The organism is Anaerococcus sp. Marseille-P3625 (assembly GCF_900232825.1).
Lineage (GTDB): Bacteria > Bacillota > Clostridia > Tissierellales > Peptoniphilaceae > Anaerococcus.
In genome coordinates this window covers 57,672-115,342 of record NZ_OCTP01000009.1, presented here as the reverse complement: position 1 = coordinate 115,342, position 57,671 = coordinate 57,672, and the positions used below count along the sequence as shown (strand labels likewise).

Below are 57,671 nucleotides of genomic sequence, written 5' to 3'. Positions count from 1 at the left end.
ATAAGTTTTGCAAGCTCAAATGAAAAAAATGTCCTAAGAGTAGGAATGGAAGTAAATTATGCTCCATATAACTTCTCAGAGGTGGATGATAGTAAGGGAGGAGTCCCAGTCAAAAATTCCCCGGGCGAATATGCCAACGGCTATGATATTGCAATAGCAAAAAAAGTAGCTGAAAAATTAGGCATGGATTTAGAAATTTATAAGATCGATTGGTATGGTCTAATTCCAGCCCTAACCAGCGGGAAAATCGACATAATTATCGCAGGTATGAGTCCAACAGCAGAAAGAAAAGAACAAATTGATTTTACCGATTCTTATTATGACGCCCAAGTTGGAGTAATTTTAAAAAACAACTCAAAATATAAGGATGCAAAATCCATCAATGATTTTGTTGATGCAAAAATTACCGGCCAATTGGGAACTTATCACTATGATCTACTTGACCAAATGCAAGGAATAAAAAAAGAACAAGCTCTTGATTCTTTCCCAACAATGATCGCCGCAACCAAAGCAGGCACAATCGATGGTTATGTATCAGATAAGCCAGGAGCTGAAAGTGCAATGACTTCAAACCCTGACTTGATATTTGTATCTTTTGAAGAAGGAAAGGGCTTTGAAGTTGACGAATCTTTAACTTCAATTTCAGTTGGAGTTAAGAAAAATTCAGAACTTACTCCAAAAATAAATGAGGCCTTAAAAGATATTTCCCCAGAAGAAAGAGAAGAAACCATGAAAGAAATGGTTTTATTAACCACAGAAGATGGAAATGCTAATGAAAATCCAACTTTCCTAGATGAAATGTCTAGTATTTGGGAAAAATATTCTTCACTTTTCCTAAGTGGTATCGTAAATACGCTATTTATAGCTATACTTTCTACCCTATTGGGATTTTTGATTGGACTACTTGTTGCAATTATTAGAAAAATTGAAGTTAGTAAAGTTAAAAACAAACTTGCCTACACTTTACACAAAATTGTAAATTTCATTTTAGCAGCCTATGTGGAAATTTTCCGTGGAACGCCAATGATGGTTCAATCAGTAATAATATTTTATGGTCTAAAACAATATTTTGATATTGATTTATCCACTATGTTTGCAGCAATTTTGATAGTTTCTATAAACACCGGAGCTTATCTATCAGAAGTTGTTCGTGGTGGTATAAACTCAATTGACAAAGGACAATTTGAAGCTTGCAAGGCCTTAGGAATGACACATTTTCAAACGATGAATAAAGTTGTAATTCCACAAGCTGTAAGAAATATCCTCCCATCTTTGGGCAACGAATTTGTAATAAATATAAAAGATACTTCAGTATTAAACGTAATTTCAGTAACAGAATTATTCTTCATGAGTAAATCTGTTGCAGGATCTACCTACCAATACTTCCCAACTTATTTAATAACTGCAATAATTTACTTTATCTTAACATTTGCAGTAACAAGAATTATTTTATTAGTTGAAAATAGAATGTATGGAAGAGAATTTGTCTATGAATCATCAACAGGAGCAAAAAATGTCAATAATTAAGGTAAATAATTTAGAAAAAAGATTTGGCGACAATTTAGTTTTAAAAGATATAAATTTTGCCATAGAAAAAAACGAAGTAGTTTCAATAATCGGATCATCAGGATCTGGAAAATCAACCCTATTAAGATGTCTAAACTTATTAGAAAATCCAACCAGTGGACAGATTTTGTATGAAGGCAAAGATATCCTTTCCCACAATTTTGACGAAAGATTATATAGGTCACAAGTTGGCATGGTTTTTCAAAACTTTAACCTTTTTGAAAATAAAAACGTCCTAGACAATTGTACTTTGGGTCAAGAAATAGTTTTAAAAAAATCAAAAGAAGAATCCAAAAAAACTGCCATGGAATTATTAACGACAGTAGGCATGGAAAAATTTGTAAACCATAAGCCTTCACAACTTTCCGGTGGCCAAAAGCAAAGAGTTGCCATAGCTCGTGCATTGTGCATGAATCCTAAAGTTTTATTATTCGATGAGCCGACAAGCGCTCTTGACCCAGAAATGGTTGGAGAAGTATTGGAAGTTATGACAAAATTAGCCAAATCTGGAATTACAATGATAGTTGTAACTCACGAAATGGATTTTGCTAGAGATGTTTCAACTAGAGTTTTATTTATGGATAAAGGTATAATCTTAGAAGATGGCAAGCCTGAAGAGATCTTTAACAATCCAAAAAACGAAAGAACTCGTGAATTCTTGTCAAGATTTTTAAACAATTAGGAGATTAAATGCAAGATTTAGTTGAAATATACTCATCAGATGAAGATTCTTTTGCCGTAGGATCAATAATTTATGAAAATTCCAATAGGCTTTTTGCTCATTTGGTAGATGACCAAGGCAAAATCGATGGCTATTTGCTATTTGATAAAAAAGCCATAAGAAAAATCGAAAAAAATACCGAATATCTAAAAAAATTGAGTAAATATATGGATTTTTGGGGAAATATTTCCATAGGTAATTCCGACAATCCAATTTATAAATCAAAGCCTGATTTTATAGATTTGATAAAATATGCCAAAGAAAACCATAAAATTATAACCCTTGCCACAAGTTTTGACTATTATGATAGCATTTGTGGCTATGTAAATTCTTTTACAGAAAATTTAGTAAAAATCGATGCTATAAATCAATCAAACGCCAAAGTTTTTGACCAATTCGAAATTTCAATAGATCAGATAATAACCTTAGAAATAGAATCTATAGATAATTTTCTTTTAGGATATGCTAGCAAAAAATTATGAATGACACTTTACTTTTAATGATATTAAATTTAATTGGAAAAATCTTCTCATTTGTCCGTGAGATGATTTTTTCTTTTACCTATGGAACAGGACCAATTACAGATGCCTTTAACACTTCTACAACAGCAGCAACGCTGATATTTTCTGTAATAACCTACGCCCTAAGTAAAACTTACATTCCCTCATACAACGAAATATACAAAAATAAGGGAGAAAAAGAAGCCGATATTTTTACCAACAAGCTTTTAAATTTCATGCTTTTTCTAACATCAGTAATTATGATTTTGGGCCTAAGCTTTGCACCTTTTGTAGTAAAATTATTTGCAGCAGGTTATAGTGGGGAAAAATTGCAAATTGCATCGACCTTTATGAGAGCTGTAATTTTAAGCATCTATCCTAATGTCTATGCGGCGATTATGTCCGCTTACTTGCAAGTAAAGGGAGATTTTTTAACCCCAGCCTTGCCATTGGTTATTTTAAATATAATTCTTGGCATAACGATCTTAATATCCAAGGGTAATGTCAAAATAATGGCTTTTGGAATATTTTTAGCTTATTTGTTACAATATTTTATGTTTCCGATAGCTTTAAAAAAATCAAATTTCAAGAGAAAAAGAAAATTTTACCAGATGGATGAAAGTATCAAAAAAATCTTAATCCTATCTCTACCAACAACCTTTACCATGGCGGCAGTTTATATTTCAACCATAGTTGACCAATCATTTGCATCGCTTGTCGCTCCTGAAGGTGGGGTTTCTATAATAAATTACGCCCTAAAAATTCTTAGGATTGTAAGTTCTACTTTTATAATCCCCTTTCAAATAACCGCCTATCCGATAATAGGAAAATTAGTTGCAAATGGCAAAATGAACGAAATGAAAGATTTGATAAGCAAAACTTTGGTAAAGATAATGACCTTGTTTATCCCATCAATAATTGGTCTTATGATCTTATCAAAGCCTATAATAACTTTTGTCTATTTTAGAGGAGAATTTACCTACCAAGATATGATAATGACAAGCCAGGTTTTATTTTACTATAGCCTTTATCTAATCGGCCCAGCTTTGGCTGATTTGCTTTATCTATCATTTTTCTCCAATCAAAATACGAGAATACCAACGATTATTTCCTTTATCCAACTAGGAATAAATATAATTTTGGACTTTACTTTATCAAGAATTTACGGACTAGTTGGTCTTGCCCTTGCTACGACAATCAGCCAATTTTCAGCTGTAATAATAGCCTTTATTATGTATAAGAAAACTTATGGCAATCTTGATTTTACCTATATTGGAAAAAATATATGCAAATTATTAATTGGAGGGGCATCTCTTGGAATATTTGCAAAATTTTTCTTTTCTCTAAAACCATCAAACATCTGGCTTTTACTAACAATAGCACTTTCCGCTGTAATTTATCTAAGTCTTATATATCTACTAAAAGTTGATGGAATAGAAGAAATTATTCAAGCATTTAAAAACAAAATAGCAAAGAAAAGGAGCGCAAAATAGCGTTCCTTGTTTTTTAATTATTAAAATTTTATCTGATTTCTACTTTTATAAAGTTCTTAAAATCTACTTTCTCTCCTCTCATCAATTCCAAAGTAACCAAAAATGACTTGTAAAAACTATCCATTGGCAAAAATTCTTTGTTTGAATGGAAGTTGTGGGCTCCTGTAAAATAGTTTGGTGTGAAAATTCCTCTTGTTGATAGGTAGGACCCGTCAGTTCCTCCTCGCATTGGAATAATTATTGGCTCTATCTGTAATTTTTTGTAAATTTCTTTTAGATTTTCTATGGCAACTTTGTTTGTTTCATCAATTGAATCGGCTATATTTGAATAAACATCTGTAATCTCGATTGAAATTTCTGCTTTCTTGTATCTTTCTTTTAATAGGTCTACTGCTTGGATAAGGTATTTTTTGCTGTCTTCGAATTTTTCCTTATCGTGATTCCTAATATTGAAATCTACTCTACAATTTAGGACATCTGAATTAATGTCTGTTATCCACACATAACCTTCTCTATTTTCGGTATTTTCTGGCATCTTATTTCTATCGAGCATATTGATAAAATCATGGGCTATCATTATTGGATTAACAAGCTTTCCCTTAGCAGACATTGGATGAGCAGAAACTCCCTTGATTTTTAAGATACCGCTTGCTGCATTAAATGTTTCATAGATTAATTCTCCAAGCTTGCAGCAATCAATTGTGTAGGCGTAAGAAACTTTAAATTTTTCAAAATCTATCTTTCTTGAGCCTCTTAGGCCAATTTCCTCATCTGGGACAAAGGCTACATAAATTTCTCCATGATTTATTTGCGGATTTTCTTTTAGATACCACAAGGCAGTCATAATATTTGCTATTGCAGCCTTATTGTCTGCTCCCAAAACTGATTTGCCATCTGTAAGTATTATATCATCGCCCATATAAGAAAGAATTTCAGAATTTTCTTTTGTGGAAAAAATTATTTTTTCTTCCTTATTTAAGATAATATCTTTGCCATCGTAGTTTTTTATTATTTGAGGGTTGATTTCATCTGATAAACCGACATCTACAGTATCAAGATGGGCAACCCAGCCTATTGGAGCTTTTTCAGATCCTCTTTTTGGAAGTCTAGCTTGAAGAACTCCGTATTGGTTGATTTCTATTTGGCAAAGTTCTAAGTCTTCCAATTCTTTTTGTAAAAGTTTTGCTAATTCCAATTGTCCCACACTTGATGGAATATTTTCATTTTTTTCGTCAGATTGGCTTGAAATTCTCAAGTATCTTAAAAAATTTTCTTGTAATTTTTCTTTTATTATTTTTTCATTCATTTTAACTTTCCTTATTTTTAGGATTTTATGCGAAAAAATCACAGACTTTGCTGTGATTTTTCTTTCTTATAAGTCAAGATCTAAAGATTTAACTTCTTTGTCTTTATTTAGATAATAAAGTTTGCCATCAAAAAGTTTTAAGCCTCTAATATCTTGATTAAATATTTCTTTTTGGCTATCGATATCGATAATTTTTAGATGACTTAAGAAATGATCAAGTGGGCCATCTCCCTTGGCATCAACACCTGTAAAATAGAAAATATTGTTGCCAATAAATTCTTGAGATCCCATTTCTGCCCACAAAAACGGGAATTTTTTGCCATCTACATAAATATTGTCGTTATCTGCACGTCTAATGTGCCAGCTTGCCTTGCCATTTTCAAAGTTTTTTTGACCAAAAAGATATTGCAAGCCAAAATCTTTTTCTATTAATTCTGCTTTTTGATCATAACCTTTATTTAGATCTAGCTTATACAAATCATAATTGTAAATATCTTCGCTATCTTTGTCAGTATTTGATGTATATTGAATTTCTCCTTGGATTAGAGCAATGGTTCCAGTTGCTATTCCAACAGTCGCTTGGTAATCAAAAACTTTGCCCTTAGCTAAATCAACTACCCCAATAGCAGATTTGTCAGAATCCATCTCATCAATTCCTTGTTCTTCATTGTAACTTGTATAGGTGTGGAAACCGTAAATTTTATCCCCTATCATCCCTAAAGGCCTAAAATCTTCGCCTTTTGGAAATTCAAAAAGAGTAGTTTTTTCTTTGCCAGTAACTTTTATAATCTTAGCTTTAGGAGATGAAATATTTGATTCTACCAAAATATTGTTGGTGTATTTTACATAATCATAGAATTTATTTCTTTCTTCTGGTTTGGTATTACCCTCTACATCAACCATTTCTCCATCTTCATTTAATCTAACTAAAGCTGATGCTGGCAAATAGAAGTAGTCATTTTTGCTAACTTTGCTTGATTCTTTTTCGTTTTTTTCTTCTTTAGATTTTTTGTCTTTATTATCTTCGTCTTTTACTTTCTTATATTTATCTTCTTTGTCGTCATCGTCAGATTTTTTTACATCTATTTCAACTTTTTTATCCTCTGAAGAATCTTCTTTTGTATCTTTATCCTTTTTCTCATTTTCAAAGGATTTTATTTTATTTTCGTCATTTTCCTCATTTTCTTTGATATTTTCAGCATGTTCTTCTTTTTTTGAAAGATCAATTTCGTCATTTGCTGTTTTTGAACTAATTTCATTGTTAGAATAATCTTTCTGATTAGAAGAATTTGTGCATCCTACCATTATTAGACTCAAAATTAAAATAGATATATATTTTTTCATTTTTTCTCCTTACTCTGCGCGCAAAGCATCTATAGCCGATAGCTTCGTTGCTCGTCTTGCTGGCAAATATCCTGCAAGAACTCCTACCAAGGCTGAAAATAAAACTCCGACTAAACCAAGCCAAAATGGGATTATAACAGCTGGCCCGCCTCCTGCAGAAAACATGGATTCACTGCCTGATAGAACTTTATTTAGAAAATAAGCTGCAACTAGAGAAATTATTAGTCCCAAAATTCCACCAAAAAATCCTATAAAGCCAGATTCAATCAAAAACATGGTCTGAACATCAGATACACTTGCACCGATAACTTTCATAACGCCAATTTCTTTTTGACGTTCATAAATACTCATTATCATGGTGTTGATAATTCCTATGGCAGAAACTATAAAAGCAATAGAACCTATGCCTCCTAGAATTAACATAATGGTTCTTGTTTGATTTTCAACTTCTTCACTTGCTTTAGCCATAGAATTTGTTGAATATCCTAGCTTTTTGATCTCCATTTCTGCATCTTTCACATTTTTTGTGCTATCTATAACAACCGAAACACTATCATAAACGATTTTGCCCGAAGTTTCTTTTATAGGATTGCCCTCTTTGTCATAAGATTGGTTCATCGTTGGATAGGCGAGTTTTTCATCTTCTTTTTTTAACTTATTATATGTTGCTTCATTCATATATGAGTTATAACCTGTAAGAATTGAACCTTGGGCAAGTTTACCAGAAATTTTTGCTGGAATTTCCACTACTTGTGGCTTGCCCTTGTTTGGATCATCGGGATTATCCTCATTTCCAAAGTTTACCCCATCATCTTGACTATCATCTTTATAACCCAAAGAAAATATGTATTTATGAGCATTATAGTCAAAATTTTCATCAGGTTCATACCAAGTATCCGCCCCATGTTTTGTTTTTGTCATCGCTGATGCATTAGTCCCTAAAAGTATAGAAGAATCATCGCTTGTCTTTGGAATACTTCCCCATTCCAAATCTTCCTTTTTTAAAAGTTTAAAGACATCATCTGGTATTACTTGAAAGGAACCGTCCAGTTGATATTGATCGCTATCATCAACTTTCATTTCCAAATACACATTTTTTGATGGAATGACAGAGTTTACATGGTCTATTTTTTTTAGGTCATTTATAAGTTTGGCATCAACTTTTAAGCCATCTGGAGAATCGTTATATATTTGTATAGTTGTAAGTCCTTGAAGAGATTCGATCATTTGCTTTTGACTTGCTGTTATGCCTTCTGCAAAGGCTAGCATCAGGATGATAGATGTTGAACCTATGACAACTGATAAAATTGTTAGTATAGTTCTAGATTTACGACGCCATAGGTTTCTTAGGGCCATTATAAATCTATCAGTTATCTTCATCTTCTATAATCAACTCCTCGTTTTTCTTATTTTTTCTTTTCTTATAAATTAAAGCTCCAACAAGGGCGATAATTGCTATTATTCCAACCCAGAAAAATGGAGATGTAAATATAGATCCTCCATTATCAGCTCCTTCTGGTGGATTTGCTTGATCAGCTGGAATCATCTCTCCAGTATTTGGATCTTGGACCATACCTTCTTCGGCTCCTCCCATATTCATATTCATAGCATTAGCTGTGAAATTTTGAGTTTGGGTGTGGACATTTCCTGCTGAATCTTCATAGGTGATTAGAATTTTTCCTTCAACATCTCCTTCTCTTTGTGGGGTAATATTAAAGGTAAATTCTTCCGTAGATCCTGTTTTAAAATTTCCTATAAATCTTCTATCATTATCAATTGTAAAGCCCTTGCCAATTACATCGCACATAAAGGTGTTTAGATTATCTTTTCCAGTGTTGTAAATATTTACAGAAACTGCTGTTTGTTGGCCTACCACAAGCTCGTCGTGCTTTACATTGCCTATGGTAACATTTGCTCTTTGGACAACTGGAATTCCAATTGCTTCTTTGGTTTGATATTGGTTGCCCCAATAATCTTCATATTCTAAGGTAAGTCCAATTACATAATTTCCAGCAGCAGAATTTGGATTAACTCCCATGTTTATGGTTCTTGTGGCAGTATTCCAAGGATACAAAGCTGCTACATAAAATGAATTTGATCTATTCATAGGTGTAAATACAGATCCATCACTTACTAAGGCAGTATTATCTCCACTTGCTTGTGGTTGAGATTGCAATTGTTGATCTATGCTTACTTTTAAGTTGTAGATTGTATTTTTTGCATTTGTGTTATAAAGAGTGAAGGATAAGGTAAAATCATTACCTGCTTCTACAGTTTGTGGTGTAATTGAATAATTTGAAATAATCAATTTAGGTTGATTTTTCATTTGTACTGTTGGAGTTTGATCACTTGTATCTTGAATTTCGTTTGTTTTGTTATTGTTTGTTGACATCTAAAACCTCATCAATTGTTAAATTTTTGTGTATTTTTTCTATCTTTCCATCTCTCATAAAAAGAGTTCTATCGGCAAATTCAGTCATCTCGTCATCATGAGTTACCATGATAAAAGTCTGATTGTTTTTCTTTGTAATATCTTTTATCAGTTTCATAACCTCAAAGCTGGTTTTTGTATCCAAATTTCCCGTTGGCTCATCTGCAAAGACTATCTTTGGCGTGCCTACAAAGGCTCTTGCTATGGAAACTCTTTGCTGCTGACCACCAGATAATTCATTTGGTTTGTTGTTCATCCTGTTGCCAAGACCTACCTGATTTAAAATTTTATAGGCTTCTTTTTTTCTTTCTTCTTTTCCCAAGCCTTTAAAAGTTAGGGGCAACGATACATTTTCCCAAGCTGAAAGATAGGGCAAAAGATTATAGGATTGAAAGACAAAACCAATATTAAGATTTCTAAATTTGGTGATTTCTGTTTCTTTTAGCTCATTTAGGGTGATTTTCCCATACTTTATAGAGCCTTTCGTGGGTCTTTCAAGACCTGCTAACATATTTAAAAGGGTCGATTTGCCAGAACCTGATGTCCCCAAAAGGGCAATAAATTCTCCCTTATCTATATCTAAGTCTATCCCATCTAAGGCCTTGATTATGTTATTTCCTACTTTATAATATTTTTTTAGATTACGCACTTGTATTAGTGACATATTTTTCTCCAAGCCTTATTTCGTTGATTTATTGTAAATTTGATTACAAAATAGTGTTACATAAGATATGGTACACTGTTTTATCAAATTATATCATTAGTAAAAATAAATTTCAATATTTTCCTATTATTTTTTTAATATTATCTTAGAATTGCTACCTTAACTTTAGAAATATTTTATCTTATCATTTATCAAATCCCAGTGAATTTCTTGATATTTGCCCTCATAGATTGCTAAAATTTTATCCATTGATAGGCTCATTCCTTGCATTTTTTTAAAATCCTCGTAGTTAATCCAAGAAAGTTTGCCCTCTCTATTATCTCTTATCAATTCTCCCCTAAAATCAGTAGTTTCGTACAAAAATCCAACATCTATAAAGTCTTGGCTTTCCCAGCTTATTAGTCCACAATATTTCAAATTGTTAATATCAAGTCCTGTTTCTTCTTTGGCCTCTCTTATGGCTGATTCTATTAAACTTTCGTTTTCTTTGCGCTTTCCTCCAGGAAAAGTCAGACCTTCCCAGCCCTCTTTTTTGATTTTGTCTAAAACTACAACTTCATTGGTTTTTTCATTTACAATTTTTACCATATTCATTAGTCGAATTTTCATATTTTCTCCTATAAAAAAAGGATTGTTATAAACAACCCTCTTTTGTTTTTAATTTCTTTTTACTTCAATTTTAATTGATTTATCATTTAGCGCTGTCTCCTCTTTGTCTATTTCTTCTCTTTTTAAGTTATCACAAAGAGTTTCGCTTTTTATCTCATCTTGGAATTTTTCCAAAGATTTACTTAATTCATCATCGCAAGAATAAATTATATCGATCCTATCTGTTACTAAAAATCCTGAATCTTTTCTTAGATTTTGAATTTTTGAAATAAATTCACGAGCATAGCCCTCATCTTTTAGATCTTTTGTTATTTCGGTATCCAAAACTACAAAAACATTGCCATCAATTTCAACATCAAAGCCTTCTTTTGCGGAAATTCTAACGTCTAGATAATCTTTTTTAACTTGATATTTTTCGCCTGACAATTCTATTTCTACATCTTCATTTTCCACTTGATCGATAAATTCCTTGGCATTGATCTTTTGTAAGTATTTGCCAAATTCATTTACCTTTGCTTGGAATATTGGACCTACAACCTTAAAATCAGGTTTTAGTGAAAATTCCATAAATTCTGATAGATCTTCCGCAAATTCAACTTCTTTGACATTTAGCTCTTCTTTGATTAGTGGAACTAAATCTTCGATGTTTTTCTTATATCTGCCATCGACAATGATTTTAGAAAGTGGTTGACGAACCTTGATTGCTTCTTTTTCTCTTGAAGCACGACCTAGATTTACAACTTTTCTAAGTAATTCCATATCATTTTCAAGTTCTTTGTCGATTAATTTTTCGTTAACTTCTTGCAAAAGTTGTGTGTGAACAGTTTTATCTCCAGTTAGGTTTCTATAAACTTCTTCAGCTATAAATGGTGTAATTGGTGCTATTATCTTTGATAAAGTGAGTAAAACATCGTAAGTTGTTTTGTAAACTGCTTTTTTGGAATCGCTGATATCACTTGTCCAAAATCTCTTTCTATTACGTCTTATATACCAATTTGAAAGATCTTCTACTACAAAATCAGATATCAAATGAACGACCTTGTTGTATTCAAAAATCTCCATTTGTTGGTAGTATTCTTTTAATAAAGAATTTAATCTTGAATATAACCATCTGTCGATTTTTTCAAGTTTAACCTCACCTATATTTTTCATCTCTTCCATGCCCAAATTATCTGTATTGGCATAAAGAGTAAAGAAATTGTAGACATTTTCATAAGTTCTAAAGAAATTATTGCGAACTTCTACCAAACCATTTTCGTCAAATTTAGTTTGCATCCAAGCAGGAGATACATAAAGAGAATAAAATCTTACAGCATCTGCCCCGTATTTGTCAAATAGTGCAAAAGGATCTAGGGTGTTGCCACGAGATTTACTCATTTTTTGTCCGTTTTTGTCAACTACCAAATCATTTACAAGAACATTTTTGTATGGTGCATTGCCCATGGTTATGGTTGAAATTGCCATTAGCGAATAAAACCAGCCACGAGTTTGGTCGATTCCTTCACAGATAAAATCTGCTGGATAATAATTTTCAAATAATTCTTTGTTTTCAAAAGGATAGTGAAGTTGTGCAAATGGCATAGCTCCTGAGTCAAACCAGACATCGATTACATCTGGAACTCTTTTCATAATCTTGCCACAATGAGGACATTTCATTGTCACATTATCTACATATGGTCTGTGAAGTTCTATATTTTCATCTATATCTTCTATGGCAAGCTCTGCTAGCTCAGCTCTTGATCCAACAGTTCTTGTATGACCGCACTCTTCACATTTCCAAATATTTAGTGGAGTTCCCCAATAACGGCTTCTGGAAATTGCCCAGTCTTTTACATTTTCTAGCCAATTGCCAAATCTTTTTTCGCCAATAGTTTGAGGGAACCAATTAACTGTTTTGTTATTTTCTACCATTTTTTCAGAAAACTTGCTCATTTCTATATACCAAGATGGTTTAGCATAATAAACAAGCGGTGTATGGCATCTCCAGCAGTGTGGATAATTATGTTCAACAGTTTGTTTTTTAAAGACTTTTCCTTCATTTACTAAATGATGCCAAATATCTTCGTTGGTATCAAAAATAAATCTTCCCTTCCAAGGAGTTTCTGTGAAATTTCCTTCAAGGTCAACCGGTTGAACAAAAGCAAGGTCGTATTTTCTACCAACTTGATAGTCGTCTTCACCAAAAGCAGGAGCTGAGTGAACAATACCAGTACCATCTTCTGCTGAAATATAATCTGCCAAAGTTACTATAAAGGCTTTTTTATCCCCAACATTTACATAAGGAAGTAATTGTTCATATTCCATATATTCCATGTCAGAGCCTTTTAATTTCTCAACAACTTGGTAATCGTGGCCTTCCATCAAAGTTTCTGCCAAAGATTCTGCCATATAATAATAGCAATCATCAGTTTTGTCAAAAACTTTAACATAAGTTAAATCTGGATTTACTGAAAGTGCAACGTTAGATGGCAAAGTCCATGGAGTTGTCGTCCATGCTAAGAAATATTCGTTTTCTGTATCTTTTTTCTTGAATTTTACGGTAAGGGTGATGGTCTTATCCATTTGATAGCCTTGGGCAACTTCGTGGGAAGCAAGTCCTGTACCACATCTTGGACAATATGGCATTACCTTAGCCCCTTCGTAGATTAATCCTTCTTTAAAAGCCTTATCTAATAGATACCATTCGGTTTCGATGTAATCATTATCCAAAGTTACATAAGGATGATCCATATCGTACAAATAGGCCATTCTATCGCTCATGTCACGCCATAAGTCAGAATATTCCCACACGGATTCCTTGCAAAGTTTGTTGAACTTTTCTATACCATAATCTTCTATGTCGTTTTTGTCGTGAAAATTTAATATCTTTTCAACTTCAATTTCTACTGGAAGACCGTGAGTATCCCAACCAGCTTTTTTTAAGACCTTATAGCCTCTCATATTTTTATAACGGCTGGTCATATCCTTTAGGGTTCTTGCTATAACGTGGTGGATACCAGGCTTGCCATTAGCTGTTGGAGGGCCATCGTAAATTACATATTGTTTGGCATCTTCACGAGTTTTGAAAGTTTCTCCCAAAAGATCAATTTCGTTCCAATAATTCTTTAATTCTTCTTCTCTTTTTTTGCTTTCGTTAGTTTTTAAAGATTTGAATTCGCTCATTTATTCTCCTTAATAAAAAAGAACCGTCCATACAGACGGTCCACTTATTTCAATTGTTGCTCTTAACGATTGGCTTTCGTAACAAGCTACTTTTTTCACTCATTATGCTAAAAGATGATCTTCACCAAAATATTTAATAGCAGTTTCCACCAATCCTGCCTCTCTGTGATTTCCTATTAGGGCTACTCTTCTTTTTTCACTCTATTATTATTCTTAATTTAGTGTACTAATTATAGGTCTAATTGTCAAATGCTTATTTTCCCTATATATGCCTAGTTCCCTTAAATTTGTAAAGGCTATAAATATCATCCTCATCAACATTTGCCCTATCTTTTATATCCTCATACATTTGATAGTCTGATTCATAATCATTTCTAAAAGCCAAATAATCAAAATTGTTAAATTTTAAAAGCAAACCATGATATACTCCAAATTCATTCATATCTTTGATCTGCTCTATTTTTGTAGCTTCATAAACGCTAATATATAAATCGCTTATGTCATTATCAGTCATATCTATGGCGTTATTAAAAATCGTTGCATTTACTGATTCGTAAATTATATCAAGGCCAATGTTCGCTCTTGTCGGGTAAATTGAACCACTTATTTCATTTTTGCCATTTTGCCTAATAATAATCAACACTCCATTGTGGTTGTCCTTAAAGCTTTGATCATATTCTTTTAGGTATTTTTTATTTTCTATATAATATTGTATTGAGTCTTTGGCTAGTTTTACAAATTTATCCATCTTAGGCTTCCAATAATTTTTCTATATCTTTGGCGATATTTTTTGGCTTTTTTTGTGAAGCGTATCTATTTACTACATTTCCATCTTTGTCTATCAAAAATTTGGTAAAATTCCACTTGATATCATCTCCAAAAATTCCGCCTTTGGAATTTTTTAGGAAATTATATAGTGGTTCTTCATTTTCACCATTTACATCGATTTTTGCGAAAGTTTCAAAAGTTACACCAAATCTTGCCGTACAGAAGTTTTTTATTTCTTGGTTTGTTTCTGGAGCTTGGTTTGCAAATTGATTACAAGGAAAATCTAAAATTTCAAAGCCTTTATCTTTGTAAGTTTTATAAAGCTCTTCAAGACCCTCATATTGGGGAGTAAAGCCACATTTAGTTGCTGTATTTACTATCAAAAGAACTTTTCCCTTGTATTTTTCTATAGAAACATCTTCTCCATTTATATTTTTAACTTTATAATCATAAATCGTAGTCATAGTCACTCCTTTATAATATTGTACGGTTAGTTTGTGACTTTTAAAGAATTTTACCAAACTGGGATTGATGAACCCTTGGATATTTCTTCTATTATTTTTTTAGTTTCGTCTGTGTGATAGTAATTATCTACCAAATCTTTTAAAATTTTGCTATCTTTGTTTGCTTTTGTAGTTGCTATAATATTTACATAGATTCCCTTATTTGGATCCTTGTGATCTTCTAAGTAAATTGCATCTTGTGTTGGAATAAATCCAGCATCTACAGCCATTCCTGAGTTTACACAAGCTATATCCACATCATCAAGACTTCTTGCTGTTTGAGAAGCAGATAGTTCTATAATTTCAAAATTTCTTGGGTTTTCAGTTATTTCGTTTATGGTTATAGCATCTCCATCTTTACCACTTACTTTTATAAGGCCTGCTGATTGAAGAAGAAATAGAGATCTTGCTCCATTTGTAGCATCATCTGGTATAGCAATTTTTGCTCCGTCTTTTAGATCTTTTAGATCTTTTATTTTTGAAGAATATATACCAAGAGGAGCAATGGAGGTATCTGCTATTGATACTATATCAGAGCCAGCAACTTTGTTGAAATCTTCCAAGAATTTTTTGTGTTGGAAAGCGTTGATATCTATATCTCCAGATAATAAGGCTTCGTTTGGTTCTCTATAGTCGGTAAATTTGACAAGCTCAATCTCTTTGCCTGTTCCTTCTTTAAATCTTTTGGCAACATCGTCCCAGTCTTCGTTATTTTCTCCACACACACCTAGTTTTATAACATCCTTATCTGCTAATGGATCGGTTGAATTATCTGTTTTACTTTCCTCTGTTTGAGCACTTTTTTCTGCATTATCATTTTTTGCACTTTGGTTATTTGATGAACAAGATGTTAGACCTAAAATTATAGCAAGGCCTAGAGCTATTTTTGTAATATTTTTCATTGTTTTTTCTCCTTTAAATTTTATTATTTTACCAAGAGGCAATCCATGCACCATTGGTATATTTTTCATAATCTTTTTTTGTTTCTTCTGATTGATAGTATTTTACAAGTTCCTTGTAAGCTTCATTGTCTTTATCTTCAATTCTAGCAGCTATGCAATTTACATAGATTTTTGCATCAGGACTTTTAGGATCTTCTAGGAAAATTGCATCCTTATTTGGGCTAAGTCCAGCATCTAGGGCGTAATTGTCATTTACCACTGCAGCTTTTACATCATCTAAACTTCTTGGAGTCTGAGAAGCATCCATTTCTATAAATTCCAATTTTTTTGGATTTTCTTTTATATTCTCTAGAGCTACAGATTCACCAGCTTTGCCATCTATTTTGATAAGACCAGCTGCTTGAAGGAGGAATAAGGCTCTTGGTCCATTTGATGGATCGTTAGGAATAGCAATTTTATCTCCTTCTTTTAATTCATTTACATCTTTTATTTGATTGCTATAGATTCCCAAAGGTGCAAGCATGGTATCTCCTATGCCTACAATTTTTTCTTCTCCTTGGGCTTTGTTAAATTCATCTAGGAATTTGTGGTGTTGGTAAGAGTTTAAATCAATATCTCCACTTACTAAGGCTTCATTTGGTTGGTTGTAGTCTGCAAATTTGACTAACTCAGCTTTTTTGCCAGTTGCTTTTTCATATCTTTTGATGACTTCTTCCCAAATTTCATTTTTTTCACCAACTACACCAATCTTTATGGTATCTGTGGCTTCAGTTTTTGGTTTTTCTTCTTGTTTTGTCTTATCTTCTGTCTTGTTTGCTCCGCATGAACTTAATCCTAATACTAGGGCAAGAGCTAAAGTAAATTTTGCTAAATTTTTCATTTTTCCCTCCTTAATGACTTGTTTTTCTTATCAAATGATTAGCAACAGCTTGTATTATAAATACTACTATTAATATCAAAACAACACTTACAATTACTACATCGTCCTTGTAACGTTGGTAACCCATGGAAATGGCCAAATCACCAATTCCACCTGCTCCAACTAGTCCTGCCATTGCAGTAAGTCCTAGTAGGGAAATCAGAGTAATTGATGATGCCCTTATTAGGCTTGGAAGACCTTCTCTTATATATACTCTAGTTATTATTTCAAAAGGAGATGCTCCCATCGCTTGTGCCGCTTCGATTTTACCTGGATCTACATCCGCAAGGGCTTGTTCAACTTGTCTTGCAAAAAATGGTACGCAGGAAAATACTAGAGGCACTATGGCCGCCTTTGGACCTATCCTTGTGTTTACAATAGCCCTTGTAACAGGTGCTATCAAAGCTAGTAAGATTACAAAAGGTATAGACCTAAATAAATTTGTGAATTTATCCAAAAAACTATAGATAAATTTGTTTTCCAAAATTCTATCCTTATCGGTAACTACCATTATTACGCCTAAGCAAAGACCAAGGAGGCCTGAAAATATAGCTGCAAAAAATAGCATATATAAGGTTGTTCCAAAGTCTTCTATTATCCTATCTTTTATAGAAAGTGAATAATCAAAAAATCCCATCTTTTCCTCCTAAAATTTCTGCGTTTACATCTCTTTCTTGTAAATAATCTCCCAACTTGCTTAACGATTGATCATCCCCAGCAAGAGTGACTATCAAATTACCAACTGGAACTCCTGTGATAAATTCGATATTTCCTGCCAAAATATTGGTTTTTATTCCGAATTTTTCATAAATATCATTTATTAGAGGCTCTGTTGTAGACTCGCCCAGATAGTTTAGTTTTACTAGCAACTCATTTTCCTTTAATATGCCAATATTTGACTTAACTTCCTCTATAGTTTCGCTTACGTTGGTAGATGTTTCTACAAATTCTCTAGTTAGCTTATCTTTTGGATTTGAGAAAATTGAAAGAGTTGAGCCAGATTCAACAATTTTTCCTGCTTGCATTACTGCACATTTGTTACATAAATCTTTTACAACTTCCATTTGATGGGTTATTATTACAATAGTTAATCCCAAGGAAGTGTTAAGCTCTTTTAGTAACTTTAATATTTGTTTGGTGGTTTTAGGATCTAGAGCGCTTGTTGCTTCATCACATAGGAGAATTTCAGGATCTGATGCAAGAGCTCTTGCTATGGCGCATCTTTGTTGTTGGCCTCCTGAAAGCTCTCTTGGATAGTTATCTAGCTTATCGCCTATGCCTACAAGTTCCAAAAGCTTCTTTGCTTTATTTATCTTTTCTTCTTTGGAAATTTTTTCCTTTCTTATAGGAAAAATTACATTATCCAAAACCGTTATATTATTTAATAGGTTAAAGTGTTGGAAAATCATTCCTATATTTTTTCTTCTGGCTCTAAGCTCTTTAGCTGATAAATCCAAAAGATTTTCGCCTTCAACTAAAACTTGGCCAGCTGTTGGTTTTTGAAGTAAATTTATGGTTCTAACTAAAGTTGATTTGCCAGCTCCGGAAAATCCTACTATTCCATATATATCACCTTCTGTGACACTTAAATTGACATCATCCACTGCTTTGAAACCATCAAAATCAACTGTTACATTTTTTAACTTAATCATCAAATCTTCCTTTCAAAAAATCACTGGCAAATTTCACTTGCAGACCTATAGCATATTTTATGCCTTCTGGATCTAGATCAAATTCTGGGGTGTGAGCTCCAGCTGTTATTCCCTTATCTTCATTTCTTATTCCAAAACTTGTGAAAACTGATGGGCAAAGTCTAGAGTAGCCAAAAAATGATTCTGATCCAAAAGTTGCTTCTTCTTCTACTAGAGCTTTTGGATAAATATCAGCTAGAGATTTTCTAACATCTTCTGCCAAGCTTACATCATTTATGGTAGGATAGGCAACAATCTTTGTGTAATCAGTAAATTTCACATGGCACTTGTGAGCCTTTGCTGTTAACTTTGTAACTTCCTTTAAAACTTCAAGAGCATCTTCTCCAGCTTTGTCATCAAAAAATCTTAAAGTTCCCTTAACTGTGCAAGTATTTGGAATGACATTTGATGCTGATCCCCCATTTATAGCTCCTAGACCAAAAGTTACTGTTTTACTTATGTCTAATTGGTTGACCCAAGCATTGGTTAAAGCTGTTATTATATTTGCTGTAGCTGTAAGAGGATTTATACATTTATCAGGTCTTGATCCATGACCACCCTTGCCAATTACATCAAATTCTACACCAGCACATCCTGCATAAGATGGACCTTTAACAACAGAAATCTCTCCAATTTCCAAAAATGGACTTTGGTGATTACCATAGCAAGCGTCCAAATTTTTATCTTTCAAATGTCTAACCATAGCATCAATGCCTGCTCCTGTTTCTTCACCTTCCTCAAAGATGAAGTAGATTTTGCCAGCCAGATCTTCCTTAAGCTCTGATAAAATTTTTGCTGAGCTTAAAAGTGTAGCCATATGTGAATCGTGGCCACAAGCATGACTTACGCCAGGATTTTTTGAAACAACTTCTTTTTTGCTTTTGCAATTTTTAGGACTTTCAGCTATCGGCAAGGCATCTATATCAGTTCTTATGCCTAATGTTTTGCCAGGTTTTTTTGTATCAAGTAAGGCAATAAAACCTGTTGTATCGTCAAAGTCTTCAACTATTAGTCCTAGTTTTTCACATTCTTTTTTCAAATATTTTGATGTTTGATATTCCTTATCAGAAACTTCTGGATTTTCGTGGAGGTAATTTCTCCAACTTTTTGTTTGATCAAAATATTTTTCAATTTTTTCTTTGATTATTTCATTATTTGCCATTCTTATTCCTTTCTAATACGCATAAAAAAACGCCCTTACATTCTAACTAAAGAATCTAAGGACGAAAATTCGCGTTACCACCTTATTTTATGCATACTCGCGCATACATACACTCATCAAGTACAAACATACTCTACTTCTATAACGGGAAGACCCGTGTGAATCTAATATCGACTCACCCCATCAAAGGCCATGTTCATCTAAACTTCTACTTACCCATCTCAGCAAACTGGGCTCTCTGTAAAATGTCCATTTAGATTACTCTTCTTTTCTTTTGGTTTATTAATCTGTTTGATAGAAAGAGTTTACCACTATAAAATTTCTTTGTCAAATTTTTATTTGAAAAATATAAATTCTTTTTTATTTCTATGTAATTTCCCAAATAAAAGAGAAGGCTTGATGCCCTCTCGATATGGTAAAATAAATTCACTAATAATATACAGCAAAAACTTATTTTTGCAAATTCTTATGATCATTCCTGTACAAAGAATAAGGAAATTTGTACCATCTCTGCCTTGGCATATAAGCTTTTATTGGCTTTTTTAATTTATTTTGAAAATATTCTTCTAGTTGGTAAATTCTTTCTTTTCTTTGGACAAAATAGGGATTTGATCCATGTTTTTCAAGGACTCCTTCAGCTCTTTTTTCTACTCCCAGATATCCTGTTTTAATAATTCCATCTAAAAGTTGAATCAATAAGTCATAATCGTTGTAAGTGATGTAGGTTAAGAAATTTTCCACAAATTTTTTATCCATTTCAGAAATATTGTATTTGCCAACATAGGAATCGATGTTTTGTATTTGAAAACTATGGCTTAGGGCAATTCTTGCTGGAAAAAAATATGAATCAGCTCTAAGAATCTTATAACCATTTAAAAAATGCTTAGCATCTTTTGCTCCACTCATTTTCCCTATATCGTGTAAGGCTCCGCAAGCAAAGGCAACATCAGGATCTAGATTAATTTCTTTTGCTATATTGTAAGCTGTTTTTCCTATTATCCGTGAATGTAAGACCCATTTGCCAGGATTTTTTTCATAGCCTTCCTCAAGATAGGATATTATTTTGTCTTTATTGGGTATATTTCCAAAATCTTTTTTATACATTTTTTATTATTTTCCCATAGGTGTAGATACGTTTAGAATCCTTAGATTTTAACCTAAAATCAATTTGATTATCATAGAAAACCGACTCTGCCAAGATGGATTTTTTATCTCTAATTTCGTTTTTATAGACCATATTCACATAAGAAATATCTTTGCTATAAATATCCAAATAATCTAGGATGTAGTCAAAATATACGGCATTATTTACATGAAAATTTGTGTCAATATCGCTATTTCTAACAAAAATTCTTTTTTCATTAGTAAAATCATCTCTGTAAGTAATTTTTTCAGGCCTATAAATTCCCTTTTCTTTGCTATAAGCTTTTTTAAATTCATCACTTGCTTTTATTGGTCTAAGCCTATTGATATCAAGAATAAAAAATCTCGCATAGGCTTTTACTAAAATCTTGCCATCTTTTTCCACGCAGAAATTTCTATGGCAATAAAATTTGTCCATTTCTAGTGGCATCGTTGTAATTTTTATCTCTTCTTCTGCTTTTATGGTCTCTTTTATTTTTATATCCCGACAGTAGAGTATCCGTCTAAGATTTTTAGTGTCTATATTCTTTTCGGCTTCTTGTGCTTGAATAATCGATGTTTCAACCATAAGTCCAACAAGATTTCTAAGGCTTAGATTTCCAAATCTATCACACATACTGTGAGGAATTTTAAAATTTACGCTAGTTATCATAAATCTACTTTTGAACTTATATTCCAGGAATTATAGTTTTTGCTATTGTAAAATAAACAATTAATGACAAGGAGTCAAGTATTGTCGAAATTAATGGGCTTGCCATTATAGCTGGGTCAAAGCCTAGTTTTTCTGCTATCATTGGCAAAAGTGAGCCGACGGCTTTTGCCATAATAACTATTCCTATAATCGTAAGAGCAACTATAAGTGAAACACTAAGGTCAACCTTATCAAAGAAATAGCATTTTAAAAACGCCACAAATCCTAAAGCTAGCCCACAAATTAAACCAACGCTTATTTCTTTTAATAAAACTTTTAGCCAGTCTTTGGTGTTAATATCATTGGTCGCCATGGCACGGATTACAAGGGTTGATGCTTGGCTTCCAGCATTTCCGCCAGAGTCTGTTAATATTGGTATAAACATATTTAAAGCTATAACAGCTTGTATTACGGATTGATAAGATTTTAGGATTGTAGATGTAAAGGTTGCTGATATCATCAAAAACATCAACCAAGGAATCCTATTTTTTGCCAAAGAAAAGGGACTTGCTTTAGAATAATCAAGCTCATCTGGAGTTGTAGCTGCTATACGTTGGAAGTCTTCTGTCGCCTCTTGTTCGATTATCCACATAATATCGTCAACTGTAATAACTCCGACTAATCTGTTGGTGTTATCTACAACAGGAAGAGCTGTAAATCCGTATTTCTGGAAAGTATAAGCAACATCTTCTTGATCTTCAGTAGTTGTCACTGAAATTACATCTTCATACATCAAATCGCCAATTAAGGTTTCTTTTGTATTTGTTACAATTGACCTTAGGGAAACATAACCCAAAAGTTTTTTAGTAGGGCTTGTGACATAGCAGGTGTAGATAGTTACTTTGTCATGGCCAACCTTTTTTATATGGTCTAAAGCTTGCCTAACTGTCATATAAGGTTTAACTTCTACAAATTCTGTTGTCATCAAAGTTCCAGCAGAATCTTCTGGAAATTGCAAATACTTATTTACCAAATCACGCCTAGCTTTATCTGCTGTGCGCAAAATTCTTTGAACCATGGCAGCTGGCATTTCTTCTAGGGTATCGATCATATCATCGAAATTAAGCTCTCTTAATAAGCTTCTAAACTCATCTTCTTTTAGACCTTGTTGGAGTCTTTCCTTATCGTCACTATCAAGTGCCGCAAAAACTTCAACTGCATCGTCTTTTTTTAGAAGTCTAAAAACCACAAGAGCTTCTTCAGAAGATAGATCTTCGATAAATTCCACTATATCAACTGGATTTGTTCTTCTTAAAAGCTCGGATAATTCTGCAGTTCTTTTTTTATCAAGAAGATATTTTAATTCTATTAATCTTTCTTCGCTAGATTTATATGCATACATAAAATCGTCTCCTTGTTATTTTAGACCAAAAGGCCTGGAAGTAATGTTTGAGCAATTTTGAAATATATAATTAATCCTAAGCTATCTACAATTGTCGTAATAAGAGGGCTTGCCATTATGGCAGGATCTGCTCCAAGTTTTTTTGCGACAATTGGAAGAATAGAGCCAATAGATTTTGCCATTATTATTATAGACAATATTGCAAATCCAACAACTAGTGCAATGGTTATAGAAACTTTATCAAAGAAATAGCATTTTAAAAAAGCTACAAAGCCTAAGACTAGTCCACAGATTAAACCAACAAGCATTTCCTTTGATAAAACTTTTAACCAATCTTTTGAATTGATATCATTGGTTGCCATAGCACGAATTACAAGAGTTGATGCTTGGCTTCCAGCATTTCCACCTGAACCAGTAAGCATTGGTATAAACATATTTAAGGCTATTACTGTTTGTATAACATCTTCATAGCTTTTTAAAATTGTCGATGTAAAAGCTCCAGATATCATCAAAAACATAAGCCAAGGGATTCTATTTTTTGCCAATTCCCAAGGACTCATTTTTGAATAATCTTCTTCTTCTGGACTTGTAGCTGCTATACGTTGGAAGTCTTCTGTTGCCTCTTGTTCGATTATCCACATAATATCATCTACTGTGATAATTCCTACAAGTTTTCCAGTTTTATCTACAACAGGCAAAGCTGTAAAACCATATTTTTGAAAGACGTGAGCTACATCTTCTTGATCTTCTGTCGTTCTTACTGATATTACATCTTCAAACATAAGATCTTTGATTTTTACATCTTCATCGCTAGTTACCATTGATCTTAAAGAAACATAACCTAAAAGCTCCTTAGCTTTGTTGGTTACATAAGAAGTGTAGACAATAACCTTATCTTTGCCAACTTCCTCAATTAGTTTTAGACTTTCTCCAACTGTCATATCTGGGCTTAATTCCACAAATTCTGTGGTCATCAAGCTTGCAGCAGAATCTTCAGGAAATTGCAAATATTCATTTACCAATTTCCTGGTTTTGCTATCAGTTGATTGTAAGATATCTTTAACAAGAGCCGCTGGCATTTCTTCTAGGGTATCGATCATATCATCGAAGTTAAGGTCATCTAATAAATCCTTAAATTCTTTATCGTTAAGGCCTGCTTGAAGTTTTTCCTTATCATCACTATCAAGTTCGGCAAATACTTCCCTAGCATCATCTTTTCTTAATAACCTAAAGACAAGAAGTGCTTCTTCTGCTGGCAAATCTTCAATAAACTCCACTATATCCATGGAGTTTGTTCTATTTAATAATTCTTTAAGCTCGATTAGGCTTTTCTTATCTAAAAGATACCTAAGCTCTTTTAATTTTTCTTCAATTGTTGAGTAGGTATTCATGGCTAAGATCCTTTACTTCAATTCATCTAATAGTTCTGTCAATGCGTAAATAAATTGTTTGTCGTTTTTCAAATCTTTTTTGCTTATATCAAAATCTTCATCAGCTTCCACTTCAATATCTGGTGTAACTCCTATTTTGTGAATCTTATTACCACTTGGTGTGAAATATTCACTTATGGTGATTTTTGCTCCAGTTCCATTTTCTAGATCAAAGATTTTTTGTACAATGCCCTTACCAAAAGATTGGGTGCCGACAATTTTTGCACGTTTTCTATCTTTTAATGCTCCAGCTAAAATTTCACTTGCTGATGCTGAGTTTTCGTTTTGTATAAGAACCATTGGGATATCATCGTAATCTGCATCGCTTTTTTCTACTATTTCATTGTCGTTTTTATCTTTAGTAGTAACAATAGTTCCTTCATCTAAGAAATTATCAGCAATATCTAATACTACATCTAAGGATCCACCTGGATTATCTCTAACATCTAAAACAAGGCCATCTATATTTTCGCCTTTTAATCTATTATAGGCAAGAGAAAAATCATCCCAAGTTACATCATCAAAGGCTAAAATATGGATGTAGCCAATTTTTTTGCCGTCAACTTCCATAATATCATCTTCTATAGTGTCGACAGTAACATCAGCTCTATCGACATCTATGTCAAATTCTTTGGAATTTGTGCCATCTTCATTTTCTCTAAGAATTGTAAGTTTTACCTTTGTTCCTGGCTCACCTTTTATTTCAGCAACAGCATCGTCCATTTCTTCAGAAGAGAAAATTTTCCCATTTACTTTGGTAATATAATCTCCTGGTAACATTCCTGCTGTTTTTGCTGGTGAATTGTCAAAAACTTGTACAACTTTTATATAGCCTTCCTTGCTTGCTTGAACGGTAACACCAATTCCTTGATAGCGACCATCAAGAGTTTCCATAAGTTTCTTATATTCATCAGCTGTATAATAAGAAGTATAAGGATCTCCTAAATTTGCAAACATTCCTTTCAAAGATCCCTCATATAGTTGATCCTCTGTAAAATCAAACAAGAAATTTTGCTTTAATAAAGCCTCTAGTCCTTTCATATCTTTGATATGTTGGCTATCACGACTGCTTGTACTATTATTTGTATTCATGCTAGAACCTAAAGTATAGCCAGTAAATCCAACACCAGCTACTATAAGTAGGGCAAGAATAATTTTTCCTAATTTTTTCATAATACCTCCGATAAGCTATTATTAATATCATACCATAATTAGCTTAGTAATAATATTATTATACATTTTCCACAAATCTTTTTAAACAAAAAAATCGCAATTGAAAAAAGTTTCATTTAACTTTTCTCAAATGCGATATTAAATTATCTGTGTTTTTTCAAAAATTCGTAAGCCCAAGTTTTATCGACTTTTTCTACTTTGTTTGCATCAAACATTCCCTTGTATTGTTGAAGAATTTTATCATAAACTTCTCTTACAAAAGCTAGGGTATATTCTTCTCCACTTGCCGTTTTTATCAAAAATCTGTCACTATCAACTAGTCTAAAAGAGCTTACATCGTCATGGTTAAATTCCAATTCTTCGCTTTCTAGCAGAATATATTTTAATAATTCAATAGCCTTATCGGACAAATAATTTTCAAAGATAATAATCTTTTCACGAACTTCTTCAATATCCGTACACATACGAGTAAGGAATTTTTCCTGCTCTTCTTTTCTTGATTTATCCAATAATTCTAGGCTTGTTAAAAAAACAAGTCTAAATTTTAAATCCGTAAATTTAGGATCATTTACTAGCATAAACTTGATATCTTCATCAGTGTAGACGAATTTATAATTTAGAATAAATTCATGGCCACACTCAGGACAAATTATTTTTCCAAATTCATTTTTAAGAATCAATTGCCTATCTAAGGTTGATGAAAATATTGCAGTATTTAGACTTTCTTCAAAAGTATTTCCACAAGATGGGCAAGTTATTCCAAAAGTTTTTTCTCTTGTTTGCATATTATCTCCTAAAATTCCATTATATTTATGGAAGCTTCATCATCGTGTTTTTTGATAATCTCACCATCGATGACATCGATAAATATTTCTGCTGTTAGTGAACAAGTGGCTTCGCTTAGATGTCCACCGATAATTTCTAGGTTTTCTCTTGCACAAGTGATATGAGCATGCACGAGAGGCTTATCTTCAAAAATCGTGATATTTCCCATTAGTGAAGTTATCTCAAAATCTTCATTGTAAGTTTTCCAATCATAGTCACTTGCACCTTTGTGAAATAGTCCAATTTTTAATTCGTTACAAGCTCCAATTCCTTGAAAATGACAAGCTCTTATATTTTCCTTTTTTGCTACAGTTTCTAATGATTCAATTATCTTATCGCAAGCTTTAAGTCTTAAAACAATTTTGTTGTCAAATTTTTTGTAATCCATAAACACTCCTTTGTAGATAATCTTACCCATTTTTAGAATTGCTTATTCAAAATCAAATCTTTTTAGCAAAGGAAGAGCCAAAACTGATGAAACTATTATAGAGATAATTGCATTGGTCAAAGAAACTCCACCCTTAATAGCCATCTCGCTTAAAGTTGCCTCCATAGTAAGATTTAATATAAATAAATTTCTAATAAAATTTTTTGAAAGATACAAAATTGTGTAGGTTAATTGCCCACAAATAGCAGCTTTGATAATGTGTTTATTTTCTATTACTTTGTTTTTTTCAAAAACTTTACCAGCTACAAAACCCATCAAAAATTTAAAAATAAAGGTAGTTGGAGCTGACACAAAATATATTGGATCAAAAAGATCGTATAAGGCAGAACCTAAGCCGCCAGCAAGTCCTCCGTAAACTGGTCCTAATAAAATACCTGCCAAAACGCAAAATACATTTCCTAAGTGAAACATGGTATTGCCAAATGGTGTTGGTATTTGAACTTGAAAAAATCTGGTAAATATGTAAACCAAAGCTGTAAATAAAGCTATAAAAGTTAATTTTCTGGTTGTTAAATTTTTCATTTTCCCCTCCTCATGAGTATAAGTATAACACAAATGGCCTTATCTTTTAAATTTTTTTATGCTTTATTTTTAATAACTTAAATTTATATAAAAAAAAGGCTTCTAAAACTAGAAGTCTTGAGTTATTATTTAGTTCTCTGCTAGCAGTTTTTCTGCCATTTTTATAGTTTCTTTAGAATCTTTTATCAAAAATTCTAACTTATCCACTACCTTAGCTATAGTCTTAGGGAAATTTTCCATTAAATATTCTGCAGCATCAATTTGCTTGTTTGCATTTGCTATAGCTTCCATTAGTTGTAGTCTAGTTTCTTTGGAAATTCCTTCGGCAATTTCTAAATTATCGTCAGTTTTTTCACTTATTAAAGGACTAATTGGAACTACTATATTGGTGTTTTCTTCAACTGTGGTTTCTTGAACTATCGTTGTAGGGGAATCTTTGCTTTGAGAGCCATTATTTGGTCCTATATAATTTTCACCAACTTCTCCATTTTTATTCTTATCGAGCATAAAAGGATAAAGCCAATCTACGCCTTCTCTAATAGGAAGTTTATATTTGCCCGTGGCAAGAACTTCTTCAATTGTAAGAGGGACCTTATTATCAGTATTCATCCTATCAAGTTCTTCTCTTTGCTCACTTGTTAATGAGAGATAAGCGTCTCTAGTTTTTTTTGATCTATAAAATGCAGAATTTGAATAATTTGTAGCTGCATAAGAAATTTTTCTAGCAGATTCAATTTGCGTATTAATAAGTGTAAAGCCTAGTGATAGGGCAATTACTAGTAATCCATATTTTAATTTATTTTTCATATTTATCTTCTCTCTTAATTGTTATTTAGTAAAGTTTCTGCACTAGCAATTGTATCATTAGCAATTTTTATCAAATTAACCAACTTATCATATACTTTTGCTATTGTTTTAGGTAAATTTTTCATCAAATAATTTGCAGCATCTATCTGCTTTTTAGAATCCTTGACAGCTTTTTCTAGTTTTTCTCTAGTTTCTTTTGAAAGCTTATTATCTGTCGGCTGTTCTTTTATAGGATTAGTTGCTTTTGCTTGGCCTAATTTCTCTAATAAAATCGTAGAAGAATTTGATCTAGAAAATCCATAATCACCAACCAAGCCTGTGCTTGTTTCGCTCTTATTAGCATTAGTTGCAAACTCTCCAACAGCATAATTAAATCTGCTTCCAGTATTATTTACATCAGCGTACCCTACAAAGAAATATCCTGGATCTAAGATTGCATGAAGATGACCATTCTCAGCTGTGCCAACTCCCTTGGAAGCTAACAAATAATCATATTCTGATTTATTTCCATTAACTGTTCTAAACGACCATTGATCAAAGGCCAAAGAAGGTTGCATGGTTGAAGAATTCATTGCAAGTATTTCTGCATTAGCTTCTACTCCATTAGATCTTGCACTATCCCAATCACTTCCATCTGCTCTAGTGTGACTTAAACCTGTTATAGTTTGTTCAATAGCTCTTTGAATGGCGATTTTTTCCAATTCAATTGACCAATATATGCTATTTACATAATCTTCTTTGCTTCTATTTTTATACATTTTAGCTATATCTCTTATTCTATAGCCTTTGCTATTGTTAGCCTCATAAGTATAATAGATATTTTCATCCCAAGCTCTTGATCTGATTTTTTTGATCTCATTTAATGCAGCTTCTTTGCTTGCTTGACTTTGATTTAATCTTAAAGATCTTTGTGGCAACTTCATATTGCCTATATTAACTCCCAAATCTAGGCCTTCACTCGCAAAGCTTGTAGTCGCTCCTACAAAGACAGATACCATAATCGCAAAAGATATGGCAAGTGACATTATGAACCTTTTCTTATTTTTCATAATTATATCCTCCAATAATTATTATCTAATAATATTATAGCAAATAAGAAGAAAAAGTTCATTACTCATTAAAATTTTATAAATCGTAAAAACCATTTTTATAGGAATTTAAAGCAAGTTTATAAAATAATAAGCAGCTTACTATGAGAAGAGAAATTATTAAAATTGGTCCAAGGATTTCTCCCATTGAAGAAATATTCATAAGCAAGATATAAAGACCAATCAAAAGCCCAACATAAATTAGAGATAGGATGTAATAGATAAAATTTCTAAGTCCTCCCTTGCTCAATTCTTCTGGCTTTGTCCAATTTATAATAATTTTTTTGCTTCCAGTGTAAAGACCTACTATAGCAGCAAGCAAACTTGCAACGGAGAAGCCCAAAAATAGTAAAATTCCATTAGCTATTCCAAGTCCTACAAATACTGTTATTAATATGGACATTACTAAGTTAAATGGCAAGCAAAGGATAAAGCTTGAGCAAAGTCTTGCCAAAAAATGTTTTTTGGGATCTATTGGTAGGCTTTGGAAAAGGTAGAAACTTTTGTGTTCACGTGAAAGTGATGAATTTGCAAAACCGCCATTCATCCACATCAAAATTCCAAAAATTATACCAGCAAAGAAACTCCAAAATCTTCCTGTCAAAGAGTAAAGGTCATTCTTACTTATTTCTGAACCAAGACTTTTTCCAACACTTAATCCCATAACCACAAATATTATAACCATCATTACAGCCTGAGAGAAAAACACTATATTTGATGTAAGATTTTTGATATCTCTTTTTGCTATGGCATAAACTTGAGATTTTGGGACGAAACTTGTACTTTTGTTGGTATTTTCTTTTTTCTTTACTTTAGTTTCCTCGTCTTTTTCACCAAGGCTCTTGTAGTAAAATTTACCAGAAAGTTTGTACATAATAAAAGTTATTGCAATAGTAATTGCCCGCAAAATAAGACTATAAGTAATTTTTTGACCAAGAGTTCCGCTTAGACTTAGGCCGTAGAATTTAGCATTGAAAAATGCATTAGAAAAATTTGCTAGGGCAGATGTAGCTGTAGTAAAAATCTGTGATTCTTTTCCGCTATTTCCCTTAAAATTAAAGGCGAAGTAATAATAAGCTCCAATTATTGCAAAAAGTATTATATAGCCTATATTTTTTAGGGTCTTTCTGTGATTGCCAACTGATGTAAATCTCATAATTATAAGTATAAGTCCAGTAAGCAAACTATATGGTATTAAAATTATGGTAAAAAAGTTTAATATACCAAAAAATAATACACTAATGTCGAATCCTTTTATGGAAAAATAAATATAAATTCCTATTATGAAAAATAGCAAATAGTCCACAAAAGATAGAACGCTTCCCAATAATTTGCCCATAAAAAGTTCGGATTCTTTTATCGGCAAGGTCTTATAAATATTTATTTTTGTATCAGAGAAAAAATCCGATAAGATTCTTGGAATGTAAAAGACTATTATTGAAATAGTAAGCAAAGTTCCAAAGAAGGCAAAATACATGGTTTCGCCATTAGGCAAAGGCAAATATAAAGTCCCAATAGCTCTCATAAATGAATAAACCACATATGACAATAATCCATAAAGTCCTATAAAATACAAAATTCTTAGAACATAACTATTTGGCATATTCATTGCTTTTTTGTTGGGATAATATGGGAAAAATTGCTCCTTAAATGTGTATTTTGTGATAGTTTTTAGATTATTCATCTGTTAGCTCCAAAAATACTGCTTCAAGATTTTCCTTGTGGTTGGTAGAATTTCTAATTTCATCAAAAGTTCCATCTGCTATGATCTTTCCCTTGTTGATAATTGCAATTCTATCGCAAAGTTCTTGGGCAACGCTCATAACGTGGGTTGAGAAAAATACAGATTTTCCACTTTTTGCTCTGGCTCTTAAAATTTCCTTTAGATTATAGGCAGATTTTGCATCAAGACCAACCATAGGCTCATCTAAGATAATTACTTCTGGATCGTTAATCAAAGCTCCAATTAGAGCAAGTCTTTGAGCCATACCATGAGAATAAGTTTCTATTTGCTCATTCATAGCATCTTTTATGTCAAAAAAACCCAAATAATAATCCAGTCTTTCTTTTCTGGTATTTTCATCCAAACCGTAAATATCAGCCAAAAAATTTATATATTCATTGCCTGTATAGCTTTCAAATAATTCTGGATTATCAGGTACAAAAGAAAATTGCTTTTTATATTTTATAGGCTCGTCAGCTAATTTAATATTATTTATCAAAATTTCTCCGCTTGTAGCTTTGTTAATGCCGACAATTGCTTTTATGGTTGTAGATTTACCGGCACCATTTGGTCCTAAAAATCCGAAAATTTCGCCATCTCTAACCTCAAAGCTTATGTCATCTACGGCTTTTTTGCCATTGCCATAAACTTTTGAAAAGTTTTTTACTTCGATCATTTTTCCTCCTATTATTTATTATTAACATATAATTGTTTTTATTATTTTCACCTTAAAAATTATACTTGTTGATTTTTTTAAAATCCAACCTGTTGATAAGTATAGCGCTTAGAACTCCAATCATGGTATCTAACATTCTGCTAAAGGCAAAGATAAAGGGTAAAGTTGTTTCTTTGCCATGATTTATAGTTATGGATAAAAAAACAATAGCCATAATCGTTATTGCTTTTGGCTTATTTAACATAGACATTAACCAAATATTAAAAGCTGCCAAAAAGCTTATAAGTATTAGCTCAAGAGAATATGGTAGGGCATTTTTGGGAATTATAAGTAGGTATATTAAGCCACAAATTCCGCCAAGGATTGTTCCAAAAATCCTATTTATTCCAATCTGCTTAGTTTCCTCTACTCCTTCTTTTAGGCAAATAATTGCAGCTATGGCACTATAAAAAGGCAAACTTTCCCCAGCTCTTAAATACGAAATAAGGCAAGCAAGGCTTACCGCAATAAAAGTTTTTATAATCCTTAAACCAGGTTTCTTAACTTTCAAATTTCTACTCCTTTTAGTAAAATATACATCTAACTTATTATACAAGATAAAATCTCCCATAAAAGTAAAAAGCTATCTGGATAGGAATTCTTATCCAAATAGCCTTGGTTTTTATATTTTATAAATCATCTTCTATTATTGAAGATTTGGAGTAAGCTGAAACTTTTGCTTCAAAAAAGTCGGTCTTTACAGCGTTTGGATCTGAGTATTCATCAACCCATTTCATAGATGATGGAATTTCTTCATATCCTTGGTATAAGGCTTCAAATCCTAGGCCTTTGGCACGAAGATTTCCTAGATATTTAATATAATCTTCAATCATATTGCCATTTAAGCCAACTATATTATCGCCTATGGCGTATTTGCCCCAAGCAATTTCTTGCTCAACTCCTTCTTTTAGCATTTCTCTATAGTATTTGATATGATCTTCTGTAAAAAGATCGGCCCTTTCTTTTCTAAGGTCGTTTATTAGAGATCTAAATAGCCACAAGTGAGTGTTTTCATCACGATTTATATATCTAATTTCTTGAACTGTTCCAGGCATCTTGCTATTTCTTCCCAAATTATAGAAGAAAGAAAATCCTGAATAAAAATAAATTCCTTCAAGTATATAATTTGCAATCAAGGCCTTCATAAAGTTAAATTCATCGTCTTTTTCCAAAAAATCATTGTATTGATTTCCTATATATTCATTTCTATGAAGTAAATGTTCGTCATCTTTCCACATATACAAAATTTTAGTCCTCTCTTCTGGAGAGCAAATTGTATCTAGGATGTATGAATAGGATTGGGAGTGGATTGATTCCTGGTAGGTTTGAATTGATAGGCAAAGATTGATCTCATTTGCTGTTATATAAGTTTGTAGATTTGGCAAATTTGCTGTTTGTATAGAATCTAAGTAGGTTAAAAATGAAATTATTCTATCAAAGGCGAATTTTTCATCTTTGTCTAGATTTCTATAATCTTTGATATCTTGATTTAGGTTGATTTCTTCTGGGATCCAAAAGTTGTTCATGGCTTGTCTGTACCAATCGCTTGTCCAAGTGTATTTTAAATTGTTAAAATCGTTAAGATTTGTGGTATTTCCTTGGATGATTTTTCTTTTTGAAAGATCTATATCTCCATCTTCGTTAAAAATTCCACGTTTGCTGACTTCTTTTTTTTTGCTATCTTCCATAATTTCCCCCTTACAAAATATATTGTATTATAGATGTTAATATTGATAAAATAATTCCTGCGATAACCGTACTTGATAGGTGGCTGTCGATATTTGCCCCCTCTACATATTTGAAGGCAAGATAAAGGACAAAGGCATTTATTACCAAATTAAATAAACCCAAAGTCAAAAATGTTATTGGAAAGGATATAAAAGTTAAAATAGGTTTAACTATTTTTTGTAAAAGCGTTAAAATAGCTGCTGTTAATATAAGCGCACTTGGCTTATCAAAAGAAACATGTGAAATAAATTGACTCATAAGCCAAAGGGCTATGGCATTTGTTATAAATAATATCATAAAAACTCCTAAATTAAATTTCTTATATTCATTATATTGGATTTAAAAATTAGGGCAACGATTTGAGAAAATAAAATTTTATAAAAAAATCCCACAAGTTTTTAGGGCTTGTGAGATATTTGATTTTTAGCTAGCGCAAGAATCGCATTCTTCTACTTCAAGGCTTTTTCCTCTAACATAGTAGATAGATTTTACTCCGGATTCATAGGCTTTGATGTAGATATTTAATATCTGGCGCATGGTGTATTCTGTTGTAATATAAATATTTATCGATTGGGCTTGGTCTATGTGTCTTTGTCTAATTCCTGCCATTTCCATGGATATATTTTGATCTATATCGTGGGCATTTTCGTATAACCAGAAGGTCTTGGTTGTTAGTCCTGGCGCAACTCTTGGAACTATTACTCCCTTTTTTTCTTCTAGGAAATATCTGCTCATTATTGGATCTACTCCAGCTGATGTGCCAGAAATTATTGATGTTGACCCTGTTGGAGCTATGGCCATCAAATATCCATTTCTTAGGCCATGTTTAGCGACTTCTTTTCTTAGTTCTTCCCATCTAGGAGAATTATAATCTCTTAGGTTGAAATATTCTCCGCTTTGCCAATCGCTTCCCTCAAAAACTTTGTAAGCACCTTTTTCTTTAGCAATTTCTAGGGATTCTTTGATGGCATAATAATTTATATCTTCATAAACTTTGTCTACAAATTTTCCATGTTTTTCCCTATCTGAGAATTTGATGTTATTTTTTACTAGCATGTGGTGGTAGCCACTTGTACCAAGACCTATGGCCCTATATTTTTTGTTGGTTACTTCCGCATAAGGGGTTGGATAATAATTTAGGTCAATAACATTATCCAAAGCACGAACTATGGTTCTTACAGTTTCTTCTAGTTCATCTTGGTCATTTACATCAAATCTGCCGAGAGTTAGGCTTGCAAGATTACATTCAACAAAATCTCCTGGTCTGGTTTTATTTACAATTATTGTATCTCCATTTTCGTCTACTATTTCTATAGAAACAGTTTCTGACGGACTCATATTTTGGGCAATTTCTGTACAAAGATTTGATGAATATATCATTCCCTGATGCTTATTTGGATTATATTTATTTACTATATCTCTATTAAAGACAAAAGGCGTTCCAGTTTCGCTCCAAGATTTGATTAAGAGTCTAACCATTTCTTTAACTGAAATAGTTCTTTTGGAAATTTCCTTATCTTCAACTAATTTTTTGTAAAATTCTTCCCATTTTTCTCCATAGGTATCTTCTAAGCAGATGCCGTATTTTTTTGAAACTTCGTGTGGATCAAACATATACCATGTTGCATTTATGTCATCTCTACAAAGTTTCCAAAAATAATCTGGCACGCAAACTCCAGGGAAAATATCGTGGGCTTTCATCCTATCATCGCCATTGTTAGTTCTTAGTGCCAAAAATTCTGGCATATCCTTATGCCAAATATCCAAATAGCAAGCAACTGCTCCTTGGCGAACTCCTAATTGGTCAACAGCAACTGCAGTGTCATTTGCAAGTTTTATCCAGCGAATGACTCCACCTGCAACTCCTTCAAAGCCACGAATATCAGAACCATTGGCACGAACTTTGCCAAAATATAATCCCATTCCGCCACCATGTTTGGAAACTTCTGCAAAATTTGTAATTGACCTATAAATTCCCTTTAAAGTATCCGGAATTGTGTCGATAAAGCATGATGAAAGTTGGTTAAAAGGCTTTCTAGCATTGGTCATTGTTGGTGTTGCCATAGTTGCCTTTAGAGTTGAAAGGATATCGTAAAGTCTTTTGGCAAAAGCTACCCTATTTTTTTCTGGAATTGCCAAGTGCATAGCAATGCCCATAAACATTTCTTGGACAGATTCAATTATATCTCCTTGAAAGGTTTTTATTAGATATCTTTTTTTGACAAGGTCAAGGCCAGAAAAGGTGAAAATCTTATCTCTTTCAATTTTAATATATTTTTCAAGTTCATCTATGTCTTCGCTTGAATAATTTTCTCTAATGTATGGTCCATAAAGTCCATTTTCTGTCAAAAAATGAATTTTGCTTTTAAAATCTACTATGTCGTATCTTTCTTCGTTTTTTTGTATTTCCAAACTTATTTCATACATCAAAAATCTTGCTGCAATTATTTCCCAATCAGGAGCTTCTTTGGAGGTTAATTCGCTTGCTGCACGAGTTAAGGCTTTCAAAAGTCCAGCTTCTGTCATATTTTCCTTTAGGAATGATTCAAATTTGAAATACAAAGATTCTATCGGATATCTTTGAGAGTCAAATTCATCTTGAATGCTTGCAATTATCTCAATTATTTCTTTGTTAGGGATATATTTTTCAAAATCTGTAATTACCTTACGATCCATGTTGTGTTTGGCTCTGTAAAGGATGTAGGATTTTACTTCTCTATAATAATTTTCATCGATTAGAGTTAATTCAACCAAATCTTGCACTTCTTCTACTGTTACGGTGTGGTCTTTGGGATATTTTTCCTTTATGGTTGATACGATTTTATCTGACATTTGCTTTAACTTTTCATCTGTTATGAGACTATCAACAGAGGCGAAAGATTTTTTTATAGCTATCTCAATTTTTTCTTTTTCAAATGGCACAAAAGTCCCATCTCTTTTAATAATTTCCATCATTTCTCCTAAATTTTTCAAAAGAAATAAACACTAGATATAGTGTTTATTTTTCATCTATTGATTAAATTATACCATATATAGTAGGAATATGGAAATTAAATAAATAATATACAAAGGCTATTTTTAGCTGTTTTAAAATTATTATCAAAATTTTTTTCTATTGATTAATAACTATTGCCAATTTTTCTTCTCTTTGATCTATAAAAGTTTTTACGTCGTTTTTTATTACAACCGTATCTGCCAAAATATCCATCAATGACTGGTGCATCGGCGCAAAAGCAACGATTATATATAAAAACATAAACTTATTTTGTACAAATCTACCAAAAACTTCTCTTGTAAGAACTTGAGAAAAAGTTAATTTCTCCCCATATAAATTTATTACTCTTATATTTGTAATCATCTTTCCTAGGGTTTGACCCTTGTTAAAATAAGTCATTAGTGAAAAATAGCAGAGACTTACTAAATAATAAATTAGAATATAAAGACTTATGGAATAGAAAATATCAAAATCATCTCCTATAAAACTTTTTATGATATTTACAAGTCCACTGATTATTATCATGTCAATTCCAAAGGCTAAAAGTCTTAGGAAAAATCCTGCATAGGCAAAATTTGGAAGATTTTTATTTGTAATAATTTTTTCACTCACAATATCCTCCATATAAATACATTGGCTTGATTCCATCTTTTTCCATCATGTCTTTTATGATTTGTAGGTCAGATTTTGCTGGATCTTTCTTTAACATAAATCCTGGAAATAATTTTGAAAAATTATTTAAGTAGTCAACTTCTTGGATAACCATTGGATCGTTTAGTTTATAGGAAGTGTCCATATCTTTTATGGCATCATCTAAATCTCCGATTTTATCAACCAAACCATTTTTTACCGCTTGACTGCCATCATAAACCCTACCATCGGCAAGTTTTCTAACGTCTTTTTCGCTTAGATCTCTTCCTTTTGCAACAACTTTTACAAAACGTCCAAAGGCAGAATCAACTAAGCCTTGGAAATATTCTTTTTCTTCTGTGTCCATATCAGAACCATAAGAACCAGCATCTTTCATCTTGCCAGTTGTTATATTTTGCTCTTTTATTCCGTATTTATTAAATAATCCTTCCAAAGAATAGGATTGGATTATTACTCCAATTGAACCTGTCCACGTTTCATTTGAGGCAAAAATTTTATCGCATGGAGCAGAAATATAATAACCACCACTTGCGGCAAGCTCTCTCATTACTGCATAAACTGGTTTTTTAAGTTTTTGTAATTTTTTAATTTCTTTGTAAATTCTCTCGCTTGCATAGACAGAACCACCTGGTGAGTTGATATTTAAAATAACTCCTGCGACTGTATCATCATCTGCCGCATTTTTTAGTGATTTTACAATTTGATCATTTGAAGGATCGCTCGCTATTACTCCATCAACATTAATAACTTTTATTTTGCTAAACTGATTGCTTCCAGAAATGACTTCTTCTTGGTAGCTATCGGCAAATTTATCGAAAGCTTCTTTGGTAAAATTCAAATTTTCCTTATTGGATCCTCTATTGATATCTGAATAAATTGATAATATGATTACCAATATAAAAATCCCAAAAGCAAGCCATCTTTTCTTATTATTTTCTTTCATACATCCTCCTTTAAAAGATATTTATAGTATAACATAAGTTAAGAAAAACATAAATTGATTGGATAAGACTAGCAAAAAAAGTATAATATAAGTGCATGACAGTTATCGTTAACACTAGAAATAATTGTAATGTATAGGCCTTTGGCCTATTTACATATATATTTTTGCTATTATTTTTAACTTTTATCGCAAATATAAAATAAGACTAAATAAAAAACCACCTAGGATTTTTCCTAAGTGGTTTTACTATTTTAATTTTTGTTTAAATAAACATTTTTTGAATTAGCGTTAACTAAACGGAAATATTTTACAGGCAAGCCTGCAGCATCTCCCATGCAACCTTTTCTAGGTGTTATTGAAACGCCGTTTTTACTATAAGACATATGAATTATTGTATCTTTTGTTGGATTTAGTATAAATCCTGTGTGTCCTCCAGCTCCTAGAGATTCTCCTGGAGTTCCAGCTACAAAGATGTCCCCATATCTAAGTTCAGATTCTTTAACTTCATACATTATCTTACCTTGAGCGCCCATTTTAAATAGACTTTCGGTATTGCCTATCCAAGCTTTTTCTGATAAGAATCCTCCATAGATCAAAGACCTATATACAGCTGATGAACAGTCTGCTTTAGTGTCAGATGTGCGGTCAGGACCCATATCATAAGTCATCTTCTTTAATCTGGCATTAAACATCCATTCCATAACCTTATCTAATGATCTTTCGCCATAGAAATTATTTTCTAAGTTTATTTTTGGTCCTTCTGCCACAGCAACACCATTTGCATCAACTTTGTATGTTTGACCATTTTTTTTGATTGTTTGATTGCTGGTTAGACCATTTGCTGTAAAGTAATAATTTTTGCCATCAATTTTCCAAATACCAACTTTTACAAAGCCAGCGTCGTTTGTATGGTACTTTTTGCCATTATAAGTTACCCAAGAATTCTTAGGAATGCTAACTATACCTTTCTTGTCAACGTTGAAAAATTTGCCAGCAGAAATTACTGATGTATCTTGGTACATTACACCATTATCATCAAATACATATGTATTATTATTTATTGTTTGAACACCCTTAAGGATTGTTCCATCGCTACCTGTTCTGTAGGTTTTGCCATTCATTGCAAACCAAGTATCTTTTTTATTGGTCACAACGCCATGATCATTAACTGTGTAATATCTTTTATCAGTAAGAATTTTTTTATTTGTTACTAGAGCTCCGTCAGAGTTAAAATAATAGTATTTCCCTCTAATTTGTGTAATGCCTTTAGCTAAATTGCCATTATTGTCATTATAATAAACATTGGCACCTATAGCTTCCCATTTATTTTTTGGTGCAGTCATAACACCATTACTTGCTATATCGTAGTGAGCGCTGTTTGTTACTATAATCTTATTTCTTTGAAGAATTCCTTCAGCATCGAAATAATATTTCTTGTTTTTGATTTCCTTTACACCTTTGGCTAAATTGCCAGTTTCATCGGAATAATAAACATTTTTGCCAATACTTGACCAATATGATTTTGGATTAGTGGCATTACCATTTTTATCTATATTGTAAAATTTGTTATTAACTATAACTTGTGCATTTTTAACTAATTTATTGTTTTCGTAATATTTTGTTGTATTGTTTTCTTCTACTATAACGCCTGTGCCTTTTGGGGCATAATAAGTTTTTTCTTCTATTTGGCTTTCTTTTGTTGCTGTAGCTTTTTCGCTATTTGCCAAATTTTCATTTGAAGATTTTAAAATATCATCAAGATTGCTGTCATCATAGTAAATAAGATCAGCATTCTCTTTTTTATTTTCTCTTTTATTTTCTTCTTCGTCGTTTATAGATTTTGATAGCTCTTCAACATTTTCATTAGTTTCTACAGAACTATCTTCTGTATTTTCTTTAGAAAGATTATTTTCTTGTTCTTTATAATATTCTTCAATTATTTTTTTATTAATAGAATCTGAATCAAATTTCTCATAGTCATCAGCTAATGATGAATCATAAGCCTTGTCTGCTTTATTATCATCTAAAGTTGAATTATCAGAATTTAAATTAACTTCACTAGCTTTTAAATCAGATTTTGTCTTTATCTCTAATTCATCTGTATTATTTGAGATACTATTTTCTGTGTTATTCTCTTGGATATTACTTACCGCGTTTGATTCAACATTTAGATCGTATCCTTCATCCGCATATGAATTATCAACTAAGGTTACAGCTTGAGATACAAATAATGTTGAGGCAAGCAATAGGGTTTTATTAATTTTCTTCATTTACTACCTCATTTTTTATTACAATAATATTACAAGATAAAATTATTTATTAGTTCAAGAACTATTATAAACCAATTTAAAAAGAATTGCAACAAAAAGGTTACAATTTTTGTAATTTTTTCGTGTTTTTTGCTGCTATTCTTGCAAAAACATTACAATTTCGCCAAAAACTATTAATTTTACAAAAAAAATGATAAAATAAAATAAATACAAGGAGGAGTTATGAATAAGAAAAAAATTATAACAAGCCTAGCTTTAATATTAATACTAAGCTCTTGTAGCAATAAAGCAAAGACTGCTAAAAATCCTGTTAGCGAAGAAACTATAGCAGCAGCTTTAGACGACGGACAAACAGAAGATAAGTCTTCTGATACAGATATTAAAAAAAATGATGCCCTTAATAAAGAAATGAAGGAAAAAGAAGTTGATTATGATAGATGGAGAAAAATGATAGTTGAAATAGGTGATTTTTCTGAAACCTTAGCTGATAATTTATCTGACGATCAACTAGCTGATCTTATCACAAAAGCCAAAAAAGCTTCCAAAACAACTGGATATTGGGATGTAAAAGACTTTGTATTCCAACAATTATCAAAAATGTACCCTGAATTATCCTACAAATTCCCATTAGACTCCGTAGAAAAAAAATATTACCAAAAAGCAAGCCAAGAAGGGGAGCTAACAAATAAATACGAACATGAAAGAAGACTAATGGCTGATTGGGGCTATGATGCAGGCAAAGTTTGGACTTTCCAAGATAAATTCATAGAAGATGCCCTAAACATAGCCTATTTGGAAGATGACCAATTATTCTACGAAGACTATGTAAAAAGAGCCGCTCAAATCCTCTTCCAGGAAGATAAGGAAGAAGGCAATGAAGAAACGACCGAAGAAAATGAAAATACAACTAAGAAAACAAAAAAACAAGCTATAAGAAGATTTGGCTCAAGTCAAGTAGACTACGACGCCCTAAAATCAGCTTTAGTTTCCTATTATGAATTTGCCCCATCAACAGTAAATCAAATGACCAACGATGATATAGACCTTGCCTACACCAAAGCCATGGACAGACTAGAAGAAACTGGTATCGGTGACATAGGCTTAATATTTGAAGAACTAGGAAAAATGTTCCCAGGCGCATCAACCATGTATCCAGGAGATAAAGAATAAAATTAATATAAATACAAAACAACCCAAGAGTCTATCACTTTTGGGTTGTTGTTTTTTTGATATCATTTACATTTTATAGGATTTTTTCAATCCAAAATTTCTATTTTATTATTTATTTCTCTTTTTAATAGAAAGTAGCATAAAATTGAGTTTAGGGTTTCTGCTATGAAAAATGCCCACCAGGATAGTTCTAGATTGCCTGATAATGTGAAGAAATAAAATATTGGTAGGAGGATAAAAAATTGCCTTAAAAATGATTGGAGTATGGCTATTTGCCAATTGCCCAAAGATTGAAATACTCCTCCTGCTGCTATTACTGATGGAATTGCTGCAAAATATGATAGTGAAACTATGCGCATCATTGGAATTCCTATTTCAACCATTTTATCAGTTGCATTGAAAAATCCCAAAAGTTCTCTTGGGAATATCCACATTATTATTATGGATACTAATACTAGCCCAAAGGAGCTTATCATGGAAAGTTTTATGGCTTCTTTGATTCTTTCTTTTTTCCTTGCTCCATAATTGTAGGAAACAATTGTTGTTAGTGCATTTGTGATTCCTATTACTGGCAAAAAGGCAAAGGATTGGAATTTAAACATTACTCCATAGGCTGCTATGGCTGATTGGCCAAATGTTTTTAGGATTATATTTAGGATAAAGACTATTATTGATCCCATGGTACTCATTACAATTGATGGCAAGCCTATCCAAAAAATTTGTTTCATTATGTCTGAATGGAATTTGAATTTGTCTGAGTTAAAGTTTATTTCCTTATTTTTTGTCTTGTTAAAATAAAGTCCTATCAAAGCTCCACCTACTTGACCAAGTACAGTTGCTATTGCTGCTCCCTTTACTTCAAGTCTTGGAAATCCAAATAATCCAAAGATAAAAATCGGATCTAGGATTAGATTTATGACAGCTCCTGAGATTTGCGTAATCATGGTGAAGTTGGTTAGTGATGTTGCTTGTAAGAGTTTTTCTGCTAAGATTTGGAAAAATAATCCTACACTAAATATGGTTACAATAGATAAATAATCCTTGGTGTAGGCTGTTACAATGGCTTTTTGCCCTTGAGCGTTTGCATAAGTATCGGTAAAAAATATGCCAAAAAGTGCAAAACCTATATATGTTAATAGGCAAAGTAAAATTCCGTGAAGGGCAACCGATCTTACTTTTTCAAAAGATTTTTCTCCCAAAAATCTACTTAAAAGCGCTGATGAACCAACTCCAATTCCTACTCCAAAGGCTATTATGATACTTTGGACTGGAAATGCCAAGGATACGGCTGTCAAGGCTTCTTCTGAGATTCTTGCTACAAATATTGAATCTACGATATTATATATGGATTGGACAAGCATTGATATTACCATTGGTATGGACATTTCAAATAATAGTTTACCAACTGGCATGGTCCCCATTTTATTTTCTTTTATATTAACTTCTGCCATAGATACTCCTTTTGTAGTTAATCTTATTTACAAAGGATAATGATATCCAAATTAGGAGATTTTGTCAAGAAAAAAGACCAGCTATAGAGCTTTTTTCTCGAAAATTTCTTTTTTCTAAAAATTCATATAACTAGTCTTTTATTTTTCCTTAGAATATAGATTTTACTGATTTGCTATCTTTTTCTTCTTTGATTTTTTCTAGGAATTCTTCTAGTGAAACATCTTTTGTTTCTTCTCCATCTCTATTTCTTACTGTAAGTAGTTTTGAGCTTTCTTCTTTTTCTCCAACTACTAGCATATAGTTTGCACGCATTAGTTGTGCTTGACGGATTTTGTAGCCTACTCCCTCGCTTCTCTCATCTACCTTTACTCTAAAGTTATTTTCTTTAATTTTCTTTGCCAAATTTTCTGCAGTTTCTAGGAACTTATCACTTACTGGAATTATTACTACTTGTTCTGGATTTAGCCATAGTGGGAATCTTCCAGCAAAATGTTCTGTCAAAACTCCTATAAATCTTTCGATTGATCCAAGTAAAGCTCTGTGAAGCATTACTGGTCTTTTCTTTTCGCCATCTTCGTCAATGTATGTTAGGTCAAAGTTTTGTGGTAATTGGAAGTCTAATTGGATTGTTCCACATTGCCATTCTCTTTTGGCAGCATCTAGTAGGTGGAAATCTATTTTTGGTCCATAGAAAGCTCCATCACCAGGATTTAGTTCGTAATCAATTCCACGTTCTTCAAGGGCAGCTTTAAGTTGTTCTTCAGCAAAATCCCAATCCTTTAGCTCGCCCATATAATCGTCAGGTCTTGTTGATAATTCCAAAGTATATTTAAAGCCAAATGTAGAATACAAAAGATCAGCAAGGTCGATCATTTTATAAACTTCATCTTTGATTTGGCTTGGCAAGCAATAAACGTGAGCATCATCTTGGGTAAAAGTTCTTACTCTGAAAAGTCCATGTAAGGTTCCAGAAAGTTCGTGTCTGTGAACTTGGCCATATTCTGCAAGTCTTATTGGAAGATCTCTATAAGAATGTTGGTTGTAGGCATAAGTTAAAACTGAACCTGGGCAATTCATTGGTTTTATTGCATAATCTTCGCCATCAATTTTTGTAAAGTACATATTTTCTTTGTAGTGATCCCAGTGACCTGATCTATGCCACAAAGCTTCATTTAATATTAGTGGAGTTTTGATTTCTCCATAGCCATTTGCTTCTAGAACGCTTGTCCACCAACCCAAAAGTTCGTTTCTTAAAATCATTCCATTTGGATGGAAAAATGGGAATCCTGGGCCTTCTTCGTGGAAGGAGAATAAGTCCATCTCACGACCAATTTTTCTATGATCTCTACGTTCAATTTCTTTTTGTAATTCTTTCCATTCTTCTAATTCTTTAGCTTTTTCAAAAGAAATTCCATAAATTCTTTGTAGCATTTGACGGTCAGAATCGCCTCTCCAATAAGCTCCAGCTATTGTTTTAAGTTTTACTGCCTTGATTTTTTTTGTAGATTCAAGATGTGGTCCTCGGCAAAGATCTGTAAATACATCTCCCATTTTGTATAGGGTTATCATTTCATCTTCTGGCAAATCTTCTATAAGCTCAATTTTATAATCTTGTCCATTTTCTTTAAAATATTTTAAAGCCTCAGCTCTTGATATCTCAACTCTTTCAAGCTTTATATCTTTTTTTGCAATCTCAAGCATTTTTGCTTCTATTTTTTCAAAATCTTCTGGAACAAACCTATGTTCAGTTTCCATATCATAGTAGAATCCATCGTCAATTGCTGGTCCTATGGCAAATTTTGTATCATTCCACAATTCTTTGATAGCTGATGCCATTAAATGGCTTGTTGTATGCCAGAAAATTTTCTTTCCTTCAATATCGTCAAATTTTACAACTCTAAAATCGCTATCTTCATTGATAGGCTCTAAATATCCCTTGGTTTCTCCATTGACAACAGCTCCAAGTGCTGATCTATAAAGACCTTCGGAAATATCTTTTGTAACTTCTCCTACACTTATTCCTTCTTCATATTCTCTTATTGATTCGTCAGGTAATTTTATTTTTATCATATGCTCTCCTTTTTTTTACAAATAAAAAACCGCCCTCTATCGTTTCCGATATAAGGACGGGATTATCCGTGGTTCCACCTAATTTTTTACTCATTTACGTCTTAACGCGACAAACTCGTTTTAATTTCTTAAAAAACTCCGGGGTGGTTTTGGGTAAAAGTTTCATCAAGAATTCTCAGCTAACATCTTTTCTCTGTAAATTTTCCTAATACTTACTGCCCCATCACAGTTATAATATATTTTTAATTTACCACATCGAATAATTTTTGCAAATATTATTTGCTTACTATTTATATGAATAAAATTTTACTAGCATTAACAGAATTTATTAATTATTTAGAAAGAACTTCCTCATATTCCTTAATTGCTTCTTGTGCTTGTTTTTGTAAATCACTTGATACTTTTAATAGTTTTTCTAACTTGCCTTTAACATTTTTTACAGTCTTTGGTGTATTTTCTAATAAGAATTTACAAGCTTCAACTTTTATTTGGTTTAATCTTAATGAATTTTTGATAGAATTTAGATTATTGGCAAGACTTTGCCTTTGGTAATTACCTTCTTTGATGAATTTATAGCCTTTTTTTACAAAAATTTTATCTGTAGAATTTTTAGCATTTGACAATTGACTTTCTTTATAATTTAGGTAGTTTTGAGCTTTTTCCACTTCTTTTTTGGCATTATCTAATTCTTTTTGAGCTTCTAATTTTTTATGATTTTCGTCATCTAGCTTTTTCTTTAATTCTTTTTCTCTGTTTTTAGCTTTTTCATAATCTTTATTCAAAATTTCTTTTTCTTTTTGTATCTTCTCTAACTTTTCTTTGGCTGTTTTTATTTTTTGGTCGATATTTTTATCTTCTGATGATTTTTCTAGTTTTTTTATTGTTTCTTCTAAATCTTTAATCTTTTTATCTGTTTCGTTTTTTTTGCTTTCTGCCTTTTTCAAATTCTCTTTAGCTTCTTCTAATTCTTTTTCTGCTTTTTTTGATGTTTCAATTTGTTTTTCTACTTCTTTTTGTTTTTCTAAAAGTTTTGCCTTAGCAACATCAATTTGTTCTTGTACTTTTTTATTTTCTTGGTCAATTTGCTCTAAAATTTTACTTAATTCTTCAATTTTGTTTCTATTTTTTTCAAGAGTTTCTATCATGGACTTTGAGCCTTCTATTGCTTTGGCATAGGCGCCAAGTCTTTCTTCTTCTCCTAAAACTAGTTTTAGTGTTTCTTCTTTATTTACCAAGTCAGTTGATAATTCTTTTAAAGTTTTTATAGCTTCGTTGAATTTTTCTTCATTTTCTTTAATTTCTTTGTTGATTTCTTCTTCTGAGTCAATAAAATTCTTGTCATATAGTTTTGCTTTGCTATTTTTTAGTCCTTGGCTTGCTATTGTCAAATCATCCCAAGCTTTGGCAAATTTTTCCTTAGCTTTCATATAATTATTTTCAGCTGCACTTTTTTGCATTTTTACAGCATCTGCTTTTGCTTTAGCTTCGCTTATTTTCTCATCAATATTTGAAGATTTTATCTCGCCTTTTTTGATATTATCTATTAGATTGTTTTTTGCTTGTTTTTCACTTTGTTCTATTATAGAATTAATTAACTTATCGAATCCATTGCTGTAATCTTTAACTTTCCCAAAATCAGTTTCAGCTTTTTCGTATAGATTTTTATACTTTTCATTTACTTGGTCTTTTATTTCATCTATATTTGCAATTTTTTGTTTTATTTGTTCAATTTGATTTTCTTTTTCTTTGTATTCTTCTGTGTCTTTTTGAAGATTCGCTAATTCCTTTTCTGCTTGTTCTTTTTCTTTATTAAGTTCTCCTAAGTTTTTATTGTTTGCTTCAAACTCTTTTATATTACCATAAAGATCCTTTATTTGATCCTTGCTTTGGTCGAGATTATTTCTTGAATTACTAAGAATTTCTTGAGATTCTTTTATCTTCAGGCGAACGTCTGTTAAATCTTCTTTGCTAGCTTCTAGATAATTTTTATCTAAATCTTTAGCTTTTTCTAAATCTTTGCTAGTTTTGTCTTTTTTATCTTTGTTTTCTTTGATTTTGGGATCATTATTTATTTTTTCTAAAAGATCTTTTTCTTTTTGCTCAATTTCTTTGGCTTCGCTTAGAGCTTTTTTTGCTTTGTTAAATTTTTCTTCTTGAGCATTTTTATCATTTTGTGCATTTTCTAATTCCTTATCCACTTTTTCTTTATCTTTTTTGGCTATTTCTAGGTCTTTAATAGCTTGATCTAGTTTTTTTGAACTTTCTTCTTGATTTTCTTTTTCTTTTATAAATTTATCTAAATTAGCTTTAGCTTCTATTTCATTTTTGCTTAATTCTTCTAGTTTTTTTCTAGCAATTTCGCTTTGGCTTTTTGCTTTTTCATATTCTTCAGCTAACTTTTTGTATTGTTTATCAATGAGATTTTTCTCAGCTTCTTTATTTTTTAAATCATTTTTAGCTTTTATTAGATATATTTTTGCTTTATCTAATTCTTTTTCCAATGTTTCTATGGTTGAATTTTTTACTTTGATGCTTTGTTTTTCTTCTATCGGACTTTCGAGTTTTGTATCAGCTTTTGAGTTTAGGCTTGGCATAATCATATTAAATCCCATTGCCATTAATAGTACGCTTGCTAATTTTTTGTTTTTATTTTTCATATATATTTCTCCTTTATAAGTATATGATTTATATTTTTCTTATTGCCTAAGAAAATTTGTAGAGTAAGCAATATAATAAATCATATTTTTTATATTATAAGAATTTTTCTATTAAATTTGCTTAAAGATGAATTTTTTTATCTAAAATATGGCAGTAAGATAAATATCTGGTAAAGTCATTTCAAAATAACTATATATAAGAAAGGATATATTATGGCAAAGACAGTTTTACTAAGAATTGATGATAGACTAATGCATGGTCAAATAGGAAAAAGTTGGCTTAAAGAAGTTGGAGCTGACATTATCGTTGTAGTTAACGACAGAACTTTTATGGATGAAAATTCCCAAAAGCTTATGGAAATTGTAACACCACTTAATACTAAAATTTATTTTTTAACAGTTGAAAAAGCAATTAAGGAATTAGGTGATTTAGAAGATGATACTGAGGCTTTAGTTCTTGTAGAAAATCCAAAAGATGCCCTTTCCCTAATAGAAAATGGACTTGATATTGATATGGTAAATGTTGGTAATATGAGTAGAAAATACTACAAGAAAAAAGTAAATGAAACAGTATACGTAGACGATGACGATATCGCTTGCTTTAAAGAATTAAAAGATTTAGGGAAAACCCTAGATATTAGAGCTCTTTCTACTGATGATTCCGACAACGACGATAAAATTTTTAATTAATTTTATTAATAGTTTTGTTTTTCGCTCTATTTTCTTGTTAGGATTTGACTTTTAATGTATAATATAGACAATAGAAGACTATAATATTAATTACAAGGAGATATGATGGCATTTGCAGAAAAACTTAGAGATTTAAGAGAAGCTAAAAATATGACCCAAGAAGAGCTTGCAAAATATTGCAATGTTTCTTTAAAGACAATTTCAAGATATGAATCAGGTCAAAGCAAACCTAGGTATAGAAAAACTTACGATGCTTTGGCAGAAGCTTTGGATACAAGTCACGATTATTTGGTAACAGATGAGGATGATTTTATTTTAAGAGCCTATGAACGTTATGGAGCAAAGGGCGCAAGAGATGCCAAAGAGCTTGTAAATGGTGTAATTGGACTAATGGCAGGTGGAGAATTGCCAGAAAAAGATAAAAAAGCAATCCTTGATGCTATAAGCGAGGCTTATTATATAGCCAAAAATGAAAATAAAAAATACGGATCAAAAAAGAGGAAATAGATGTCAGTTTTATACGATCAAATTTTCCTCGATACAAAAAAGATCATAAAAAAATACAAGACCAGAGACCCTAGGGAAATTTTAGAAGCAAAAGGTGTGTTTCTTATCCCCTTTAAAAGTCCAACAAAAGTTTTGGGCATGTATAAAATTATCAAGAAAAACCGTTTTGTATTTTATAACCCTCATTTATCTGATCCACTTCTTAATATGGTTCTAGCCCACGAACTTGGTCATGATATTTACCACAAAGACGAACTTTCTTATCAAATGGCAGAATATGAACTCTTTGACATAAGAACAGATATGGAAATTGAGGCCAATATTTTTGCTGCCCACCTGTTAATAAACGAAGAAACTTTACTAGAAGATTTAAAATTAGGTTATACCTACAATCAATTGGCAAGTTTATACGAGGTAAATGCAAATCTTATGATTTTTAAATTAAACGAAATGCATAGGATGGGTATGCCAATAAGACAAAATGAAGCTGACCCAAAGTTTTTTGCACAAATTGACGGCAACATCGAGGAAGATTATTACAATTACTAATGATAGAAAAAATTACAGAACTTGCCAAAGAAATTTTAAAAAATGAAAAAAAGATAAATGTAGCGGTGGATATGACTGCTGGCAACGGTTATGATAGCAAATTTATCCTTGATGAGCTAAAAGCTACTAAACTTTATGCCTTTGATATCCAAGCTAAAGCTAAGGAAAATACACAAAAACTTATAGGAAATAGAGAAAATTTTACCTTTATTTTAGATAGTCACGAAAATATCGATAAATATGTTAAAGAAAAAATTGATTTAGCTATTTATAATCTAGGTTATTTGCCAAAAGCCGACAAAAATATTACCACCAAGAAAACTTCCACCATAAATAGTCTAAAAAAACTTTTAGACCTATTAAACAAGGACGGGAAAATTTTTATAAGTGTTTATCCAGGCCATAAAGAAGGAAAATTAGAAGCAGATGCCCTTGACGCCTACCTTGGAAATTTGGATCAAAAACTTTTTACAGTCCTAAAACTTTCTTATCCAAATCAAAAAAATACCCCACCATATCTTAATATTATAAGCAAAAAATAGTGGCAATCTTTCGCCACTATTTTTTAATTGTAGAAAATTCTATTTTACAACCATATAAGTATCGCCAATTTTCTTGATCGTTGAATTTTTTAGACCTGTATCTATTGTTGTAAGTCCCAAAGGTCTATTTTTATCTTCATCTATGATTCTACTGTATCTCATTTGTTCATCGCTTTTTAGAAAATAATCATAAATCACAAAATCATCGAGATTCGTCACATAACCATCGTCAAATTTTAAAGTTGGATCATCCCAAGTTGTATCGACATTCATCCAATTTCCGTTAATTTTTACCATGTTCCAAATATGTGACTCTGAATTTTTTTTAGATATTCCAGTTGCATATCTTACTTCAAGACCTGAAAGAGATGCTAATTTGTCAAACAAGGTTGCATAGGCATTGCAAACACCACCATTGCCAAAGATAATGCTTGATGGATTGTAAATAGAATATCCACCACTTCTCTTTTTGCTATCTCCTAGGTTATATTGATTTTGCATTACAATAAAATCGTGGATTTTTAAAGCTTTATCAAAGTCGGAATCAGAGGAACTGATATTATTTTGTACCCAATTATTGGCAAATTCTTCAACTTTTTTCTCAATCTCTTGATTTTCTCTGTAAGTAACTATAAATCTTGCAGAGTCCATATAGATTTTACTTCCATTTGACATTTCTGAATTATATTTGCTAGAAACATTGGCTTTTTCGTAAATGCTATAGAAAAAATACGGATTTTCCTTGCAAGTTTCTAAGAAATATTGGGAAATTTGGTCGTTATCTGCATAGGAATTGATATTTACTGTAAAATCTGTCTTTCTTAATCTTAAATTTTCTCTTATTTGATTTTTTACCCTTATTGCTAGAGTATCTTCGCTGCCGTATTTTCTTTTGAAAGCGTAAACTTCATTTAAGGTTTCTTGAGATTTTTTTAGAAGAACTTTAAGCTTTTCTTTTATGCTTCCCCTGACTGTATTAGGGTAATTTTCAAGCAAATACCTTGCCGCAGCAACTTTTGCTTCAAGTTTGCTCGGATCTAAATTATCTGCTAATTCTTTATTTGAAATGGCATAAGCCATATTTTTTTCGCCTAAATTTGCTGGCATTATTAAAGCCAGAGCAAAAATTATTGCAAGAATTTTTCTTTTCACTTATAACCTCTTTAAATTTGTATTTACTTAAACTATACGATTTTTAAGATTTTTATAAAGATAGGGATAAGAAAAAACACCCCAGGGGTGTTTAATCTTTATAATCTAATTATTTTTTTAGCTCTTTTAATAGTTTTTGAGATTCTTCTATTAGTTGTTGAGAATCTTTTAAGATTTTTTCTAGTTTATCTTTAACCTTGCTTACAGTTTTTGGATAGTTTGTTAGCAAATCCTTGGCTGCTGCAGCTTGTTTTTGATTTACAGCTATAGCATCTTCAAGTCTTATGATATAAGCTTTTCTATTGTTTTCTTTTATGAATGTATCTTTTGCATTTTTAAGATCTTTAGCTTCCTTCAAAAATTCGTAGTTGCTTGTTTTGTCATCGTCTACAAGTTTTTTGGCATAATTATATTCAAGCTTTAGATCATCGTAGTATTTCTTGTTATAGTCATATCTACCAATTGTTTCTAGGGCATTTTTTGCTTCATAAATTTGAATTTCTAGTCCTACCCTATATTTTGCTTTTTCCATAATTGGATTTGTTTTATCAGCAATTTCGCTTTTTGCCTTGCGTATTTGCTCATAAATTTCTTTAAATTGTTCTTCTGTTGAATTTTGATCTTCTACTAAAGTTTTAGCAGTATCCATTGCCAAAACATAAACTAGCTTTAGGGCATCGTTTGAATCTTTGTAATCTTCACTTTCTTTATAATTAGCATCTTCTTTGATATATCCTAACAAAAGATCTTTGTAAGATGTTTTTTCGCCTTGTGCAAAACTTACATTTGAATAAGATTTTCCACCAGCAAGTCCTGTTAGGGAAAAGACTAATGCTAATCCAATAGCTGCTACTTTTTTAGTTTTTATCATTGTTGCTCCTTAAATATTTAATTGCTTTAATAGGCTTTCAGCTTCTTTTACAAGAGCTTCTGAACTTTTTAGTATATTTTGAAGTTTGCCTTTTACTTTTGCAACTGTTTTTGGATAATTTGTTAGTAAATCTCTTGCCATATTAGCCTTTATTTTGTTATCATTCAAAGCTTTTTCCAACTGATTTTTGGTATTTATTTTTTCAGCAATTTTTATCATGGCATCTTTGATATCTTTTTTAGCCTTATTTACCATAGCTGTTGCATCTCTAAGTTCGTCATAACTTGCATCTTTTTTTGCCAAAACAAGTTTTGCATTTGCTATGGCTTTTTCATACTCACTTTTTAGCTCTTGGCTTGTGTAAGTATAATAAACTTCTGAATTTACAACTTTTATTGTATCATCAACTGCTTTTTGCAATTGTTCTTGTTGATTTTCTGGGGTATTTACATTTTCATCGATGCTTGTTGCAAGGGCTTTGTTATTTTCCATGTTAAAGCTCATTGCAAAAAAGCTTATCGCAAAGATTGAAACTAACAACTTATTTTTAATTTTCATTGTTAAAAACTCCCTCTAATAGGAAATAAAAAGTTTTTAGCTACTTCTTATCCTCTAGTTTTGCCATGTTCAGCTAAGTATTGGTCTACTTCTTTGATTATAGCTTTAGAATCTTTGATTAGTTTTTCTAATTTGCCCTTAACTTTTTTAACTGTATCTGGTGTGTTTTCTAATAACCATTGTGCAGCAGAAACTTTTGTTTCGTTAGATTTTTTAGCAGCTTTTAATTCTTCTATTAGTTTTGCTAATTCTTTTTCTTCTTTAGTATCAACTTTTACTAATGATTTTTTAGCTTCTTGTAAAGCTTCAAGGCTTGTTTTGTATTGATCTAGAGTTGAATTTGCAGATTCAGCTGTTGTTTTTGCTGCTATTAAAGCTTTCTTAAATACATTGTAAGATTTTTCTGTGTACAAAGATTTATCTAATTTTTCTGCTTCAGCTATTTCTTTTTTAAGATTTTCAAATACTTTTTCCTTATCGGATGAGTTTATAATGTCATTTCTAGCATCTTTTAAAGCTTTTAGGGCATCATTGTATTCTTTCGCGCTAACATTGTCACCTTTTAATAGGACCTTGTAAGCATCTGTTTTTGCCTTATCATAAGCTTCTTTTTGAGCTTTTGTTGCTTTTTTGTAGTAAGTATCTTTGAATTCTTTATCCTTGTAATATAGGTCAAATAATTCAGAGTTTTCTACTGCTTTACCATCTAAAGCTGCCTTTTTTTCTTCAGCATATTTTAATGCATCAGTTAATTTTTCTATAGCTGTTTCATATTCGCTATCTTTTGTATAATCTTTTACTTTTTCAGGACTATAATCACTTAGTGTTTTAATTAAATTATTAACAAGAACTGAAAAATCATATTTTGCACTTTCTTTTGTAGCATTGATATAAAGTACTGATTCTTTAACTTTTTTTAGCTCTTCATATTTACTTTTTGCAGTGTCATAAGCTTTTTTATATTTTGCTTTGCTAGCTTCTAATGGTGTAACTACTATAGTTGTATCAGTAGTTGTTGAGCTTGCGTAAGATATTTTGTTTGCTGGTAGTAAAAAAGATACTCCAAGTGCCAAAACTAATCCTGCTTTTAAATATTTTTTGTTTTTCATAAATTTCTCCTTTTTTTTTACAATAATTTTAATTTACTTAATTATTTTTTTAATAAATCTTGGTATTTTTCCTGGATATTTACTTTTGAAATTGTAACTTCTTCGCCTGTTAGGATTTTCAAAAATTCAGCTGCATCTTTTCTCAATTTATCAGATTTAACAAGTAATTTTACTAATTTTTCTTCTTTGCCTCTGATAGTTTTTGGGTATTTGTTTAAAATTTCTTCTAAGGCTTTTACTATTACATCATTTTTCCTTAATGATTCTCTTAGATTTTTTACATAATCCTTTTCTTCAGCTTTTTCTTCATTTTTGCCATGAACTACAGATTCTGTAGTTGTGGTGGTTGTTTCTCCACCATTAGGAACTTCTAATCTTTCTCTTGGAGTTGGAGTATTTCCTGTCAATATATCCATCTGATCCATATTATCGTAGATTTTATTGATAAGATTTCTAGCATCAGATTCTGTTGCGTAGGATACACTTGCCCCTAGACTTGCCAAGCAAATTGCCATAGCACAAATTTTTATAAGTTTTTTCTTTCGCATATAAAACTCCTTACAATATTATTACAATCTTGTACTAATTATGTACCCGATTTCATAATCATTAAACGTTTTTTTGAAGTTTTTACAATTAATTTATAAATTAGATCCTAAAAAGGATCTAATTTTATTGTTGGCTATTCAATTCGTCTAAGGCTTTTTGAGCTTCTTCTAGTAGGCTATTTGAATTATCAAGCATTTCTTCAAGTTGTGGTTTGATATTTGCAACTTGTTCTGGAGCCATATCTAACAATAATTCTATTGCGCGAGCTTTTGTTCTGTTGTCAAAAATTGCTTGTTCAAGGCTAGCTTTTGGGTCAGCATCAGAGTTTGCATTTTCTCCTGCTTTTTCATCTGTATTTTCTGTATCTGCAGTTTGGGAATCATTATTTTCTGTTTTTTCTTCAGAATTTTCATCTTTTTGATTTTCGTCTTTATTTTCTGCATTTTTATCATCTGTTGCATTTTCTGTTACAGGTGCTTCTTCTTTTGGCACTTCATTGTCTTTTCCATTGCTCATTAGCTTATCACAACCTGTAAGTGTAAAGCATGCAATAAGAGCTGCAAGTAAAATTTTCTTTGTTTTCATAATTTTCTCCTTTTTATTTTTTATTTTTTCTTATTTTTGTCTTTTTTGCTTAATAAGAAATATCCGCCCAAAGCTACTGCTAGAACTCCTAATATTGGTCCTAATGATTCTATACCCGTTCTTACTATTGATCCTGGATTTATTGTATTAGGTATTTTTCTTGTTGTTGTAATTGGAGTTGTAGTTGTAATTGGTGTAGTTGTTCTTACTGTTGCATTTGCTCCAGCTTTTGGAATTGCATTCGTCAATTCTTTTTCGACTTCAATTAAATCATCCATTGTTTTGTCAGATTTGATTAGGCTTTCGATTTTTTCTTTTATACTAGCTTTAAGTTTTAAATCTGTAATCTTTGATGCATTGTCATTGTAATTTTTAACTAAAGCTTCTAAGCGTTTATCGAACTTGTCGCCATCTAATTTTTCTTTGGCTTCTAGTAATCCATCTTTAGCTTTTTTGAGGTCTTCGTCTTTGCTATCTTTTTGTTCTATAAGTTTTTTTGCATCTGCCAAAGCCTTGTCATAAGCTTCTCTTAGGCTCTTTTGAGCTTTTTGATATTTTTTGCTAGCTTTTAGATCCAAATCTTCAGCTATCAACTTTTCGATTATTTCCTTATCAGAAACAGTTGTGCTTGGCTTTTCTTCTTCTGGATTTTTGTTATTTATGATTTCTTGGAATTCTTTAACATTAAGAGCTGCTTCAAGATCGCTTAAAATTGATTCTAACTCATCTTTTTTAGTTTCAGTGTTTATATTTCTTACACGATCTACAGCTTTTTTAAGTCTATCTCTTGCAATTTGTGGAGTATTTTGGAAAGCTTTGCTTTGATATAATTTTTCCACATTTTCCATTTTCATTGTAATCTTAAATTTAAGTATATTTTCTTCATTAGGATTGTTGATAGTTATTATTGCATTGTCGAGCTTTTGGCTTAGAAGTTTCATAGCAGCATAATCTTTTGATTTGCTTTTTAGCATTTCTTCAGCTTTTGCTAAAAGTTCGTCAAAATATGCTATCAATTCTTTTTTGTCTTTTTCAGTAGAGTTTTTGAAGTTTTCGTATTCTTTTCTTGCTTTTAATGCTTTAAATGATATTACACTTCCTCTAAGGGCAAGTTCTTTATCGTTCATCTCATCATTGATGAATTTTATATATTCGCTTAATTTTTCATAATCTTCTTTATAAGATTCTTCTTTATTTCCTTTTAAATCTTCCTTGGCTTTTTGAATTAACTTTTCGTATTTACCAATAATTTCTTTTGAATTTTGATCTGCACTTTTTGCCTTATATTTTTCAGAATTTCTAAGTTCGCCATCTCTATTGATTAAATCATTTAGCTTATCCTTATAAGATGAACCTTCAACCAAGAAAATTCCACCTTTAGCTTTATTTACATCAGCAATCGCCTTTTCAAGGTCTTCTTTGCTAACTTTGCTCTTATCATTTGCATAAGTTGCTAGGATTTCCTTAGCTTTGGAAATTGCATCGTCATAGGCTTTTTTCTTATCTTCACTTGCGTTTTTGTAAGAAACTTTCTCTGTAAGTTCCTTATTTTCATTTACAAGCTTATTTAAGTCTTCGATTAATTTTTCAACGTCTGTCTTTACTTCAACTGATTGATTATAGCCGATATTTTTTAATGCATCATTTATCAAAGCCTTTGCTTGGTCAATTTCTGATGATGTTACGCCTTCTTTTATAAGTTTATTCTTAGCATCGCTAATGGTCTTATCATAAAGTTCTTGTGCATCTTTTTTAGCGTTCTTGTATGCATCAGATTCTTTTACTTTATTATTTTCGTCTATAAGGGCTTTAAGTTCATCTTTTGCCTTTTTAAGCTTTTGATCTTCACTTGTAGATTTTTCAGATCCTGCAGTTTTTGTCTGTGGTGGTTTAACAGAAAGTCTTGCAACTTTTATAGAATTTATAGCTTTTTGAATTTTTTCTAAATCTTTGTTTGTATTATTTAGAACATTTTTGCCATTAGCAAGAGCGCTCTTGTAAGTATTTTGGGCGATCTTATTAGCATTTGTAAGATCACTTGGATTTTCATTTACTAAATTCTCTAATTCTTTTGTAAGTCTATTAAGCTCGGTGTTTTTGCTATCTAAGCTTTCAAGTGCCTTATTATAAGCAGCCAAAAGTTCATTGTAATTATCTGTCAAATCTTTGCTAGAAACATTTGCAGAGCCTAAAACATTTGCCACTTTATTTATAGCATCTGATAAAGGTTTAACTATATTTATATCTTTGATGCTTGCATTTTCTGGGCTTTGAAGCTTGTTTTCCTTATAGAAATTGTAGGCTTCTTTTTGCAAGTTCAAAAGCTTGTTGTGGACGCTAGCATAAGCTTGAGCGTCAGATTTGCTGATATTTTCTAGCTCATCTTCTTTAAGAGCTAATTTATCAGTATCTAATGCTTTTTCATCGATAATTAAGCTTATTGTTTTGCTAAGATCGCTATTAGCAGTATCAATTTCTTCTGTTGTTTTTTCAACATCTTCCAAAATGCTTTTTGCAGAATTTATCTTTTCTGTCAAAGCGTTTTTGCTGGTTTCATCTAGAGTTTCTTTGGCTAATTTGTCAGCCATAGCAAGGCTTATTGAAAGAGCTTCTCTGGATTCCAAACTTTCATTAAAGCTTTTTCCAAGACCCATCTTAGCTGTTTGGATTTTTTCAAACAAAGCATTTATAGTTTCTTGGTCGGTTTTTGTATTTTCCTTAGCTTCTTTTATAGCTTTTTCATAGGCTTCTTTTTCTGTTGTAGTTGAATTTTTGTAAGCTTGACCATTTTTAATATTTTCAAACTCATCAACTAATTTTTGTAAATCTTCGCTAGTTTTTTCTTCTTTTTGTGTAATTTCGCTAGCATAAGAAATTCCGGTAAAATTCCTACTTGCTGGTGCAATAGTACCAAAAGATAAAGCAATAGCTAAAACACTTGTGTAAACTTTTTTCTTATTCATAAACTCTCTCCC

The 57,671-nt window shown here is 31.6% G+C and carries 52 protein-coding genes and 1 other annotated feature (1 of these 53 only partly in view); of the genes, 9 read left to right on the top strand and 43 right to left on the bottom strand.

What is annotated here, in order from left to right; all coding sequences use genetic code 11:
• The 4 genes in view from CS884_RS01150 to murJ are tightly spaced (at most 8 nt apart) and all read left to right on the top strand, a layout consistent with a single transcriptional unit that may run on beyond the window.
• Positions 1-1,527 carry the 3' portion of an ABC transporter substrate-binding protein/permease gene (locus CS884_RS01150; RefSeq protein WP_099320265.1) on the top strand. 60 nt of this gene lie to the left of the window's left edge, so only the last 1,527 of its 1,587 coding nucleotides appear in the window; its start codon lies off the left edge, out of view; it ends in the stop codon at positions 1,525-1,527.
• A complete protein-coding gene (locus CS884_RS01145) occupies positions 1,514-2,248 on the top strand; it encodes an amino acid ABC transporter ATP-binding protein (RefSeq protein ID WP_099320264.1) in 735 nt (244 codons plus the stop codon). Before CS884_RS01150 ends, CS884_RS01145 begins: the two co-directional genes overlap by 14 nt.
• An 8-nt stretch (positions 2,249-2,256) precedes the next feature.
• Complete coding sequence (locus CS884_RS01140; protein ID WP_099320263.1) at positions 2,257-2,769, top strand: hypothetical protein; 513 nt, start codon at positions 2,257-2,259, stop codon at positions 2,767-2,769.
• Positions 2,766-4,280, top strand: a complete 1,515-nt coding sequence (gene murJ / locus CS884_RS01135) for a murein biosynthesis integral membrane protein MurJ (RefSeq protein WP_099320262.1) — start codon at positions 2,766-2,768, stop codon at positions 4,278-4,280. The genes CS884_RS01140 and murJ overlap by 4 nt, the downstream gene beginning before the upstream one ends.
• Positions 4,281-4,308: 28 nt before the next feature.
• On the opposite strand, the gene pepT is transcribed toward murJ, so the two are convergent.
• The 33 genes from pepT to CS884_RS00970 form a co-directional block, all read right to left on the bottom strand.
• Positions 4,309-5,586: a peptidase T gene (pepT, locus tag CS884_RS01130; RefSeq protein WP_099320261.1), complete on the bottom strand. Its 1,278-nt coding sequence runs from the start codon at positions 5,584-5,586 to the stop codon at positions 4,309-4,311.
• Between the two features lie 66 nt (positions 5,587-5,652).
• Positions 5,653-6,930 (bottom strand): hypothetical protein, encoded by a 1,278-nt coding sequence (locus CS884_RS01125; RefSeq protein WP_099320260.1) that lies wholly within the window; start codon positions 6,928-6,930, stop codon positions 5,653-5,655.
• 9 nt (positions 6,931-6,939) lie between these two features.
• A complete protein-coding gene (locus tag CS884_RS01120) occupies positions 6,940-8,310 on the bottom strand; it encodes an ABC transporter permease (RefSeq protein ID WP_099320259.1) in 1,371 nt (456 codons plus the stop codon).
• Positions 8,297-9,322, bottom strand: a complete 1,026-nt coding sequence (locus tag CS884_RS01115) for a COG1361 S-layer family protein (protein ID WP_099320258.1) — start codon at positions 9,320-9,322, stop codon at positions 8,297-8,299. Before CS884_RS01115 ends, CS884_RS01120 begins: the two co-directional genes overlap by 14 nt.
• Positions 9,306-10,025: an ABC transporter ATP-binding protein gene (locus CS884_RS01110; RefSeq protein WP_099320257.1), complete on the bottom strand. Its 720-nt coding sequence runs from the start codon at positions 10,023-10,025 to the stop codon at positions 9,306-9,308. The genes CS884_RS01115 and CS884_RS01110 overlap by 17 nt, the downstream gene beginning before the upstream one ends.
• 165 nt (positions 10,026-10,190) lie before the next feature.
• Positions 10,191-10,634, bottom strand: coding sequence for an 8-oxo-dGTP diphosphatase (locus CS884_RS01105; RefSeq protein ID WP_099320256.1), 444 nt, complete (start codon positions 10,632-10,634; stop codon positions 10,191-10,193).
• A gap of 48 nt (positions 10,635-10,682) precedes the next feature.
• Positions 10,683-13,796, bottom strand: a complete 3,114-nt coding sequence (gene ileS, locus CS884_RS01100; protein ID WP_099320255.1) for an isoleucine--tRNA ligase — start codon at positions 13,794-13,796, stop codon at positions 10,683-10,685.
• A gap of 262 nt (positions 13,797-14,058) precedes the next feature.
• Positions 14,059-14,544 (bottom strand): hypothetical protein, encoded by a 486-nt coding sequence (locus CS884_RS01095; protein ID WP_099320254.1) that lies wholly within the window; start codon positions 14,542-14,544, stop codon positions 14,059-14,061.
• A gap of 1 nt (position 14,545) precedes the next feature.
• The gene (locus tag CS884_RS01090) at positions 14,546-15,028 is read right to left on the bottom strand and encodes a glutathione peroxidase (RefSeq protein WP_099320253.1); all 483 of its coding nucleotides are present in this window, start codon (positions 15,026-15,028) and stop codon (positions 14,546-14,548) included.
• A gap of 50 nt (positions 15,029-15,078) precedes the next feature.
• Positions 15,079-15,969, bottom strand: a complete 891-nt coding sequence (locus CS884_RS01085) for a MetQ/NlpA family ABC transporter substrate-binding protein (RefSeq protein WP_099320252.1) — start codon at positions 15,967-15,969, stop codon at positions 15,079-15,081.
• Between the two features lie 28 nt (positions 15,970-15,997).
• Positions 15,998-16,849, bottom strand: a complete 852-nt coding sequence (locus tag CS884_RS01080; RefSeq protein ID WP_099320251.1) for a MetQ/NlpA family ABC transporter substrate-binding protein — start codon at positions 16,847-16,849, stop codon at positions 15,998-16,000.
• A gap of 10 nt (positions 16,850-16,859) precedes the next feature.
• Positions 16,860-17,525 (bottom strand): methionine ABC transporter permease, encoded by a 666-nt coding sequence (locus tag CS884_RS01075; protein ID WP_099320250.1) that lies wholly within the window; start codon positions 17,523-17,525, stop codon positions 16,860-16,862.
• On the bottom strand, positions 17,512-18,540 hold the full coding sequence (locus CS884_RS01070) for a methionine ABC transporter ATP-binding protein (RefSeq protein ID WP_099320249.1): 1,029 nt from the start codon (positions 18,538-18,540) through the stop codon (positions 17,512-17,514). The genes CS884_RS01075 and CS884_RS01070 overlap by 14 nt, the downstream gene beginning before the upstream one ends.
• A complete protein-coding gene (locus tag CS884_RS01065; protein ID WP_099320248.1) occupies positions 18,533-19,741 on the bottom strand; it encodes a M20 family metallopeptidase in 1,209 nt (402 codons plus the stop codon). Before CS884_RS01065 ends, CS884_RS01070 begins: the two co-directional genes overlap by 8 nt.
• Positions 19,742-19,795: 54 nt before the next feature.
• Positions 19,796-20,024, bottom strand: a binding site (T-box leader).
• A 167-nt stretch (positions 20,025-20,191) separates the two neighbouring features.
• Positions 20,192-20,845 (bottom strand): HDIG domain-containing metalloprotein, encoded by a 654-nt coding sequence (locus CS884_RS01060; RefSeq protein ID WP_099320247.1) that lies wholly within the window; start codon positions 20,843-20,845, stop codon positions 20,192-20,194.
• Complete coding sequence (locus CS884_RS01055; RefSeq protein ID WP_099320246.1) at positions 20,838-21,536, bottom strand: acyl-[acyl-carrier-protein] thioesterase; 699 nt, start codon at positions 21,534-21,536, stop codon at positions 20,838-20,840. Before CS884_RS01055 ends, CS884_RS01060 begins: the two co-directional genes overlap by 8 nt.
• Before the next feature lie 16 nt (positions 21,537-21,552).
• Entirely contained in the window at positions 21,553-22,917 is a 1,365-nt protein-coding gene (gene mgtE / locus CS884_RS01050; RefSeq protein WP_099320245.1) for a magnesium transporter, read from the bottom strand.
• 20 nt (positions 22,918-22,937) lie between these two features.
• Entirely contained in the window at positions 22,938-24,308 is a 1,371-nt protein-coding gene (mgtE, locus tag CS884_RS01045) for a magnesium transporter (protein WP_099320244.1), read from the bottom strand.
• Between the two features lie 12 nt (positions 24,309-24,320).
• On the bottom strand, positions 24,321-25,520 hold the full coding sequence (locus CS884_RS01040; protein WP_099320243.1) for a S41 family peptidase: 1,200 nt from the start codon (positions 25,518-25,520) through the stop codon (positions 24,321-24,323).
• Between the two features lie 143 nt (positions 25,521-25,663).
• The gene (locus CS884_RS01035; RefSeq protein ID WP_099320242.1) at positions 25,664-26,305 is read right to left on the bottom strand and encodes a CpXC domain-containing protein; all 642 of its coding nucleotides are present in this window, start codon (positions 26,303-26,305) and stop codon (positions 25,664-25,666) included.
• 8 nt (positions 26,306-26,313) lie between these two features.
• A complete protein-coding gene (locus CS884_RS01030) occupies positions 26,314-26,733 on the bottom strand; it encodes a PPC domain-containing DNA-binding protein (protein ID WP_257875721.1) in 420 nt (139 codons plus the stop codon).
• Positions 26,734-26,775: 42 nt separating this feature from the next.
• Positions 26,776-27,315: an ECF transporter S component gene (locus CS884_RS01025; protein ID WP_099320240.1), complete on the bottom strand. Its 540-nt coding sequence runs from the start codon at positions 27,313-27,315 to the stop codon at positions 26,776-26,778.
• A 129-nt stretch (positions 27,316-27,444) separates the two neighbouring features.
• Positions 27,445-28,122, bottom strand: coding sequence for a hypothetical protein (locus CS884_RS01020; RefSeq protein WP_099320239.1), 678 nt, complete (start codon positions 28,120-28,122; stop codon positions 27,445-27,447).
• Between the two features lie 14 nt (positions 28,123-28,136).
• The gene (locus tag CS884_RS01015) at positions 28,137-29,171 is read right to left on the bottom strand and encodes a CAP domain-containing protein (protein ID WP_099320238.1); all 1,035 of its coding nucleotides are present in this window, start codon (positions 29,169-29,171) and stop codon (positions 28,137-28,139) included.
• A 76-nt stretch (positions 29,172-29,247) separates the two neighbouring features.
• Positions 29,248-30,894: a hypothetical protein gene (locus CS884_RS01010; RefSeq protein ID WP_099320237.1), complete on the bottom strand. Its 1,647-nt coding sequence runs from the start codon at positions 30,892-30,894 to the stop codon at positions 29,248-29,250.
• A complete protein-coding gene (locus tag CS884_RS01005; protein WP_099320236.1) occupies positions 30,887-31,609 on the bottom strand; it encodes an ABC transporter ATP-binding protein in 723 nt (240 codons plus the stop codon). Before CS884_RS01005 ends, CS884_RS01010 begins: the two co-directional genes overlap by 8 nt.
• Before the next feature lie 52 nt (positions 31,610-31,661).
• Positions 31,662-32,159, bottom strand: coding sequence for an aromatic acid exporter family protein (locus CS884_RS01000; protein WP_099320235.1), 498 nt, complete (start codon positions 32,157-32,159; stop codon positions 31,662-31,664).
• 118 nt (positions 32,160-32,277) lie between these two features.
• Positions 32,278-33,336 (bottom strand): ribonucleotide-diphosphate reductase subunit beta, encoded by a 1,059-nt coding sequence (locus tag CS884_RS00995; protein WP_099320234.1) that lies wholly within the window; start codon positions 33,334-33,336, stop codon positions 32,278-32,280.
• A 10-nt stretch (positions 33,337-33,346) separates the two neighbouring features.
• Positions 33,347-33,673, bottom strand: a complete 327-nt coding sequence (locus CS884_RS00990) for a phage holin family protein (protein WP_099320233.1) — start codon at positions 33,671-33,673, stop codon at positions 33,347-33,349.
• A gap of 126 nt (positions 33,674-33,799) precedes the next feature.
• Positions 33,800-36,328, bottom strand: a complete 2,529-nt coding sequence (locus tag CS884_RS00985; protein ID WP_099320232.1) for a ribonucleoside-diphosphate reductase subunit alpha — start codon at positions 36,326-36,328, stop codon at positions 33,800-33,802.
• Between the two features lie 160 nt (positions 36,329-36,488).
• Complete coding sequence (locus CS884_RS00980) at positions 36,489-36,983, bottom strand: RDD family protein (RefSeq protein ID WP_257875720.1); 495 nt, start codon at positions 36,981-36,983, stop codon at positions 36,489-36,491.
• Positions 36,976-37,965, bottom strand: coding sequence for a signal peptide peptidase SppA (gene sppA / locus CS884_RS00975; RefSeq protein WP_099320231.1), 990 nt, complete (start codon positions 37,963-37,965; stop codon positions 36,976-36,978). The genes CS884_RS00980 and sppA overlap by 8 nt, the downstream gene beginning before the upstream one ends.
• A gap of 251 nt (positions 37,966-38,216) precedes the next feature.
• On the bottom strand, positions 38,217-40,235 hold the full coding sequence (locus CS884_RS00970) for a peptidoglycan amidohydrolase family protein (RefSeq protein ID WP_099320230.1): 2,019 nt from the start codon (positions 40,233-40,235) through the stop codon (positions 38,217-38,219).
• A 222-nt stretch (positions 40,236-40,457) separates the two neighbouring features.
• Between CS884_RS00970 and CS884_RS00965 the strand changes: the two genes are divergently transcribed.
• Complete coding sequence (locus CS884_RS00965; protein WP_099320229.1) at positions 40,458-41,405, top strand: hypothetical protein; 948 nt, start codon at positions 40,458-40,460, stop codon at positions 41,403-41,405.
• 86 nt (positions 41,406-41,491) lie between these two features.
• Here CS884_RS00965 and CS884_RS00960 read toward each other — a convergent pair whose 3' ends face one another.
• The 3 genes from CS884_RS00960 to CS884_RS00950 all read right to left on the bottom strand — a co-directional run bounded on the left by CS884_RS00960 (position 41,492) and on the right by CS884_RS00950 (position 47,584).
• Positions 41,492-42,856 carry an MATE family efflux transporter gene (locus CS884_RS00960; protein WP_099320228.1) on the bottom strand — a complete coding sequence of 455 codons (1,365 nt, stop codon included), beginning with the start codon at positions 42,854-42,856 and terminating at the stop codon, positions 41,492-41,494.
• A gap of 148 nt (positions 42,857-43,004) precedes the next feature.
• Positions 43,005-44,927: a threonine--tRNA ligase gene (gene thrS, locus CS884_RS00955; protein ID WP_099320227.1), complete on the bottom strand. Its 1,923-nt coding sequence runs from the start codon at positions 44,925-44,927 to the stop codon at positions 43,005-43,007.
• A 332-nt stretch (positions 44,928-45,259) separates the two neighbouring features.
• On the bottom strand, positions 45,260-47,584 hold the full coding sequence (locus CS884_RS00950; RefSeq protein WP_099320226.1) for a hypothetical protein: 2,325 nt from the start codon (positions 47,582-47,584) through the stop codon (positions 45,260-45,262).
• Between the two features lie 213 nt (positions 47,585-47,797).
• On the opposite strand from CS884_RS00950, the gene CS884_RS00945 reads away from it, so the two are divergent.
• The 4 genes from CS884_RS00945 to CS884_RS00930 all read left to right on the top strand — a co-directional run bounded on the left by CS884_RS00945 (position 47,798) and on the right by CS884_RS00930 (position 49,872).
• Positions 47,798-48,274 (top strand): PTS sugar transporter subunit IIB, encoded by a 477-nt coding sequence (locus CS884_RS00945; RefSeq protein ID WP_099320225.1) that lies wholly within the window; start codon positions 47,798-47,800, stop codon positions 48,272-48,274.
• A gap of 105 nt (positions 48,275-48,379) precedes the next feature.
• Complete coding sequence (locus CS884_RS00940) at positions 48,380-48,781, top strand: helix-turn-helix domain-containing protein (RefSeq protein WP_099320224.1); 402 nt, start codon at positions 48,380-48,382, stop codon at positions 48,779-48,781.
• Complete coding sequence (locus CS884_RS00935; RefSeq protein WP_099320223.1) at positions 48,782-49,330, top strand: ImmA/IrrE family metallo-endopeptidase; 549 nt, start codon at positions 48,782-48,784, stop codon at positions 49,328-49,330.
• Positions 49,330-49,872 (top strand): class I SAM-dependent methyltransferase, encoded by a 543-nt coding sequence (locus tag CS884_RS00930; protein ID WP_099320222.1) that lies wholly within the window; start codon positions 49,330-49,332, stop codon positions 49,870-49,872. Before CS884_RS00935 ends, CS884_RS00930 begins: the two co-directional genes overlap by 1 nt.
• A 39-nt stretch (positions 49,873-49,911) precedes the next feature.
• Here the strand turns inward: CS884_RS00930 and CS884_RS00925 are convergent, their stop codons facing one another.
• From CS884_RS00925 to CS884_RS00895, 7 genes are all read right to left on the bottom strand, one after another.
• The gene (locus CS884_RS00925; protein ID WP_099320221.1) at positions 49,912-51,024 is read right to left on the bottom strand and encodes a transglutaminase domain-containing protein; all 1,113 of its coding nucleotides are present in this window, start codon (positions 51,022-51,024) and stop codon (positions 49,912-49,914) included.
• A 109-nt stretch (positions 51,025-51,133) separates the two neighbouring features.
• Positions 51,134-51,895, bottom strand: a complete 762-nt coding sequence (locus tag CS884_RS00920) for a hypothetical protein (protein ID WP_099320220.1) — start codon at positions 51,893-51,895, stop codon at positions 51,134-51,136.
• A gap of 9 nt (positions 51,896-51,904) precedes the next feature.
• Positions 51,905-52,453, bottom strand: coding sequence for a hypothetical protein (locus CS884_RS00915; RefSeq protein ID WP_099320219.1), 549 nt, complete (start codon positions 52,451-52,453; stop codon positions 51,905-51,907).
• A 47-nt stretch (positions 52,454-52,500) separates the two neighbouring features.
• Positions 52,501-53,562, bottom strand: coding sequence for a hypothetical protein (locus CS884_RS00910; RefSeq protein ID WP_099320218.1), 1,062 nt, complete (start codon positions 53,560-53,562; stop codon positions 52,501-52,503).
• Between the two features lie 41 nt (positions 53,563-53,603).
• A complete protein-coding gene (locus CS884_RS00905; RefSeq protein ID WP_099320217.1) occupies positions 53,604-54,110 on the bottom strand; it encodes a hypothetical protein in 507 nt (168 codons plus the stop codon).
• Between the two features lie 124 nt (positions 54,111-54,234).
• Positions 54,235-54,696 carry a hypothetical protein gene (locus tag CS884_RS00900; protein WP_099320216.1) on the bottom strand — a complete coding sequence of 154 codons (462 nt, stop codon included), beginning with the start codon at positions 54,694-54,696 and terminating at the stop codon, positions 54,235-54,237.
• 20 nt (positions 54,697-54,716) lie between these two features.
• Positions 54,717-57,659 carry an FIVAR domain-containing protein gene (locus tag CS884_RS00895; RefSeq protein WP_099320215.1) on the bottom strand — a complete coding sequence of 981 codons (2,943 nt, stop codon included), beginning with the start codon at positions 57,657-57,659 and terminating at the stop codon, positions 54,717-54,719.
• Positions 57,660-57,671 lie beyond the last annotated feature (12 nt).

Coding starts and splice junctions, on each gene's coding strand:
- CS884_RS01145 (WP_099320264.1), top strand. CDS start 1,514: ATGTCAATAATTAAGGTAAATAATTTAGAAAAAAGATTTGGCGACAAT.
- CS884_RS01140 (WP_099320263.1), top strand. CDS start 2,257: ATGCAAGATTTAGTTGAAATATACTCATCAGATGAAGATTCTTTTGCC.
- murJ (WP_099320262.1), top strand. CDS start 2,766: ATGAATGACACTTTACTTTTAATGATATTAAATTTAATTGGAAAAATC.
- pepT (WP_099320261.1), bottom strand. CDS start 5,586: ATGAATGAAAAAATAATAAAAGAAAAATTACAAGAAAATTTTTTAAGA.
- CS884_RS01125 (WP_099320260.1), bottom strand. CDS start 6,930: ATGAAAAAATATATATCTATTTTAATTTTGAGTCTAATAATGGTAGGA.
- CS884_RS01120 (WP_099320259.1), bottom strand. CDS start 8,310: ATGAAGATAACTGATAGATTTATAATGGCCCTAAGAAACCTATGGCGT.
- CS884_RS01115 (WP_099320258.1), bottom strand. CDS start 9,322: ATGTCAACAAACAATAACAAAACAAACGAAATTCAAGATACAAGTGAT.
- CS884_RS01110 (WP_099320257.1), bottom strand. CDS start 10,025: ATGTCACTAATACAAGTGCGTAATCTAAAAAAATATTATAAAGTAGGA.
- CS884_RS01105 (WP_099320256.1), bottom strand. CDS start 10,634: ATGAAAATTCGACTAATGAATATGGTAAAAATTGTAAATGAAAAAACC.
- ileS (WP_099320255.1), bottom strand. CDS start 13,796: ATGAGCGAATTCAAATCTTTAAAAACTAACGAAAGCAAAAAAAGAGAA.
- CS884_RS01095 (WP_099320254.1), bottom strand. CDS start 14,544: ATGGATAAATTTGTAAAACTAGCCAAAGACTCAATACAATATTATATA.
- CS884_RS01090 (WP_099320253.1), bottom strand. CDS start 15,028: ATGACTACGATTTATGATTATAAAGTTAAAAATATAAATGGAGAAGAT.
- CS884_RS01085 (WP_099320252.1), bottom strand. CDS start 15,969: ATGAAAAATATTACAAAAATAGCTCTAGGCCTTGCTATAATTTTAGGT.
- CS884_RS01080 (WP_099320251.1), bottom strand. CDS start 16,849: ATGAAAAATTTAGCAAAATTTACTTTAGCTCTTGCCCTAGTATTAGGA.
- CS884_RS01075 (WP_099320250.1), bottom strand. CDS start 17,525: ATGGGATTTTTTGATTATTCACTTTCTATAAAAGATAGGATAATAGAA.
- CS884_RS01070 (WP_099320249.1), bottom strand. CDS start 18,540: ATGATTAAGTTAAAAAATGTAACAGTTGATTTTGATGGTTTCAAAGCA.
- CS884_RS01065 (WP_099320248.1), bottom strand. CDS start 19,741: ATGGCAAATAATGAAATAATCAAAGAAAAAATTGAAAAATATTTTGAT.
- CS884_RS01060 (WP_099320247.1), bottom strand. CDS start 20,845: ATGTATAAAAAAGATTTTGGAAATATACCCAATAAAGACAAAATAATA.
- CS884_RS01055 (WP_099320246.1), bottom strand. CDS start 21,536: ATGATAACTAGCGTAAATTTTAAAATTCCTCACAGTATGTGTGATAGA.
- mgtE (WP_099320245.1), bottom strand. CDS start 22,917: ATGTATGCATATAAATCTAGCGAAGAAAGATTAATAGAATTAAAATAT.
- mgtE (WP_099320244.1), bottom strand. CDS start 24,308: ATGAATACCTACTCAACAATTGAAGAAAAATTAAAAGAGCTTAGGTAT.
- CS884_RS01040 (WP_099320243.1), bottom strand. CDS start 25,520: ATGAAAAAATTAGGAAAAATTATTCTTGCCCTACTTATAGTAGCTGGT.
- CS884_RS01035 (WP_099320242.1), bottom strand. CDS start 26,305: ATGCAAACAAGAGAAAAAACTTTTGGAATAACTTGCCCATCTTGTGGA.
- CS884_RS01030 (WP_257875721.1), bottom strand. CDS start 26,733: ATGGATTACAAAAAATTTGACAACAAAATTGTTTTAAGACTTAAAGCT.
- CS884_RS01025 (WP_099320240.1), bottom strand. CDS start 27,315: ATGAAAAATTTAACAACCAGAAAATTAACTTTTATAGCTTTATTTACA.
- CS884_RS01020 (WP_099320239.1), bottom strand. CDS start 28,122: ATGAAAAATAAATTAAAATATGGATTACTAGTAATTGCCCTATCACTA.
- CS884_RS01015 (WP_099320238.1), bottom strand. CDS start 29,171: ATGAAAAATAAGAAAAGGTTCATAATGTCACTTGCCATATCTTTTGCG.
- CS884_RS01010 (WP_099320237.1), bottom strand. CDS start 30,894: ATGAATAATCTAAAAACTATCACAAAATACACATTTAAGGAGCAATTT.
- CS884_RS01005 (WP_099320236.1), bottom strand. CDS start 31,609: ATGATCGAAGTAAAAAACTTTTCAAAAGTTTATGGCAATGGCAAAAAA.
- CS884_RS00995 (WP_099320234.1), bottom strand. CDS start 33,336: ATGGAAGATAGCAAAAAAAAAGAAGTCAGCAAACGTGGAATTTTTAAC.
- CS884_RS00990 (WP_099320233.1), bottom strand. CDS start 33,673: ATGATATTATTTATAACAAATGCCATAGCCCTTTGGCTTATGAGTCAA.
- CS884_RS00985 (WP_099320232.1), bottom strand. CDS start 36,328: ATGGAAATTATTAAAAGAGATGGGACTTTTGTGCCATTTGAAAAAGAA.
- sppA (WP_099320231.1), bottom strand. CDS start 37,965: ATGAAAGAAAATAATAAGAAAAGATGGCTTGCTTTTGGGATTTTTATA.
- CS884_RS00970 (WP_099320230.1), bottom strand. CDS start 40,235: ATGAAGAAAATTAATAAAACCCTATTGCTTGCCTCAACATTATTTGTA.
- CS884_RS00965 (WP_099320229.1), top strand. CDS start 40,458: ATGAATAAGAAAAAAATTATAACAAGCCTAGCTTTAATATTAATACTA.
- CS884_RS00960 (WP_099320228.1), bottom strand. CDS start 42,856: ATGGCAGAAGTTAATATAAAAGAAAATAAAATGGGGACCATGCCAGTT.
- thrS (WP_099320227.1), bottom strand. CDS start 44,927: ATGATAAAAATAAAATTACCTGACGAATCAATAAGAGAATATGAAGAA.
- CS884_RS00950 (WP_099320226.1), bottom strand. CDS start 47,584: ATGAAAAATAAAAACAAAAAATTAGCAAGCGTACTATTAATGGCAATG.
- CS884_RS00945 (WP_099320225.1), top strand. CDS start 47,798: ATGGCAAAGACAGTTTTACTAAGAATTGATGATAGACTAATGCATGGT.
- CS884_RS00940 (WP_099320224.1), top strand. CDS start 48,380: ATGGCATTTGCAGAAAAACTTAGAGATTTAAGAGAAGCTAAAAATATG.
- CS884_RS00935 (WP_099320223.1), top strand. CDS start 48,782: ATGTCAGTTTTATACGATCAAATTTTCCTCGATACAAAAAAGATCATA.
- CS884_RS00930 (WP_099320222.1), top strand. CDS start 49,330: ATGATAGAAAAAATTACAGAACTTGCCAAAGAAATTTTAAAAAATGAA.
- CS884_RS00920 (WP_099320220.1), bottom strand. CDS start 51,895: ATGATAAAAACTAAAAAAGTAGCAGCTATTGGATTAGCATTAGTCTTT.
- CS884_RS00915 (WP_099320219.1), bottom strand. CDS start 52,453: ATGAAAATTAAAAATAAGTTGTTAGTTTCAATCTTTGCGATAAGCTTT.
- CS884_RS00910 (WP_099320218.1), bottom strand. CDS start 53,562: ATGAAAAACAAAAAATATTTAAAAGCAGGATTAGTTTTGGCACTTGGA.
- CS884_RS00905 (WP_099320217.1), bottom strand. CDS start 54,110: ATGCGAAAGAAAAAACTTATAAAAATTTGTGCTATGGCAATTTGCTTG.
- CS884_RS00900 (WP_099320216.1), bottom strand. CDS start 54,696: ATGAAAACAAAGAAAATTTTACTTGCAGCTCTTATTGCATGCTTTACA.
- CS884_RS00895 (WP_099320215.1), bottom strand. CDS start 57,659: ATGAATAAGAAAAAAGTTTACACAAGTGTTTTAGCTATTGCTTTATCT.